This window comes from Lactococcus hircilactis, from assembly GCF_009601015.1.
Classification (GTDB): domain Bacteria; phylum Bacillota; class Bacilli; order Lactobacillales; family Streptococcaceae; genus Lactococcus; species Lactococcus hircilactis.
The window spans coordinates 1-57671 of record NZ_WITJ01000007.1 but is presented as its reverse complement, the minus strand read 5'-3'; the positions used below and the strand labels follow the sequence as shown (position 1 = coordinate 57671).

Below are 57671 nucleotides of genomic sequence, written 5' to 3'. Positions count from 1 at the left end.
TTGTAAAAAAAAGTGCCCCAGCCCCCTCAACTCCTGGATCTTCTTCGTTTTCTTATTTGACTCTTCCAACCATCCAGTACAGCACCCATATTCAAAAGATTGCTTGGCAATCCCCCGTCATCAATGGCGCTACATCCGGAACAACTGGAAAAGCATTGAGAATAGAAGCTGTAAAAATAAATCTGGAAAATCTCCCCACAACCCTTTCTGCTGGACTAAGTTACCGAAGCCAAATCCAAAATATAGGATGGCAAGACTGGGTACCTCAGGCTACCATCTCAGGAACGACAGGACTTGGTCTTCGTGATGAAAGCATCCAAATCAAGCTCACAGGAGAAATTTCAAAATATTTCAACGTTTCGTATCGAGCACACGTCCAAGGAATCGGATGGCAAGACTGGGTATCTAACGGCGATACAGCTGGTACCATTGGAAAAAGCCTTCGCATGGAAGCTTTAGAAATCCAAGTTCTTCCTAAATAACCCCCCCCTAACCTAATCTCACAACAGCGCTGCATTAACTAAAAAACGAGTAACCTAAAGTTACCCGTTTTTACATTTTTTCTCACTCATAAATATTTTTATTTCCTATTTTTGATCCATTGTAAAATCTTTAAATTCTTTTTCAACAGCCTTTAAAGCCACTCCAAAGACCTGATCCATATCATAATATTGATAATTTCCCAAGCGTCCACCGAAAATAACATTTGGATATTTTTTAGTCTCTTCCTTATATTTTTTAAAGAGCTTAGAATTTTTTTCATCATTCACTGGATAATAAGCTTCTTTTGTACGATCCCAATTTTGAGGAAATTCTTTTGTTAAAATCGTATATCCTTCATCCGCCTTTTTATCAAAATGCCGCCATTCCATCACACGTGTAAAAGGTGTTTTCGCATCAGTATAATTAATCACAGCATTTCCTTGAGCATTATCAGATTTTAGCGTTTCAGACTCAAACCGCACAGAGCGATATTCAAGTTCTCCAAAAGCATAATCAAAGAACTGATCAATCATCCCTGTATAAACAATCTTTGGAAATTCTTCTAAGAACACTTCCTTATGACTAAAAAAATCCACTCCTGTTTCAACATCAATCAAATCAGAATCAAGCATTTTATCAAAGAGAGCAGTATATCCGTCCACTGGAACCCCTTGATAACGATGATTAAAGTAATTATTATCAAAAGTATAACGCACAGGAAGTCGACGAATGATAAATGAAGGCAATTCAGTCGCTTTACGCCCCCATTGTTTTTCTGTGTAACCTTTGATTAATTTTTCATAAATATCCGTTCCAATCAAACTAATTGCTTGTTCTTCCAAATTTTTAGGACGACCTGAAATTCCCGCTTTTGCTTTTTGTTCCTCAATCTTAGCAGCTGCCTCTTTCGGCGTTTTTACGCCCCACATTTGATAAAAAGTATTCATATTAAATGGTAAATTATAAAGTTCCCCATTATAATTTGCAACCACTTGATTAATATAATTATTGAATTCCGTAAATTGATTCACGTAATCCCAAACCACTTTATTATCCGTATGGAAGATATGAGCACCATAATCATGGACATTAATTCCATGTTCTTTATGTGTGTACATGTTTCCACCAATATGAGAGCGCCGTTCAATAATTAAAGAGCGCTTTCCACGTTTTGCTGCCTCATGAGCAAATATCGAACCATAAGGCCCTGCACCAACAATTAGATAATCATATTTTTTTCGATTAAACTTCATTCTTCTCTCCAATCATTTTTATCTCTTCTCTTCCAACTTCTCAATGCAACAAAATAAACTCCTATTTACAGATAAAAAGCACCAAATAAAGTTGAAAATACAAGCAAAACATTCGTTACCACAGCTGTAGCTGTCACAAATATGAGAACCGATTTTTCTCCCTTAATCCTAATCTTAAATTTCTCGTGACACGTAACAAAAAGCAACAAAAACAACGTTGGAGTAAAATATCTCCCTTGCAATCCTTGCATTTGTCCCACCAAAGTCACATTACCAACGGGAGATCCTGTAGGGGTATAAGTCATATAAGCATAATAAACAGCAGCAATCCCGACTAAAAAAATCCCCCCACTCACTATCGACACCAGCTTATTCTTCACAAATTTTTCTTCAGATAACAAAACAACAACAATAGCAAGATACCAAATCATACTAACCCAAGCAGGCGTATAATTTAGATTAGGATAAGGAGAACCTAATAAATTATAAAATACAGAGCTTACAGATAAATAATCCCGCAAATTCACTGAATAATTAATAACAAACCGATAAACACTGTAATAAATTCCATCATGCTTCATCCCTAAAAGGATGATAAACACCAAAACTCCTAAACTCATTATTCCCAAAACTATGAGAGATAAAATTCTTCTCCTTCTCCAAAAATCGTTACAAAATGAGGAAATCCATTCATATACTTTTGGAATACCAAACATCATAATTAAAATAGGAACTAAAAGAAGTAAAACCTTAAAATTAGTTTTCGCACCAAAATAAAGGAAAACTGAACCTATTCCAATCTCAATCCAGCGCCACCACTTTATCCTTTGATCCACCAAACTATTGATGGTAAGAGCAATCAACCATGCCACCAAGATGAAACTCAATGAATCATATGACAAACTTGCAAAAGTATTTAGGGTAACAGGAGTTAAGGCCAGTGCAAAAAAGATCATCTTCCCTTTTTTGACGAACTTAATAATCAAAAATAGGATTAATGAATTTATAAATACAGAAAAAATCCTTGCAGTTGTGATCATCACTCCAATGGATGGATAGATTTTATGCCCGATCCATAGTCCCACCGCAGGAATGAGATGCCCCCAAAAATTATACGATTTAATCCCTGGATTTTCTTTAGCCTCTGAACGTGGCTGCAAATGCATTGGCATTTCAACAATCTTAGTCAAATAATATTTTTGAAAATAATTCCCCTGTTGATATGCACTCACTTGCTGATCAATTCCTGTCCCTATTCCTTCTTCACCATAAGCTGAAATATCGTTTGATAAATTGACCATATTGGAACTGATGACATAATGATATTGACCATCTGGTTCATTGAAAAATGGCATCCCAACTGCGAGAATCATTCCAAGTACAACACTAACAATAAGATAAAGGCGATGTAAATTATTTTTCCTCTCCCGAACATTGGAGGAGTTTGAATTTCTTTTTGATCTCTTATTCATTTTTTTCTCCTCATATCCATTTTTGTATCGCAATTACAACTGATAAGATCAAAGCCAACACGCACACACCACTAACCGCAGCAAAAATATAAATGCTATTATTTTTTTGGTCTTGTTTACTTCCATCCAAAGAAATATTGTTATATTCATTAACCCCTGCATTATAATCTGGAATTTCCCCTGAGATACCAATGAGAGGATGCGTTGGATGATTAATCGAATTATCCACCATTAAAGAATTATTGGGAGAGAAAAAACTCCGACTAAAGATAGAAAACTTGAAACTTCTATCAGAAGTAGTGAACTGCTGATTCGTGTTTATTCTATAAAGAAAATAATGATTTCCTTGCGCCAATCCGATGATTTGAATGACACTCTTATTAATCTCCTCACTTTTTTTCTCATTAAAATTAAATCTCGAAACATCTAACGGTATGCTTTGAGGTGATTTTGCCCCTAAAATATATCGATTCCCACCTTCTAAAACTAAGCATTTAGAAATCGGAAGATTTTCTAAATGCTCAAACTTATTCCATTTTTGATTTTTACCATAGATTTCATAATAATTACCTACCGCTTTAGCTAATAAGAACGTCCCACCTTGAGCTAAATGCGTCGTCTTTTCTTTTGTCATCGCAAAATTTGCTCCAGCAATGACTAAATTAGGAGTTGATGCAGTACTTGAACTCCCGTCTTTATTTACTGAAATGGCTTGCATAGACGTAGTGATTGGTTTGTTAGTACTTACATTATTTCCCTCAAGATTGACATGAACAGTCACTCTCAACAAGATATTTTCTTGCGTAGCATTTAATGAAATACTAGCTGCTATCACCGGTTCTGAAGAATTATAGACCAATGTATCACTTAAAGCAGGATTCGTTACTATTGCAACAGCATCCTGGTTGTCCAAAACTTTAATTGAATCAAAAGAAAGATTTGATTTTGGAGGTAAAACCAAATTAATACTCCCGGCTTGTTTCCACATTGTTTTGCTAATTGAAAGGTTAAAACTAAATTTTTGATTTGTCCCTACAACATACTGACCAAAATTTGTTGCTAAATCATTTAATTTACTGTCCGCTTTAAAATAAATCTCACTGTCAGTATTTGCAAGGTCAATAAATACTTTTTCAGAGTTATTCTGAATTTTGACAAGCTTAATAAACTTGCGATCATTATCAAGAATAAGCGTATGTCCTTGTTCTATCGCTGCCCTTGCAATTCCTTTATCGTTTGTAAATTTATAAATCACATGCTCCGGATTCAAAAAAGGGACTGTTGTATTAGATTGATTAATCTCGCTGATCAACGACAAATTATCCACATTAATAAGATCTGAAATAATAGCACTCATCTCTTCATCCGTATGTGTCACACCTTGACCAATTTTTTGCCCATCACTTAAAGTGATCGTATCTTTATTACTCCCGCTATTTGTATTTTGAGATGCTAAAATCCATGCAGCAGAATTTATTGCTTTCTCACTGATTTTTCCATCTTTTATTTCCTGATAAGCTCTCTCAATATTCATCGCACTATAAGAGCTATGAATAGCAGGAACACCATTGTTTGTCACTTGTAATTCAACATTTGTCAAATTTGATGAAACAGTAACAGCATTAACTTTATTTTTCATCCCCAAAAGCATCAAAATGAGAATACAAATTAAAAACAAGACCTTTTTATTTATTTTATTTATCATAAGCACTTTCACTACTTGAACTCCCTTATTTTTTAATCAATTTTTTAATATAAGGTGCCACAATTGTATTGACTGGTGCACGCAATATAAACAAAACCACTACATAAATCATAATAGCAATCATTGTTTGAATGAAATAATTTAAAATACTAATGGGCATCTTATTATTAAGAACATACAAAGGAACAAATACAGCAAGTCCTCCTACCATATATTTCCAAATCCCAGAAAAAACTTCTCTCAACGAAAAAGTTTTCCGAAGTACCCAGAGCTGATAGGATGTAGTCGCGATTTCTGTACAAACCGTCGAAATAACTGCCCCCATTGCACCCATTTGAGGAATAAGCAGTAAATTTAGAAATACATTAACAACTAATCCACAAAGCGATGAAATCGCAAATTCCTTAGTTCTCCTTGCCGAAAGCAAATATTGATTTCCTAAAACACTTGCTATTGCAACAAAAATAATCATAATCGCTTGAATAAACATCAAATTTGATACTTGGTTATACTGCTTTCCAAAAAAGAATGGAGCAAAAGTATGTGAAACTCCCATGATTCCTGCAATTATCAAAAATGATATAGCATAACTCAAATCAAGAGATTTTAGAGTTAAGTCATGAACAGCCTGCCTTTTCCCCTGTGCATGCATTGTGGATAGTCGTGGAAGAAATGCCGCTCCAAAACTCGATACAAGGGTAAAAGATACTCTAATAATTGTATCCGATTGATTAAAATAACCTGCTGCTGTCATACCATCCAATGCACCTAACATATTTTTATTCAGTGAAAGATAGATTTGTGTTGCAATTTGAGGAAGAAATAACCATACGATTGGTTTTAAATGTTTCAATATATTCCACTCTTTAGGAGAAACAAAAATAATATTTTTTCTTAAAAACGGCCACAAACTTAAGTTTGAAAGAAGTTGAGAAAGAACTACTAAAAGAATATAAATCCATAAATCATGTGCTGTCCTGACAAGAACAAAAGTCAAAACCACCGTTATCATTCTAATGATTGTATTACGAACAACAACTACTTTAAAATTTTCCATTCCCATAAAAAACCAAGAAATATCAAATGCTGTAGCTATTATTAAAATACCTTGCAATAGAAATAAATTTTGATAATGTGCCTGAAAAAAAATACTTACTACAAATAGAAGAAATGAAGCCAGCGTACTAATTGCACGCAAACTATTAATTTCAAAAAAAAGTTTACTTCTTTCTCTTATATCAGAAAACGCATAGGCAATTTCTCTATTCCCATATAGAGTGATCCCTAAGCCACCCAATAATACAAAATAAGTGGCATAAGCCGTTGTTACTGAAAAAATCCCTATGCCCTTGGGTTCCAAAATACGTGAGACATATGGCGCAGTTACTAACGGTAAAATCAGAGCCAATATCTGGTATGATGTGCTATAGATCATGTTTTTGATGAGTTTCAAATTAACCTCCATCGTAGATACAATGATTAAAAATTATTATTTGAGATGTATCCTTAGAACCTAAATTTTTTATACCCTATTTTTGTTACAATTAACCATGTTCTCAAAATAAGATAGATTTTTTTTGTATTTCCTTTTTGGAAGTGTAACATAATAAAAAAGCGTTTTATCCATACTTCATTAATTACATCTAAATATTTTTTTATTGTTTTTTTATTTTCATTCGTTTCTGGAAGAATAGAAAACACATGAGAAAGTTGCTTTTGCTCTCTTAAAATTTCTCGCCACGCTAAATTTGTATATCCATTTGATTTCATATCAACTAATTTACTTGTTAGGTTCCCCTTTCCCCCTCCAAGAACATTGTTTTCATGTTGGCGATATAGAATTGTTGGATGATTGAGATAGATCAGATTATTATATGCAGCTGCAATTTGCGCTAAATACCAATCATGCATGATTATGCCTTCTGTATTTACCCATTTTTCTGCCAACGCATTGTTTATCATGCTTGCACACCCAGTGACACAATTTCGTCTCATTACTTCTTTTAAATTTGTACACGCTGGACCTGTCACTTCTTTTATCATACTCGGATACAAAATATTTAAGTTACGATCTACAACTTTCAAATCCGAGTAAACCAATAACGGAATCTGTTTTTCGTGATGTTGTGCTTCGTCTAGCATCATTTTTAATTTTTCTGGAAGCCAAACATCATCTTGATCACAAAAGAAATAAAAGTCAGCTTTTTCATACTTTGTCAATTGAAAAAACGAAGCGATAACACCAATATTTTCCCCACGAATAAGTTCAATTCTCGTATCTCGATTTATAAATTTTTCAATAATTGCTATTGTATCATCCTTTGATCCATCATCTCGAATAATCAAATGCCAATTTTTTTCTGTTTGATTAATAATACTCTCGATTTGTTGAGAGAGATATTTTTCCCCATTATAGGTTGACATTAAAATATTGATTTTCATTTCCCCACTGCCTCTCACTTCTAAATCGATCATCTAACCCTCATCAATTTAAATCCATTCGCCTACCATCTAAGAGTCCTTTAATATATAAAAAAGTTTTTTTCCACTTTTGTTTTTCAAATAAAATCACTTTTATTGCATGACCATTATTAGCTATAAATAATCCTTTGGTTATATTATTCCAACCATATTTACGAATCAAATATATTGAGTTTCTCGAAAAATAATAACGCCTAATGGCTGAATGATTGTTAAAATAAATATCCCTACCAAAAATTTTTCTATGTCCTCGCTCGCCAATTTCATGCTTAAATCCCACAAAACTAATTTTATACATTTTATACAACAGCTTTTGATACTGAAGATTAATTTCGTAATCTACAAGATCAATAAACATCTTTTCATCAAATTTAGAAGAATGTTCAAAGCAGTACGTATTCATTAATGCTCCTGATGTTATACATAATTGAATCTCTTGATAGGGTATTTCATATCTTTCATTATTAACAGCATCATTAACATCTTGAAAATCACAAGATAGTATTCCCACCTGTGGCAAATCAAAATATCGTCTATACTCTGCAATCATTCCATCACAAATCACTGAATCCTGATCAAGAGTTAAAAACCAATCATAATTATTTTTTATCGCGTAACTTCCGATTTCATTTAGTGCAAAAGCAATTCCTTTGTTTTCATCTAAAGAAATTATTTCAACATTATCGAACCTCTTAAATTCTTCCAAATTAGTTGAATGATTATCAACAATAATTACCTGATCAACTTGAGCAGACACCGCTGCTATGTTCTCACTTAATCTTTTAATGTCTGGATTAAAAGTAACGATTCCTGCTAATATTTTCATACAATGTTTATCCTATTTTTTAAAAGAAAATAAAACATCCCGAATTTGACTTGACCGATGTTCATAATTTCTCCAATCTTTGAATTGCTGGACAATTACTTTCCAAGCATTTCCAGATTGTGCATTTTCTACCCTTCTTTTTGTGAATTCATAGTATTTTTGTTCTTCAAGAGCTAAAGAGGAATGATTATCTTGAAGAACCTTATAAACTATTTCATAATATCCTTGATATTTTGCATAAAGTTCCTGGATATGAAGTTTTTTTGGTGATTTAAGAGTTACGACTGCTTTGCCGCTTGCATTTGACTCATGGCGATTATGAACTGCAACACATTCGTTCAGGTTATACCCAACTTCTAACAAACCAGCCAAACACTCAATCAGCGCATCATGAGGAAGTAGGTTATACTCTTCTTTCCAATACTTCAAAAATCGATCAATAAATTCCTTTCTTATCGCTAAAGTCATTCCTTGGCGAAAACCCGCCTTATAAAAATGTTCCATTGGAAACTTTGAAAGCTCTTTATCATTATCCTGAAAGACATAATTTGTTGGAACTGTCGCTTCACTGGTACTGACGTTAAATTCAGTATCAGCACTTAGCACTTCGATTTCTTGATGTTTTAAAAGAAGATCTAATTGTCTTTTGTTTTTTTCTAATTTCCAAACGTCATCCTGATCTGATAAAAAGATGACGTCCGCGTCAGTATTTTGTGAATCAATCAATAGTTGACGAAAATTCAAGCGCCAGCCTAAGTTTTTCTGATTCTTTATGATACTCCAACCCGCTAAATTATTGTTTTTTATATACTTTTTAACAAATGGAACCGTACCATCAGTAGAACCATCATCACGTATGATAACATAATCAGGAGAAAGCACTTGGTCCTTTATAGAATCTAATTGCTTTTCAATAAATTTTTCTCCGTTATACGTTGCCATTAGTACTGCTGTTTTCATTCTTCAAAACTTTCTACTGTCTTTTTTAACCCCAAATCAAGAGGAACAGATCTTTCCCAGCCTAATGTTTCTAATTTAGACATGTCCATTACCGTTCTTCCATCTGTGCTGTAAGCTGAACTTTGAGTTTTGGGAATGTCAAATTTAACTTTTAAATTTTTTTCAGGAATCAACTTCACTAATTTTTCTGCCAAGTTTTTAATTTTAATCGGTTCATCTTCGTTGGCGACATTATATGCTTGCCCAGATTCCCCATTTAATAATATCGCAAATAGTGCAGTGATCGCATCCAAAATATAACAAAACGCTCGTTCTGCACTCCCTGTTGATTTAAGAATAATGTCTTCATTATTTACAACATTTGAAATTAAATCACTCATAATGCGACCGTCATTATTAATTTCCATTCCTGGTCCATAAGAATGAGCAATTCTAGCTACAGTATATGGGATGTGATATTGTACAGAATAACTTTCCAATAACGTTTCTGCCATTCGTTTACTTTCTGGATAACAGGCTCTTTGAGATAAAATATCAAGCCCACCGTAATCTTGTTCCGTTAACACTTTCTTAATTGCTTTTCCATAAATTTCACGAGTGGATAGAAAAAGAAAATTTTGAATCTCTTTTTTTCTTGCTAACTCCAGAAGATTCAATGTCCCTAACGTATTTGCTTTAATAATTCCAACTGGATCTGTAGCTATAAATCGTGGACTGGCATTACTGGCCGCATGGATAATGTAATCAATATTTCCTTTATATTCTAGTGGGAGAGTAACATCATGTTGTATCAGCTCAAAATAATCTTTAGATAAAGTATGAAATTTGGCATTTGCTTTTTCCATATTTCGAGCAGTACCAAGGATCTTAGTTTGAAAATTCTCATGAAGATCTAAATAATAAATAGTATAAGCAAGATAAGTTGCTAACATCCCAGAAACTCCAGTAATCAATACCGTTTTTCCACGTAATTTTTCAAAATTAATATAAGAAGAACTTACGATTTCTTTCAAATCTTTTTGAACAATTTTATTTTCAAATGTAATCATCACTTATACCCCATAAATTTGACCTATTTCACGCGCATCACAGAGTGCTTTAAACATATAAAAGTCATCTGGTGTTGTGATTTTTATATTTTCATACGGTCCTTCTACAATATGCAATGTTTTATTATACATCCCCATGAGCGTGCTTGAATCAATCGCATTGGTAATTCCTTTTGAGATTGCATCGCGTTCGACTTTTAGAATATCTGCAAGTTGAAAACTCTGTGGAGCTTTTGCTGTAAAAGAACGCGTTCGATCAACTACCTCTGAAACTTCTTGAGAGCCGTTAACAAGTACAATTGTTTCTTTAGCGGGTGCTGTAGTTATTGCTGAACCATTTTCTTTGACACATTCAATATTATCTTGAATAACTTTGCTATTAATCAGTGGACGCACGCCATCGTGAATCAATACGACATCATCTTTATGATGTGATATTTTTTCAGCTGCCTCAAGACCATTAAATATTGAGAGTTGCCCTGTTTCTCCACCTGGTACAATGGCTTTAACTTTTTTTAAGTTAAAATTCTTAACCAATTCTGTCATATAATCTAAATAATCAGACAATATAACCACGACTATCGCATCAATCTCTTTTGTTTTCTCAAATAGGTCAATGGTATGTACAATAATTGGCTTTCCGTGGACTTCTAAAAACTGCTTTGGTTTATCTTTTGAATTCATCCGTGAACCCGTTCCGCCAGCAAATATTAATCCGATATTCATTTTAATTTTCCTTCCCATAAAAAGTAACATAATCATGATTAATTCTTTGATTTTCCGGAGGAAGTTGCATATAATCTCCATGAATTTGCCGTAAATAACTATCATGATCAACTATTTTTCTAACATTTAAATTTTCAAACTGTACATCTTCATATTTTTCAAAAATTATTGAAGAAAAATGTTCCTTATCAAAATATCGACTCGCAAGAAAGCCAATTTGTGTAGCATTTGGATCTGACTGATATTTTGCCATAAAATCATCAACCTCTTTTGCAACTTGTCTATTTTTTCCGTGATATCGTAAAAATTTTGGGCCTCTAAGAAAAAGACGCGCTAAGGAATAGTACCATTTTGAGCCACTCACAAATGCTGGAAAAGAGGTAGAATATAAAATCTCCGCCTTATGCTGTGCTTCATGCATAAATTGAACTCTTTTTTCTTCTTTTTCCGGCATATAATCCATTGGAAAAATATCGATATTTACCCCAATCTTCGGCCAAAGAAAGTCTAAACCAGCCTTAGCTTGGTAAGTTTGCTTATTACAAAGTTTTGCATAAGGTTGAAACGTTTCTTTGATTGAATAATGCCATAACTCTGCTTCATTCTGAAGACTAAGGATTTTTATAAGTTTATCATAATTCTTACGTGTTAGCATAATATCAATATCATCATCCCAAGGAATAAATCCCTTATGTCTAACACTCCCAAGTAACGATCCCCCACCCAAGGAGTATTCTATATTATTTTCTCGGCAAACCTTATCTACTAAAACTAATAGTTCAAGTTCGATTTTTTTAATTTCATCAATCAATAGCTTATTCATTGTTCACTCTTTCCAAGAGTGCCATAATTCAGCACATCTTTCACTACCCAAACTGGATTAAAACTTTTCCAGGAATACAAAACGCGGAATAAAGACCTGAGATTTTTTTCCAAATAATAATTTTGTCTAGCCTTGAGAGCTTTTGATTGTTTGAATAAAATTTTTTGTTGTTGTTTAACATTAACTTCTTCTTTTTGCTCAAGATAATTTTGTGCTATTTTTACACGTTCCAAATAGTTTTTTGTCAAAAGAAGTTCTCGATTTAATTTTTCGTTAGTATGGACTAAAGAGCTATCGCTTGTACTCCCACTATATCTGCGAAATTCTCCTGTTTCTCCAAGGTACTTAAAACAAACTCGGTCCATTGAAGAAAATGTATTAAAAAAACCATCATGTGAAAAAACAGGACTATAAAAAGGAGAGATTTTATTAAAGTATTCTTTTCTTATCGCAAGCGTCCAACCTGGTCCTCCTCCGGAAAATACTCCCTTCGAAGAAAATCGAACACTTTTCACAGTAGTATTAAAATGATTTTTAAAGTTTTCTGCCTTGTAATAAAATTGCATAGAAACAGGGAGAGACTTATCAATTTTATAACTATAGTTGCCAGATAATACTTGTATTTTTGAATTTTCTTCAAAACACGCTACCATATTTTCAACTTTTTTTTCATTCCAGATATCATCTTGATCACAGCAAAAAATAATATCCCCAGTTGCTTGAGACACCCCTTCATAAAAATTCCGACTATAACTTTTATTAGCTTTATTAACGATTAAATTCCAGTTTGATAAGGCGTACTTTTCAATGAAATTCGTAATCAATAAAGCTGTTCCATCTTGAGACAAGTCATCAAAAACAAGAACTTCATCCACTGTCCGCGTTTGATTTTTTATTGTTTCTAGCTGTTCTTCTATATACTCTTCGCCATTGTACGTTGCAATGACAACACTCGTTTTCATCGTTAAGTTTACCTCTCAAGTCAAGAATTTTTTAACCACTCCTCTTATCACATCTGATTTTAATACTTTATCCATTAATGGCATAATGACGCGATAAACACTGGGGGAGCGATATAAAAATCTTCTTTGCTGTATTTTCTCTGAGAATTCTCTATTTTGCTCAAAACATCGTTGAAATAATTTTTGAGATAAATCAGATTTGTCCTTCAAACACTTACTCATCACAAAATCATTTTCATTCATACATAACATATAAACATAGTTTAAGATTTCTGGATGCTTTCCCTTTGCAAAATTTATTTGCAGTTTATTTTTTTCAAAAATGTCATCGTTTTTTTCTGATATTTTGATATTTGTTAAGCTAGACTTCACTTGTCGATAATACCAAAGAGACTGATTTATGAGAACAATCTCATCTACATTGTCTATTACAGGTAAAATAATTGACGTGTCTTCATGTATAGACAAATTAGGAAAACGTAGCGTTTTAAAAACATCTTGACTATATAATTTCCCCCACGGGCTAAAGGACGGATAACCTGACGTTTGTACAGCTTTTATCCGATCTATCATTTTTCCTTTAACAGAAATCACCTGTGCTTCGGCATGATTATCTTTTAAAGTATCTCGAGTAGAGTATTTTGCCATTGAAAAGATGCGATGTTTCCCATTAATCGGCAACAATAAGTTTTCAACTGTATCCAATGCTATTTTATCATCCGAGTCCAAAAACATAATGTAACTGCCTTGCGCGAGATCTAACCCCTTGTTTCTTGCATAAGAAACTCCTTGACAATCTTGATTTACAAGATGAAATCGCTTATCCTTTTCAATATATTTCTCTGCAATTATCTGTGAGCCATCGAAGGAACCATCATTGATTAGAATAATTTCTAAATTATTATAAGTTTGATTAGCAACCGATTCTAGACATTCCTGCAAATATTTTTCAACATTATAGATTGGAATAATCACACTGACTAGAGGTTTTAAATTTTTCATTTTATTTCCTTGATTCAATACTCCAGACAAAGAAGTATTCTCTTTTTTATATCTTCTACCTTGCTTATCGATTTCATTGGTGTTTTAGACGTTTGATTAACGGTACTATCAAGCCCTTATTTTTTCATTCTTTTAATCGAATTTAAAATACTTCGTTCAATAACATGCCAAGCTTTATTGGATTGAAGTCCATTTCTAATTGTTACGGCAGGTCGAATAATTCCTCCATTTGTACGAACTAGCAGTTTGGACAAGTTCAAAATATCTGGATTTTCTAATACTTTCTCAATTTTTAAGAATTCGGTGAACGCAATCGTTTCTTTTTTTCTGTCCAATTTATTTGGGATAGATAAATTAATCACATATTGTGCAATAATGAGTTCTGAAAAACGTTGATATAATGCTTTTTTTACAGTTGTTGGTGTTATAGCTGGTATTTGTTTTATGAAATTCCAGATATGTTTTGTCATTGTTAAATGCATCTTACGATTTTTAACCATATTACCAACCGCCATAGACTGCGTCCCTGAGTTTGTACGATAGATATAAACAGGATAATCTAAATAAACAGATGTCTTAACAAATGGCAGTGGGTAGCAGATGTATTCAACGTCCACATAAAACATTTTTTCATCGATAATGATACTATTATCTCTCAAAATTGAAGTTTTATAAGTAATTGTGTGCATTGGTGGGATTTTGATTTGCTCAATTATTTTTTCATGTTTGATGAGTCTATTTGAAGGAATATTGAGTTTCATCATGAGCGTTTCAGCAGAGGTTTCTTCATCGTGTTCTAAATAAGGATTATTGATAAGATCAACTTCTGTGTGTTTTAAGTAATTGACAAGTTTGACAAAATTTTTAGTAACAACCCAATCATCTCCATCTACCACTTTAAAATATTTGCCTGTTGCTTCTAAAATCCCTCGATTTATAGTTGAACCGTGTCCCCCATTTTCTTTATCAATGACACGAATTGAGTCAGGATACTTATCTGCCCACTTTTGTGCAACGGCCACCGTATTATCTTTAGAGCCATCACTAACAATTAAGATTTCAATGTCTGAAATGATTTGTTCATCAATAAGATAGGGTAAGCATTCATCAATGTATTTTTCTGTGTTATACGACGGAATTGTTACCGTTAAAATTTTACTCACTTAATTCTTTACTCCCTTTTTATTTTCTTGCTCTTTTGTGGAATTTTCTTTTTTCTCTATCTCTGCATCCTTCATTTCTTTACGCAGTATTGAAACTTCTTGAATTAAATTTTTAATTTGTTTTTCAGCTGCAATCAGAGAAATTTGATACCGTAAAGAAATAACGACAAGCATTGCAACTAACACAAATAGGGCGAAAGAGGATAAGGTTTTTATCCCTAAAGCATATGCTATTTTTGCTGCAAATTCTGAAAATAACGCACCAAATAAGATAACCAATGCCAAAATGAACCACTTCATCATGTGACGAACTTCGGCTAAATTTTTTCTGATAAGTCGAATCGTATAAACGAAAAAAAGGAGCGCTAAAATAATAGCTAAAATTCTTAACGTTAATGGCATCATGATTTTTTTCCTCCCATAATTGCAGAAAATAGGATGGCTAAAGACACACTAATCATATAACTCATTCCTTTAAACAAACTGATACTAGACGTCCCTGTCTCCCTTTCAAACATCCTTACACCCACTTCTTTTACTCGAATCTTTTTTGCAAATAAGTGCATATAACTTTCTGGTTCTGGATATTGTCTTGGATAGCGTTCAACAAACTGTGAGATTACTTTTCTATTTGCTGCTCGATACCCACTTGTCACATCTTTAATCCTAATTTTTGAAGTCATATAGATTAAAAAGGACAGTATTTTTATTCCTGCTTGTCGTAATGTTGAGGATTGAAATTCAGAATTACTTTCTTCTAAAAAACGTGAGCCTACTGTGAAATCATACATTCCTGTTAAGATTGGATCGATAAGAAACGGGAGGCTCTCAATATCATGTTGTCCATCTCCGTCGTATTGAATAGCAATATCATACTCTTTTTCGAGTGCATATTTATACCCTGTTTGTACTGCACCACCAATTCCTAGATTTTGAATGAGTTCAATGTGGTTAATTTCGTTTGTTCGGAGTACTTGTTCTTCGTGATCCGTAGAACCATCGTTAATGACAACGTAATCAAGGAGATAATCTGATTTTTTACGATATTCATCCACTTTATTTATGACTTGAACAATCCCTTCTGATTCATTATAGGCAGGGATAATTAATAATATTTTTGGTTGCACCATTTTATTTCTTCTCTAGTATTATTTTTATAAGTGCTTTTCCAGGAAAAAAATCTCCTTTAAGCCAAGCTTTAACTATCATTTTAACATATTTCTTCCTGATTGAGTAGAGTTGTTCGGGTTGATAATGCTGATAATAGTGATATTCTGATGTAAAAATAGTGATAAAACGCTCTTTTGATAATTCTTTCAAATGTTGAACTGAAAGGTGATGCTGAATTTTTTCATCAATAACTTTAATTTTTTTTGTTTGATTTCTGAGCTGCCAAAAAATCCAATGGTCTAAGTAATCGAGTGGAAATTCCTTACTAAACTCTTTGATTTCTAACATGAACTTCTTTGATAGCACTAACCCGCTTGAAATCCCTGTAATATTTTCGATATAAACTCCTGATTTTTGAGGGAAATTCAAATTCTTGATTGTTTCACTTTGCGTGGGAGAAATTTGCACTTCTCCATCAAAAATTAGCGGACAAAAAGCATTAATCTCTGGATTTCCCAATTCATTTAAAACTTTTTGAATATAACCTTCTGTTAATTCTGTATCATCATCAAGTAACATTAACCAATAATCTTCCATCGTTTCGAGTACATATTGATAAGCAACTCGTGTTCCTCTTTCATGAAGATTGGGATTAAAATAATATTTCATGGATAAAAAATCACTTGGCATCACTGTTTCAGTATAATTTTTTTTACCATTATCAACAACAACTAAATTTAAACACTTTTTGACAACACTGCTAAAACTAATGAGTTGCTTATAGCTAACTGTCTCTGTAAATTTTTTATTGTATGCAACAAGGCAGATGGTCAGGTTCATCGTAGTATTCTCGCTTTAATCAGTAAAGACTTAAGATAATGTTTCAATTTAGCGATAAATCGGTCTGGATTATTATCGTTAATCGTAACTAATTTCTGCAAATGTCTAATTGAATTACTTTTTCTAATAGAATTTTCTTCTAAAAGATCAAAAATTTCTTGGTAAGCATTTTCTACGGAATAGGATTTTCGAAGATCTGAAAGGGCTAATAAACTTTCTTTTTTTAGTATTTCTCTATTTTTTAAACTTTCAGAAAGCAGATGTGTTAATTGCTCAATATTTCCAGATTCATAGAATTGTCCAAAATTAAAAATTTCGTTTGCTGATAAGTGTCCAGGATTATCAGAAACAATGCTTGGTACACCATGAAGTAACGCCTCAACATAAACTAATCCAAACGTTTCCATTTTAGATGGGGCAACAAAGAGATCTCTGTTAGTAACCATCGCCCAAGGATTTGCTTGTGGTCCTGCAAGTGTTACATTCGTGAGATGATGTGCTTTGATAAAACTTTCAACTCTTTTTTTGTATGCTTTATCAAAATTTCCAATTAGCACTAACTCTATTTCTGGCTGTTTGAGCCGATAATACGCCTCTAAGAGTTCCATTTGATTTTTTCGCTCTGTGAGTCGACCAACCGATACAATTCGGGTTTTGTCCCCTTCAGATAGCTTTTCCTCAGAAATTTCTGTAAATGGATAAAAACTGTGAATCACTCGATTTGGTAACATTTCTTGCAACTTTTCTTGTAGGCGTCCTTGTACTGAAAAAATAGCCGTTGAAAACTGGTCAACAAAATCTAATTTATCCACATAGTATAAAAATTCGTCTTCAGGAAATTCATGAATCAACCAAAAATGTGGAATTCCTTCTATTGCAGCAGCCACTGCTCCTTGAAACATATTTACTGAATTCGTAATCACCAAATCAATATGTTCATTTTTGATAATCTGTTGAATTTTTAAAATATGTTCACGATAGTAATGGTAAAGTTCACGTTCAGTTCCTTGAACTGGGCCAGGAGCATCTTCCCACCACCATTTTACAGCATTGAACATAAAGTTCTTAATTCCTGCCATCTCAAAGGCTTTTTTATAAGGAAGATCTCCCGATGATTGTGTGACATTTACTACACCATATCCTTTTGCAAGAAGGGCTTTTTGTAATTCAAAAATTGAAATCTCAGCACCATTATCCAATGTTCCTGTTGGGGAGATAAATAAAATATTTTTCATAAATTAACCTTTTGTAAACCAAAATAATACGGTCAACACGACAAATAGAAATAAATTAATAAAACTTATTGTAAAAGTCAGTACTTCCCGATGCCATGGTTTTATTTCCAATTTGATACTTTCTGATAACTTCATGAAAAGCGGGAGTAAGAATATCAAAAACGGAGTATAGTATCGGCCCTGCTCCCCAATGCTCACATTTCCAACACCTCCAGTCCATCCTTTATACATCATCGTTCCTGTAATAAGAATATTAAATATAAAAATGCAACTTGAGATAAAAACGACTCGATTATCTAACTTAATCTTTTCATCGCTTAACATGATCCAAGACATCACCACAAACGTCAAAATGATTAGCCATTCTGGTAAACGGTAAGTTAGAGCTCCAAAAGAGCCTACCATTCCTGACACAACAATTGGATCAAGGTTAGTATTAATCCATGTTACAAAATAGGTATTAAACATAATATGCAGCCATCTCATAAAACCGCCGTAGTTTGTGAAAAGAAATCTAAAGACTAGAAAAGATCCCATTATCATTCCCACTCCTACTAACCATTTATACTTATTACAAAAATTCCAAACTGCTTCTAATGCTTTTTTTAATTTTTGATTTCTAAAGAAAGTAACGGGAACCGTAAAAATTAATGCAAGCATAATGAGTGCCGATTTTTTTGTTAGATAAAGTCCTAGTAAAATCAGAGGAAGATATAGCCACCATTTCCTAGAAATTTTAAAATTATTTTTCCAAATATTAGTCATTAATGAAAAAACAAGAAAAACTGATGCAAATAAAGACGTATCATAAGAAAGAGAGGCAGCTTGTTGAATACTGATAGGCAATAATGCAATTAATGCAATCGGAAGTTTCCCAAACGCAGATTTTTTTATCGCTACATATATCAACCCCGTGTAAAAGAATAAATTACATAGCCTTCCAAAAATAAACATCAGCCCATAACTTGGATAGATGAAATAAGCAATCAAAATGCCTAATGCTTGCGGAAGGTGGATTAAATTTTGCCGATTCAAGCTCAGTCGAAAGCGTGAATGTTTTAATTGTGTTACTTTTCGGGTCAAACTTGTTTTGTATAAATCATCTGCACTTCCAGCGATATTAGTATTTCGGATAGCAAATAAATCTTTAGCACCTAGAAGCGTTTGTTGGGAGGATGTTTTAGATAAGTTTTTTGTCATCGCTTCATTTTCAAAAAAGATATTGAAGCTATTATTGAAGTGATAAGTCTCGTCAGGAGCTGAAGCAACGGGCATAATTATTGCTGCTATAATTCCAAAGCATAAGGCTAAACTAACAAAAATTGTTGTTGGTTTAATGCGTTTCAGTTGAGCCATGAAGTTCCTCCGACATTTCATCTTTGTGTTGCGCTGTTTGATAATTATACAATACCTTTTTATGAGCTTGATGCGCTAAATCGTTCAATTTATCGTGATGCGTGATTAATTCCTTCAGCTTATCATACCATGATTCATCTGAAACCAATAACCCTGTTTCTTCATCTGATATACATTCAGCAAAACTTCCAACATTGCTTGCTAGTGTTGGAACATCCACCAAAGCCGCCTCCATCCATTTGATTTCAGATTTTGCACGATTAAAAATACTATCAACCAGTGGCGCAAGATTAATGTCAACTTCTGCAATAAGTGCTGGAAGTTGTTCCCAAGTTACATAATCATGGAAGATAAGCTGTTTTTTATACTTCTTTAGTTCTGCAGGCAGTGTTAAGTGTCCAACAAGATGCAACTCGACGTGTGGGAATTCTGTTAGAATTTTAAGGAGAGCCGGCATAATGAGATTAAAATTTTCATTATGTGTAATAGATCCAGAAAAATAACCTAGTTTTACTTTTTGTGACTCTTTTTTTACTTGTTCACGAGCGCTTTTGCTTAAGATAATTAGTGCATTACTGGCCAGATTACGATTAAGATAGACAGGTTTTTTGAATTTTAATAACTCATTTTTCAGGACTGATGTAGATGTAATAAATCCATCACAGAGCTGCATTAATTTACCATAATTTCTAACCCCTTGGTCATAAGCGGCTTTGTCTTCTGGTTTGAGTGTTTGAACATAATCCAGTTGATCCGTATAAGTCGTGTCATAGACAAGATCATCAATATCATAATAAATAGGTTTATGGTATTTTTTAGAAAGTTGGATGAGTTTTTCGAATGTTTCGCTGTAAGGTGTACGATAGATGATAATGTGACTGGCATGCTCTGCATAACCCATCTGAAATTCACTGGCGTTGATTGTCCAAACTGTTTCTCCTAAACTGCGAAGTTGTTCGGCCTTGTTTATCACTCGATATCTTGTACATTGTGGGATTTGGTTTTCAACACCATCAATAATGAGAATATGTGAGGTGTGTGATTTATTTTGAATGGTTTGTATTACTTCTGAAAGTACTGTATTAGGAAAAGAGGTCTCGGTTTTGATATAGTCAATCAATTCTGGAACTTCTGTTTTTCTTTCTAAACCTTGCCAGGCAAATTTATCATCCGAATCATTTGCAAATGCTGTATATTTTACAAGTGGGACGTTAAATTTTTTTAACATTGTCAAGGGATGGATATACATCGCAGAGTCAGCATTATTCCCAGAAACAGCGCCATGAGTAAATCCTAAAGTTGAGAAATACTTTGTAAAAACCGTTTCATGCTTTCCGATTGCTTTATTTCGAGAATCGGTATTTGTAAGATTTTTCCAATATTCTAAAAATTCTGGGCTTTGAAACATGTTTTTCTCAATAACAAGAAAGTAGGATTGAAGATGTTCAGGAATGGTGCCATAAGGGTTATATCCCGTAAAGTCTGCTTGAGGTTCTCCATAAGAAATCCCCCAAAAATCCAATTTTCTGGAGCTCATTTTTTTGAAAACATTTTCAAGATTCGTCATTGGTCCTACATTTGTATCGTTGACTAATAAAAGCTCATCAAAGTTTTGGAAGTGAGGAGCCATCTTTAAAATTCCGTATTTAAAAGCTGCTGTATCGTATCCTGTATTTTCTCTGAGTTCAACTTGACCATATTTTGATAGTGTTTTAATCTCGTTTTGAGATAAATCACCATTGACCACAATCAGTACTTTTTCTGATAATGCAGCTAATGCAGCTAAAAAAATGACTTTATAAGTTTGTAGGGCGGACTCATTTTCGTAGATGACATAAATCAGTGCACGTTTTGGTGCGTCATAATTATTTGCTTGTCGTGATTTGGTCCGTTTATTTTGATTCATTTTAAGTTTGACATCTGAAATGAAGTGAAGATGTTGATGTGCTTTTTTCACTAGTTTTTGTGGTAATTTTGCTAATAATTTTGGATTTTTTGTCAAAATATATTTGGCGCGGTCAAATTGGCTTGGCATCTTTTCTCCTTTCTTTTGCAAAACTAAATTATAGAGATTTGAGCAAACTTGCGGCTTCTTTATCTTCTGGATTGCGATAAATAAAGCGAATGTCATCCCCTGGTTGTGTGACTGTAATTACTTCTGTTTGGGATAATGGATTTTCATTCTCCCACTCTGATGGATCTTTACGTAATGTTGCTCCAATTTGAAACTCCGTATTATGGAAATTTGTCATTGGAATTTCAAATTGGAGTTGCGCTCCAATTTGAACCTCTTTTGCGGGAGATTCATACGCTGCTCCGCCCCTTGTAGCGTCATAAAGAAAGTATGACAGATAAAGTTTTTTTTCTGCTTTTGTTTGAGCTGTTCTTGCTTCAAAGTGAATGGTAAACGAAAGTTTATCCGTTGCTTTGGTCAATAATTTTTCAGAATTTGTCGTTAACCAGACCCGATCCGCCAATTCATCTTGTTGGAGTTGTTGAGATACTTTTAAATTATCTGCGGAGTAGAGATTTGTGACATGTTGGACCTCGGTATTTTCAGAAGCAAATCCGTCTGAAATATAAACTGCTTTGTTACAATAGCGCTGAACTGCGCTCATGTCATGAGTCACCAAGATCACTGTTTTTGACTTATCTTTTTTCGTTTCGATAAAAAATTCATTACATTTTCTTTGGAACGCTTCATCTCCAACTGCTAATACCTCGTCAAGGACCAAAATATCCCCTTTAGCTTTTATGGCGACAGAAAAAGCCAGTCGCACCTGCATTCCACTGGAATAGTTCTTTAACTTTTGATTCATGAACTCTTTAAGTTCTGCAAATTCGACAATTTCATCATACATACGATCAATTTCTTCTGGAGCAAATCCTAGCATCGCTCCATTCAGATAGACATTTTCGCGTCCTGTAAGTTCTGGATTAAAACCAACGCCAAGTTCTATAAAACTTACCAATTTCCCATTTACAATGACTTTTCCTTGTTCGGGTTTATAAATTTGTGAAATGATTTTGAGAAGTGTTGATTTTCCTGAGCCATTCCGGCCAACGATACCGAAAAAATCACCTTTTTCGACTTCAAAATTGATATCTTTTAAAACATGTTGTTCTTTATATCCTTTAATGCCTCGGAGACGATTAATCAGAGTTGTACGCAAGCTTGTTGAGCTTTCAGTAGGGAGACGAAAGTATTTGCTGACATGGTCAATTTTTACTGCTATTTCAGACATTTTTTAATTCTTTCATTAGATAATTTCGGCAAATTTATAGGCGTGTTTTGTGAAAATCCAGTATCCTAAAACAAAGATAATCAAAGGGATGAGGTAGGGGATAATCACAACAAATGGGTTGTTCCATAATTGCCAAAGTGTTGGATTAGTATTGTTACTAAAAGTTAAAATATAACGTAAATCTTGGATAATCTGTGCCATTGGATTAAGCATCAAAAGTTTTGCTACAAGAAGATGGTGTGTGGAAATTTGTGTCACTGGATAAATGATAGGTGTGCCGTAAAATCCTGCTTGCATCACCACTTCCCAAATGGGACCTAAATCTCGAAAATAGACGAAAAGTGTTGATAAAATAAAAGCTAACCCTGTAGTAAAAAGAATTAATTCAATCAGTAAGGGGATGATGAAAATGATATTCCATCCCAAAGGAACGCCATTGATCAGAGCAAATCCAAAAACCACTACAAGAGAAATGATCAGATTTATCAGTGCATTTGCAATGACAGAGTAAATGATAACAGATTTTGAAAAATTTACTTTTCTAAGTAAATCTACTCTGCTCACAATCGAAAGCATCCCAACATTTGTTGCTTCTCCAAAAAAGTTCCATACTGTGATTCCTAAAAGAAGGGCGACTGCGAAATGAGGGGTGCTTGCACCGAATCTCATAAAACGCACAAAAACTAAATACATAATTACAAAAAGAAGAATAGGCTTTAAAACTGACCAAAGATAGCCAATGACGCTGCCTTGGTATCTTAGTTTGAAGTCTGTTTTGACGAGTTCTTTGAGTAGAATTTGGTTTCTACGGCTGAAAAAGTTCATGTTAATTTTTTTCCTTTTTGTATCCTATTTTTGTGAGGATGAGCGTTTTGAAAATGAGGGTATGTAGTGTTTTATTTTTTTTCAAATGGGTGTTATGGAGGAGCTGCACGCGTGTCTTTAGTGGCTGATCAAGCAAGGTCACAAAACTTTCGATGAGGGTTCTTTTTTCTTGTGAGAGTTCAGTGAAATGAAGTATTTTTTGTGCTTGTGCTTGACTTGAGGTAATGAGCCACCAGTATTTTTTGAGCCAGTGATTAAACCAATTTTGGACGCGTTTGGATAAGGTTCTTGCACCTAATACATTGCTGTCGTGTTGGCGATAAAGTTCCGTTGGTTCGTCAATATAAATGAGTTGACCGAGTGCCGCAGCAACTAAGGCGAGATACCAGTCGTGCATGATGATTCCTTTAGTATCTGTCCATTTTTCAATGAGCGCGTGATTGGCGGCAACAGTTCCTCCTGTGACAGTGTTTTCTGTCAGCTCTTGAATAAGTGTTGTGTTGGCATGATCGGACTGACTTTTGATCATGGATTCGCTAATGACGTTCAGATTTTTATCCACAACTTTTAAGTCTGTGTAATACAGGTTTGGTTTGGTTTGCTCGTGCATTTTAGCCGTTGTGAGCATCAACTCTAATTTGTTTGAAAGCCATACGTCATCTTGGTCTGCAAAGAAATAAAAATCAGCAGTGTCCATTTTTGTCAGTGAGAAAAATGAGTCAATTACCCCAACGTTTTGAGCCTTGATGAGTCGAATGCGGCTGTCAGTACTGACAAAATCTTGGATGATGTCACACGTGTTATCTTTTGAGCCATCATCTCGGATGATTAAATGCCACTGCGTGAATGTTTGTTGCTGGATGCTTTTGATTTGTTCCGCGACAAATTTTTCGCCGTTGTAGGTGGACATTAAAATATTAACTTTCAACGACTTACTCCTTTAAAAACAAGGTTTCGTATTGTTTGCAAATTTTCTCCCATGTGTATTTTTCTTTGACGAGGGTTTGTGCTTTTTGATGAAGCTTGTCTTTTTGAATTTCTGTCAGTACTGACAGACCATCAATGACGGATGTTAACTGACTTTTTTTAAAATAAATCACGCTATCACAAGCAGATTCTCGATTGAAATTGACATCTAAAACCACATTGACTGGAGTGGACCAGAGCGCTTCTAATAGCCCTGGATTTGTCCCTCCGACTTCATGCCCGTGCAGGTAGAAAACGGCATTTTCGCGAATGTATCGCAATTCATTTTGGTCATAAACGGTGCCAACAAATTTGATACGGCTGTCCTGATCAAAATGTGTTTTTTTTAGCAACGTCTCATAATAAGGATTGCCTTCATAGTTTGTGATGATGACAAGATCATGCGGACTATGACTTGCCATAAAGCCAGAAATCAATGCTTCATAGTTGTTTTCAGGGACAAATCTTCCGACAATCAAAGCATAACTATCAACTTTATATTTTACCAAAGTTGGAGATTTTGTCAAATCAGAGTAATTTTGTGCTGTTCCATAAGCAATCACTTCGCTGTGAATTTTCCCGTATGTGTGGGTGAGATAATCCAAAATACCTTGATTATCTGAAATTATCAAATCTGCGTGCTGCACCATTTTTTGCTCAGCATATTTGAGATAACGTCGTACAGGCGCTGACCATTTGGTTCTTTTCCACTCTAATCCGTCTGGATTGACAAATAAAGTGCCACCAATCGCGTGAATTTTTTTTGCAAAATGTGAAATCAATCCGCCAATCGTATTGCCTAAAATAATGAAAACAGGGGCATGGATCTGCTTTTCTTTAATGATTTGGAGTGCTGTATTGATGGCTAAACAATCATACGCAATAACGCGTGCAGGCCCGATATTTGGGACTTTGATGGTATAACAATCCGCATTAAAATACTCAAAATGCGCTCCTGCTTTTGCGAGGGTTGAATTCTCGCTTTGACAAGCCACATGATACTTGATATTTTTATTGATTTGATGTTTGACAAGCTCTTCTACAAAAGTTTCAAAACCACCATATTTTGCAGGAAGACCTCGACTTCCAATGATAAAAATGTGTTTCATCATATTTCCTCTCAAAGCAAGAATTCTGTCAGTACTGACAGAATCACTCTGCTTTTATTTTGAGCTTTCGCCTTTTGTTTTTGCCTTGTCAGCGCGTAGATCACCCTGTTCAAGCATCTTTGCTAAGGCTTCTTGCCAGCTGGGGATGCTAAATCCTGTTGCTTTAGATTTGTCCAAATTCATCGTAGAATTGAACGGACGTTTTGCAGCTTGCTTAAAGGCAGAGCTATCCACAGGTTTCACAATGGTTTTTGTGTTTTTCAAAATTTCTGTTGCAAAATCAAACCATGTCACATCTTCATCTTTTTTCTTGTCATTAGACAGGTGATAAAAACCAATCGCTGCATCAGAATCAACCAAATGAGTCATGAATTCAGCTAATGTACGACTCCACGTAGGGATTCCGTGCTGATCATTGACTACTGTCAGCTCAGCATGAGTCTGTGCCAATTTTTGCATGGTGAAGACAAAATTTGGACCGTAAGATCCAAACAGCCACGCCGTACGAATCACGTAATATTTCGCACCAGATGCAACAATCGCTTGCTCTCCCAAATCTTTTGTGCGGCCATATTCTGATTCTGGATGCTTTTTATCGTCTGGAAAACGTTCTTGTCCAATTGGAAGTGCGCCACCAAACACATAATCTGTCGAGATCTGCACCATCACAGCACCAACGCGCGCACAAGCTTGTGCAATATTACGTGTGCCGTCCACATTGATTTTCTCGCCGAGTTCTTTTCCTTCGCCTTCTTCTTTATCAACTGCCGTGTAAGCTGCACAGTTGTACACGACAGTGGGACGATTTTTATCAAAAAACGCATCCACACTCGCTTTGTCAGTAATGTCAAGTTCATTAACATCCGCTGCTGTATAGCTCACCCCTCGTTCGTCCAATAAATGGCGCAATTCCGTGCCAAGCTGACCATTTCCACCTGTGATTAAAATCATAATTTTTTCCTTTTTTATTTTTATTTAACGCTATTTTTGACAGAACTGTCAAAAAAATGATGTTTATTCTATTCTCGCCATCAGCCGCTCAACCTGCTTTTTAAGCCGCTTTTTGGGAAATGTTCCAACATAGCCCGTAAAATCATTCTCATTTTGCCAAATCGCACTGACCCAAGCTTCAATGTGCACCAGCTGATTCTGACTTGTATCCACCAGCACACATTTTTTCTGAAGCCAAAAGCCATCGCCTTTTTGATAAACGAGCGTCCCTTTATAATCCTTCAGTTTAAATTTCAATTCTTTAACCAGATAATTTTCGACGTTCTCGAGCACTTCCTCAGGCATTTTTTCCGTCTTAAGCTCCACCACAAAACGACTTTGTTTGTTCAATGCCATGAGTAGAAAAAGAATAGCGAACGCCATCGCAAGTAAACCAACGAAATAAAACCAACCATTGTTTCCTGAATTAGCATAACCAATCACAGCCAGTCCCAAGCAAATCACCCCAACTGATAAATTCCGTTTTCTAATTTTATCCATTTTAAGCCTCTTATTCCATCAGCAAGACTGATAAAATGCTGAATTATTTTTAACAAAACAATCAAAAAAGTTGTGTCTCATTTTGCGTGACAAACCGCTTCAATCCGATAACCATCAGGGTCAATGACAAAGGCAGCATAGTAAGTCGGTGCATATTTTTCACGAATACCCGGTGCGCCATTATCTGTACCGCCAAAAGCTAGTGCCTCATCATAAAATTCTTTTACCGCATCATGCGTTGGCGCACCAAAAGCAAAATGAATGGGTGCCGCAATTCCTTTTGAAACTCCGAAAACACTGCCATCCGCGTGCCGATACATCACAAAATTCTCATTGGCAGCTACTTCCACAAAACCAAGTGGCGCAAGCGCCGCATCGTAAAATTTCTTTGACTTGGCAACATCCGCCACAGTCAAACTAATATGGTCAATCACTTTTTTCTCCTTTTTCTACACTTATCTTAGCACAAAACCTCATTTGTCAGTGCTGACAAAGTGCTGCAGCCCATCTGACACCTTCGTCAAAAGCTCCGACAGCTGCTGTGGGGCAACCGTCAGCGCTGACAAATCCGCCAGATCCGCCCAGACTTTCTCAACATCCGCATCGTCAGGCGTCAAAGCATGAAAGTCATCTGAAATCTCACCATCATCTTTCAGCAAATAAGCAAATTCGATGAAATTCGTCTGATAAGACTGCCAGTGCCTAAAATTCTCACTGACAAAGGCGAGCTTTTCAATCTGGCAGTCCTGCTCAAATTCCTCCTGCCTCTCCCGATGAAGGGCAGATTCAGTCGTCTCACCGATTGCCACGTGTCCACCGGGTAGCCAATATTCATCAAAAGTCATCACATGATCCAGCAAAATTTTGCCCTTTCTGATAAGAATCCCCGATGCTCGCAGCGCACAAATCTCTGTTTCTGTAAAAAAATTCCAATCCTCAGCCATCTTTTCTCCTTTTGACAGAGCTGTCAGCGCTGACAAGCTATTTTTTTCTTCTCGCTTCAATAAAAAACAATGCCTGCCAAACAAAGCCAAAGCCCAAATTTAACCAGGCACCCGAGTGATTTTTTTCCAGAAAGAACCTGACAAATGCCGAAATAAAGAACATAATGCTGATAACCAAATATAACACTCTAAGAAATTTCATTATAAAATACCTCTCAGATTCCAAATTTATTTTCCTAAATAAATTCAAACTCAGAAATTTGACAGCTTTTTCACCGCGCTTTCAGCAACTGATGTAAGGTCTGCGAAATAATGATGATAACGATTGTCCCGACGATAGCTTGAAGCAGTGACGTTTGCAGGAAAATCCACCAGATCAGCAAAGCAATGAGTTCTAATCCGAAGATGACGTATTTGGTCACATTCCTCAATCTATGCTTCAACAATTTTAAATTCCTGATGAAATTTCAGTCTTGAATAATCCTTAATCTTTTCTCCATCATCAACTAGAAAGCTACCAAAAGCAACATTATACCCTTGCACACCCCAGCCCCAGCGGAGTTTGTGGGGAGTCAAGCGAATATTTCCCTCTTGGCCTAAAGGAAAAACAATATCCAGCTCAGCCACAAGTTGCTTCACCCAATCGGGCATCGTCGCTTTATCGCCAGAAATTTCCCAGCATTCGACACTTTTTCCTTTTTTATCAATAGCTTTCATAAAAAAATCTCCAGTTTATTCTATCACTTTCTGACGCTTCGCATATTTCGCTTCCACAGCCGCTTTCTCAGCTTTCCACCAATCTTCGTTATCACGATACCAGTCAATCGTCGCCTGCAAACCACTTTCAAAGTTCTATCAAAATTTAATTATTTCCATTCTTTCCAAACATCTAAATCTGATTTCTCTCCCAAAATTTTTGGAGCCATTTCCCCAAAATAGCCGTACAAAATTTCCCACCAATGAATACCATTCCAAGTTCTTCCCCAACTGTCTTCTTTTGGTGTACGCGTTCTATCCATATCCACAAATGGACTATAGCCCAATACATCTCCAATAAATTCGCTCAGAACATCCCGCTCGGTCAAAACATTATCCTTAATATTTTCGGACTCACACAACACAAAATTTTTTTCATTTTCATCTCCTAAACGAATCGCATAGCCGTAACCTTCCAACGCTTCTTCAAAGTTATTCAAGACAAAATCTGTCTGTACCCAATCCTGTCCGCTTTCATCCCAAATATAGGAGAAATCAATTACGGGCAGTTTTTTCGTCACTTCCAACATTCTTTCAAGTAGAGCTAAATTTTTCATAGCTCATTATAGCGATCTCTACTGATTATGTCAAAAATTAATGTCTAAAAATCTCGTGGCGATGGTAAAATAAGTATTTTTCTTGATTGGTAGCAACTTTCATAGACATTGACTTTTCAATAACTAACTTACTATAATCCTTTGGCGAGATTTCCTTTGAGATTTCGAGATTTCCATTTTCATCAAAACTAATAAATCCCTTATCAAAAAGTGCATCATGATTGGCACAAAGGAGAAACCCGTTTGAAATATCTAATCGTTCTTTATTTGTGGATTTTGCCCAAGGTTTGATATGACTCGCACGCAAAAGCTCTGAGTAAGGAAGGTGGCATATAAGACACGTGCGGTCACGACGCATAATGCCCCGCCTAAAATCAGATTGTCCAACACGCGAAATGACCGTGCGCTCAATTTCAGTTTTTATTTCATCATCTATGGCAGTATCTTCAACAATTTCATTGAAAAATACTCTGGATAAATAAAATTCACTTGAAAGGAATTCTGAATATCTCCCCAAAGCTGCTGAGAAACTTTTTTGCGTTGACTCTTGATTGAGAACATCAAAATTTTTATCTGCTCTAATCTTTGTTTCCGCGATTCTAAAAGTGTTTTCATCTTCAATTTCAAACAAATTAATTCGCAAATCAGCATTTTCTTGAAGTCCAAAAGCCGTAAACTTTAATGCTTTCACATAATTTGTAATCCAATTTGAATTATAAGCTTTTTTCTTCAAGATCGCCCATTCAATAAAATCATCTTTAGAAATATGACTATCGTCCAAATTTTCCATCTCAATAAGATATTTTTCGTATTTTTTCAACAGCGCTTGATAGCTTCCGTTATTTGCCTTGTTGAGAGAGTCATAAGCTGAGTGTTGCTGAATTTTTTGAAAAAAATTTTGAAAATCGCTCAATCTATAATAAGCGAAAATATCAAGCACCAAATTTGAGTCTGGAAACACGTGGAAAGATTTTTTGAGTGCTACCATATAGGCATCTAAAGTTGTCCGCTTAATTGTCGGGTGAATTGGAGAACTCATCCATTCTACAAACAAATTTTCTCTTTCTACTTTATCCATCTATAACATCTCCAGCAATTCCTGTAATTTTGGGATTGGTTTTTGTTCGCTCAAAAGCTTGATTTTTGTCCGCTTTCCCCAGCATAATGTCAACAATATCCTCGAAAATTTTGACGAGCTCCGATTTTGTGGATTTATGTTCCACTTTTACTTTACTACTTTATTACCTTCTGCGTCTTTTCATACTTCGCCTCAACCGCTGCCTTCTCAGTCTTCCACCAGTCCTCATTCTCGCGGTACCAGTCAATCGTCGCCTGCAAACCACTTTCAAAGTCGGTGTGTTTTGGCTCCCAGCCAAGCTCCTCACGAAGTTTTGTGTTGTCAATCGCATAACGCTTATCGTGCGCATCGCCACGTGGGTCAATCACACGGTCATAATCATTCTTCTCTTTACCCATCCGCACCAAAAGATCTTCTAGCACTTCTTTATTGTTCTTTTCGCCATCGGCACCGATGAGATAAGTTTCTCCCATCCGCCCTTTCGTCAAAATCGCCCAAACACCAGAACTGTGGTCTTCTGTATGAATCCAATCACGCACATTTTTACCATCGCCGTAAAGTTTTGGTTTAATGCCACTCAAAACGTTCGTGATTTGACGTGGAATAAACTTCTCGATATGTTGGAAAGGTCCGTAGTTATTGGAACAGTTAGAAATCGTAGCTTTAAGACCAAAGCTACGTACCCAAGCACGCACAATCAAGTCACTCGCAGCTTTCGTCGAGCTGTAGGGACTTGTTGGATTATAAGGTGTCTCCGGCGTAAACTTCTCGCCAACTCCTTCGCCATGTCCAGGCAATTCCTCACGATAAGGCAAATCACCATACACCTCGTCCGTTGACACATGGTGGAAACGCAAATCATACTTGCGCGCCGCCTGAATCAGCGTATAAGTCCCGATGAAATTCGTTTGCACAAATTCATCCTGCGAAATCAAACTATTATCATTATGACTTTCAGCAGCATAATGCACAATCGCATCTGCTTTAGCAGCCACTTGATCCACGATTTCAGGGTCAGCAATGTCGCCAACCACAAGCTCCACGCGACCACTATCAAAAAGCATATCAATATTATGCACATTTCCCGCATAAGTCAGCTTGTCGAGCACAGTGATATGCACGTCTGGATGATTGTTATACACATAGTGTACGAAGTTTGAGCCAATGAAACCCGCGCCGCCTGTGACGACGATATTTTTGTATTCAGTCATGTTATAAATCCTCTAATTCCTTATTATTTTTAATTTCTTGATTTTTTTCTTTATTGATTCCAAACATTGAAAATGCAATGCAGAATAAAGTTGCTGCTGAGAAGTAATTTGCCAATATCGTGAAAACCAACTGAACAATATAAGCCTTGGCAAAATCGCCAAACTGTACACTGTTTACATAGTCGAATTGCTTAATAATTGCGAAAAGACTGCTCAGATTACCCGTTAAAACTCTTAAAGTAAAAAGTCCAACAATGACGATAGAAATCACAAAGAGGGATAAATGAACCTTTTTACTCAAGACTTGAGCAAGAATCAAAGCCCCCATCACAATAAAGCTAGCCAAACTAATGTTTGCTCCAATAGTTACTGGGTCGAGCATTTGGCTAGAACTTGCCGTCATATAAAAGCCAGCAATCACAATAATCCTACTTAGTATCATCAAAATGCCAACCCAGACAAAGGTCTGCTTTTTCTTTTTGATGAGAAAAATGAAAAGCAACCCAATCAATAAATTGAAAACAAAGTCTCCACTTATGTTTATCCAAACCCCAGTCGAGACTTGCCTGATTTCTTCGTGTACGGCAATCAATTCAAAAGTATGTTCAGCAATTTGCATCAAAAAAGTGACAATAGCCAACAGACCTGTGATAAGTAAAAGTACTTTGTTCCTACTTTTTTCTTTATTCATTGATCAAGACCTCTGGCATCCTCGCTTTAAAGTCTGTAAAATGTAGAACTCCAAACTTTTTAGTTCCTGCACTCCATTTCGTACCTGTCATTTCAACTCTCCTTTTTTAATTACTTTCTATCAAAAAAACGTCGCATCTATGACAATCACTCCATCAAAATGAAGTTCACCCCGCTCGTCGTAACGAGTGGCCTATAAAGTGACTCCATATTTTTTTATTTCATCAATTTTTAATCCCATTATTTCTGTCAGTACTGACAGCCGCTCAAAAGCTACGTTTTAGGGTTCTATTTCATCAAAAAGTCCTTGATTATTTCTGAAGTTTCAAAAGCAGAGCGCACTGTATTATCAATAAATAAATCAGACGGCTCAAAAGTAGGTACGCCTTCTTTGTACATTTCTTTTATTCTTTTGATTTCCCATTCATCAAGATTTCGTGTTCCACGATTTGTGAGACACGCTTCAAGCGTCGGCGTAAGTGTCACAATGATAAACTCCGCACGATCAGCAATCACTGCTTTGAGTGTGTCAAATGTGCTTGGATACATTGGATAAGCAAAGAAAACAACCTCATCTTGATGCTCAGAAATCGCGTCCTCTAACGCATCATAAAGCTGATGAAGGCGTGCATCAATCCGTTTTTGAAAGGATAATCCTTGCGCCTCAAAATCATCCACTTCAATAAATCGACTATTAGCGATTTTCCTAGATAAAAGATTAGAAATCGTTGATTTTCCAGAATTAATTGGTCCGTTAATGTTTACAATTTTCATGGCCATCCTCCAATTTTCAAGACATCGCCGTTTATCTTGCGTCAACACCACAACATTTTCAATAATGGGGAATTTTTATCAGTGCTGATAACGTCCATCTCCAACTTTTACAATGATTGAATTGGCAATCACAACAATCAAATAGATATTTGCAAAAATCCATAAATTGAGTGGCACTATTTTTACCAAATAAAACAATACAAAAGCATAAATAAGAAATTCGCAGAAAAATTTTCTGACAACATTGATCTTAATGTACGCTTTGGGCGAAATAAGCAGACTCCAGTAAAGTGCGAAAATAACCGGCACGAAAATTCCCCAAATCAAGTTTTCAGGCGACGAGAATCCCGTCAATCCAACAATTACCAGAATCAATGTATTCAATAGTTCAAACAAGAACCGTAAGCCAACATTCAGCTGAAAGAAAATTTTCATTTCAACTGATCAGCTATCAATGGTACAACATCTTTCAATAATGGATGATTTTTATCCGCTTCAGAAACTTCAGCATTTTCAACGTCTTCCCATTTTACGCCCAAAGCAGGGTCAGCATAGTTCACAAAAGCGTACTTAGGTTTCAGTTCAAGTGCCCAGTAATCATTCACTAAATAACTATAAGAAACTGTGTCAGACAACACTTGAAAGCCATTTGCAACACCACGAGGCACAAAAATTCCTTTACTTGCATCAATGACCGTTTGATAAACATGCCCAAAGCTTTCGCCAGCACGTAAATCTACCCATGCGCCTAAAACACTTCCACCATCAGCGACAGAAATATACTTATCCCAAGGTTCAGCATGAAGCCCGCGCAAGACATTTTTACGAGAAAAACTTACATTATTTTGCAACTTTCCTTCAGCAAAGAAGCTTTCTGGAAAACCAAGTGGCATCATTTTTTCTTTTTGGAAATTTTCTTTAAACCAGCCACGATTATCGCCATGAACTGGAATATCAAATTCTAACATTCCAGGAATTTGGCTGATTTCTCGTGCAGCCAATGTTTTTTCAAAAAAATTATCAGTCATATTTTTCTTTCTAATCACTATTTTCAACGTTTATTCAAGAACAATGCTAACTTCATTCAGTCACACCTCTTTTTTTGCTTTTGCATTGACGTGTGATTTTTGAATGTGTTCGAGCGTTAGGTTATCTGGTACATCGGGATGATGTTTTCGGCAAAGCACATAAAGTCCATCCGCCGTGCGATGAAGCCCAATCCGATGACAACCGGGTGCGTGGCATTTTAGTCGTCGCCAAACAACAGCAAAAACGCCAAAAAGTGGCAGACAGCTAAAAAACCGCCCCACCACGCCGACCAACCTGCGTCAGTCACACCAGTAAACCATAAAAACCATTCCCAAATATTTTTTAGCATCGATTGTCCTTCTTTACTTTGACAACTTTACTTTAATAACGACGTGTTAGTCCTTCCCAATCAAACGTAATAAATATTGTCCATATTCGTTCTTTTTGAGTGGTTGTGCCAATTCAAAAACATCATCTGCTGTAATATAACCCATCCGATAAGCAATTTCTTCTAAATTTGCCACTTGCATATTTTGCATACGTTGAACTGTTTCAATGTATTGCGCTGCTTCAAGGAGAGATTCGTGTGTACCAGTATCGAGCCATGCAAAACCACGTCCCATTAATTCAACTGACAAATCGCCACGTTCCAAATAAACCTTATTGACATCCGTGATTTCAAGTTCTCCACGAGGAGAAGGTTTGATATTTTTCGCAATTTCAACCACATCATTATCGTAGAAATAAAGTCCTGTCACTGCATAATTTGATTTCGGATGTTCTGGTTTTTCTTCGATAGAAATCGCATTCATTTTTTCATCAAATTCAACCACACCAAAGCGCTCTGGATCTGAGACATGATAGCCAAAAACAGTCGCCCCTTTTTCTTTTGCGGCCGCATTTTGAAGCATTTTAGACATTCCAGGACCGTGGTAGATATTGTCGCCCAAAATCAAAGCCACTGAATCATCACCGATGAATTCTTCACCGATGATAAAGGCTTGCGCCAAGCCATCTGGTGACGGCTGGACAGCGTATTGCAAATTAATCCCAAACTCAGACCCATCTTGCAATAACTCTTTAAAGCGAGGTGTATCTGTCGGTGTTGAAATAATCAAAATATCTTTGATTCCAGCCAACATCAACGTTGATAAAGGATAGTAAATCATAGGTTTGTCGTAAACTGGCATCAATTGTTTGCTGGCTGCGCGAGTCAGTGGGTAAAGGCGCGTTCCTGAACCGCCCGCTAAGATAATTCCTTTCATGGGAACCTCCATCGTATATTTTATCAGTCTAATTATAGCACAAATCGCAAGGGCTGTCATGGTCTGTTTGTGAAATCCTAATATTTCTCCACATAAAAAAAGGACGATTGTCCTTTTTTCATTATTTTCTCACCGTTGACATGGGTGCCAAGGTTGAGCGGATATGAAGTTGTCTTTTCAATAAGTATTTTGCCCCTAAAACAAGCACCGCAATGACCATTGTCACATAAGGATTAAATGTGGGATTAAAAGCACGTGGAATCATCGCTGAAAATACAGAGAAGCCGGACCAAATAATAATCACAACGACAATCAAAAGCAAATTTTTCCAGTTCCATTTGCGTTTTCCTTCGGTTTGTGCATAATAAAACTTATAAATCATATACATGACAAGCCCTGCTAATGCGGCCATAATCAGCGATGTGATTAATCCATAAATTTGAGTGCCTTTTGGATTGACGATTCCCATAATTCCAGTCATCAAATAGATCAATCCAAAGAACAATAATGTGCTGTCAAGCCACATCAAAACAGGGCTATCATTGCTATTTTTATCCGTTGATTTTTGATTCGTAGTTCCTTTAGGACGATATTGTGCCACAAATTCAGTAGGGGAGCCTAAAAGTTTGCGCGCCAAAATGTTCGTGTTTTGAGCTTCAATGATTTGAGGCAAGAGGTCATTTAAAATGGTCTTGACTTCTTCATCGGATTTACCCACTAAAAGGAGCTGTTTTGTCACAGCGTGTACATATTCTTTATTTTTCGCTGTTAATGCTTCAATTAAATTTTCCATACGTTCATTTTATCAAAAATATAGAAAAAAAACATTAAAAAATGGAAAAAACTTGATTTTTTAGTAGAGAACATGTTATAATCGACAAGTATGTTATCCTCTAGGGGCATAAAATCTATATAAAGGAGCTAAATCATGTCTAAAGTATGTTACTTTACAGGTGTTGGAACTCAATCTTCTAACAACCGTTCACACGCCATGAACCAAACAAAACGTGTCGTTAAACCTAACCTTCAAAAAGTTAAAATCATCGAAAACGGAAAAATTAAAACAGTTTGGGCTACTGCTAAAGCACTTAAAAAATTGCCAGCTGGCGTTGAACGTGCCTAATTGATATTTTTGCTTGCGCAAGCAAAAAATGAACCTCTGTCAGTACTGACAGAGGTTTTTTGTCCCTTTTTAATGTTTATCTCTCCTTTTTATCTTGAAATGAGTTATAATAGTATAAAATATTCTAAAAACAGGTGTGCAAATGACAATTTTATCTTTTGAAAATGTGAATTTTTCTCGCGGCAAAAACAAGATTTTATCTCAGATCAATTGGACGGTTGAAACAGGCGAAAATTGGGCGATTCTAGGCTTAAACGGGTCAGGAAAATCAAGCCTGATTAAGCTTATCATGGCCGAAAACTGGAAAACGTCTGGAAATTTGGAAGTCCTTGGCACGCGATTTGGGACGGATGAAATTCCTGCGCTCCGCAAAAAAATCGCCATCGTCGGTTCATTCATCGCAGAGCGCTTTTCATTACAAATGCGTGCTGAAAACTTGGTTTATACTGGAAAGTTCAATTCAAGCATGCTCTATCAACCTTTTAGTGATGCACAATTATACGAAGCGCGCCAGTTCATGATTCAAGTTGGAGCAGGTGAGCTGATTGGGCGTATCTATGGCACCTTATCACAGGGTGAAAAACAATTGCTTTTGATTGCGCGCAGTTTAATGCTCACGCCTGAATTATTAATTCTTGATGAAGCAACAAACGGCTTAGATCTTCTCGCTAAAGAAAAACTTCTTTTGCATCTTCATCAGATTTCAAAGCTAAAACAGGCGCCAGCGCTCCTTTATATCACGCATCATCCAGATGAAATCACTTCTGATTTTGACAAGTTACTTTTACTTCGTGCGGGAAAAATTTTTCAAGCGGGTGACAAAAATGATTTATTGACCGAAAAAACACTCACTGAATTTTACGATTTTCCGATTCAGGTAGAAAAAATCAATGAAAAATATTTCGTCATCCCCAAACAGTAATTTCTGTCAGTACTGACAGAAATTCCACCGAAAAGAAGTCATCTATAAGAAACAAATTTTCAAAAAATCCCTCACAACAGACAAAGCAGCTATTATATTTAAAAAAAATATGATAAAATAGAAAATGATATTATAAATAATATGGAGGAAAGTGTCGTTTTATCTTTATTAAGCGGCACAGATATAAAAATGAGTGTTACTATTAACAATTCAAATGGCAATGTCGAAATTGCGACAGAAGTCATCTCTACTGTTGTTGGTGCAAGCACGACTGAAATTTTTGGTGTCGTAGGCATGACAAGCAAATCTGCTGTTAAAGACAATTTCCGCAGTATTTTACGTCAAGAAAATTACTCAAAAGGAGTTGTTGTCACAAACAGTGACAATGAAATTTCAATTGATGTTTACGTCGTTATTTCTTTTGGTGTAAAAATCAGCGAAGTCGCAAAAAATATTCAAGAACGTGTCCGATTCAATTTGGAAAACCAACTTGGGATTTCAGTTGTAAAAATCAATGTTTACGTACAAAATGTAAAGGTGGTTGAAGACTAAGTGGCAAATTTAGATGCAAGCAAATTTAAAGAAATGATTCAAGCGGCAGCCAGCCGGTTAAATGAACAAGCAGAATACGTGAATTCACTCAATGTGTTTCCTGTTCCAGACGGTGATACTGGAACAAATATGGGAATGACCATTACAAACGGGGCTAAAGAAGTAGCAGAACGCCCTGCTGATACGATTGGTGAAGTCGCACAAATTCTCTCAAAAGGCTTATTAATGGGCGCACGTGGAAATTCAGGTGTCATTACTTCCCAAATTTTCCGTGGTTTTAGCAATTATGCTAAAGATTATGACGAACTTGACGGCATTCACTTTGCTGCTGCGCTCCAATCTGGAGTCGAAGTCGCATATAAAGCCGTTATGAAGCCTGTTGAAGGAACCATTTTGACCGTTGCTCGCGGTGCTGCTGAGATGGCCAATCATAAAACCGACGAAACAGATGATGTCATCGAAATTATGGCTGCAGCCCTTGATGGTGCAAAAAAAGCCTTAGCCATGACTCCTGAAATGCTTCCTGTACTCAAAGAAGTCGGTGTTGTTGACTCTGGCGGACAAGGCCTCGTTTACATCTATGAAGGGTTCATGATGGCACTCAATGGTGAGTTTGTTCCTGAAACACCTGTCGCAGAATTAGGTGCAATGGATCGCATGGTCAATGTTGAGCACGAGGCGCACGGTGTGGGAAATGCTTCTACATCCGATATCACGTTTGGCTATTGTACTGAAATCATGGTCGAAATCGGTAAAGGACCTTCTGTTCAAACTGAATATGATCACGACAAGTTCAATACTTTCCTTGAAAGTCTTGGTAACTCCACTGTTTTAGTCGATGATGATGAAATCGTAAAACTCCACATCCACACCGAAGATCCAGGATTGATTATTCAAGAAGGATTGAAATTCGGGAGTTTGATGAAAGTCAAAGTCGATAACATGCGCCTTCAAAACGAAGGTGTCAAAGAAAAAGAATCTAAATCAAACATTTCAACTTCCGCTTCTAAAAAGGATTGGGGCTTGATTGCCATTGCTGCAGGGGATGGCTTAGCCGAAATCTTCACAGAAATGGGCGTAAATCACGTCGTTTCTGGTGGGCAAACCATGAATCCTTCAACAGAAGATATTGTGAAAGCCATCGAAGCCGTCAACGCTGAAAAAGTCATTATTCTTCCAAATAACAAAAATATTTTCATGGCTGCAAAATCTGCTGCTGAAGTCGCAGAAATTCCTGTTGAAGTGATTGAATCCTCTACTGTCCCTCAAGGATTCACTGCTTTACTTTCTTTTGACCCTACACGCTCCATCGAAGAAAACAAATTAAGCATGACTGCTGCACTTTCTGAGGTGAAATCAGGATCTGTCACAACAGCCATTCGTGACACCAATGTGGATGGAATTGAGATCCATAAAAAAGATACGCTTGGCATGTTGGACAATAAAATCGTTGCCTCAATGAAACGTCAAGGAGATGCGATGATGGCTGTCTTTGACAAAATGATTGATGAAGAAAGTGAAATCGTAACGATTTATGTCGGAAGCGAAGGAAAAAAAGCATTCGCTGAAAAAGTAGGACGGGTCATTGAGAAAAAATACGGCAATCTCGAAGTCGAAATTTTCGATGGAAAGCAACCCGTTTATCCTTACATTTTCTCAGTCGAATAAAAATGAAAAGTCAACGTCGAGTGGCTTTTTTTATCTCAAAATTTCTTGACTTTCCTTTTAAAAGCAGACTTTTTAAAACAGTTATAAATCAAATATTACATTTTAAGACAAATTTTCAGAAAATATTAACCATCTCTCCATTTTTGTGCTATAATAATGTAAAATGTATTTGACAGCTTATTGGAGAGAATATGCAGACACTTGATACCACACATGTCGGACAAATTTATTATTTGGACCGACTCATTGGAGCAGATCAAATGAAGCTCAAAGAACTCGGATTTATCAAAGACAAATCCATCAGTCTAGTTTCATTTAATGGCGAAAATGCAATCATCAAACTCGAAAATGCGCGGCTTGCGCTCAGCGCGGATTATCTGCGACAGATTTTTGTAAAAACAGAACGTTCCGAAGAAAAAATTATTGGACTTTCTCAATTAAAAATCGGAGAAACAGGTGTTGTGCGATTAATTGATGCAGCAGGCGAAATAAAACGCCGTCTTATGGACATGGGGATCACGCGCGGTACCAGCATTTATGTCCAAAAATTAGCCCCACTGGGAGATCCTATGGAACTTCATCTGAGAGGTTATGCACTTTCTTTACGAAAAGCTGATGCGCAAAAAATCAAAGTCGTCATCGAAAATAACGCTAAGTGATAGGTAGAAAAATGACAATTATTGCTTTACTCGGAAACCCCAATAGTGGAAAAACCAGTATTTTTAATATTTTAACAGGTAGTAATCAGCAAGTCGGCAATTGGCCCGGTGTGACAGTTGAGCGAAAATCTGGACGTTATAAAAAGGATAAAGCCATCATCATTCAAGATTTGCCTGGACTTTATTCGCTCTCCCCTTATTCTCTTGAAGAGCAAGTCACGCGCGACTATTTGCGACACACCCCACCTGATGCGCTCATCAACATCATTGATAGTACCAATCTGGAACGCTCACTTTATTTGAGCTTGCAGTTGATGGAATTCGGAATTCCAATGGTCCTTGCACTCAATATGTCTGATTTAGTAGAAAAAGCAGGCAAAAAAATTGATACTGAAAAGCTCAGCTATCGTCTTGGATTACCGATTGTAAAAACCTCCGCGATCAAAAATAGAGGACTTGATGAGCTTTTGATGTTAGCCAAAAAAAGTCCTGAAATTTACCCGCTTGATTATGACCATCGTCTCGAAGGTGCTTTATCTGAAATTGGTAAAATCACAAAAAATACCAATCGTTTTGACCAAATTAAGTGTTTTGAAGGCGATACATTGGCGCTGTCAGTACTGACAGAACATCAAAAAGCTGAAATCAACGATATCGTATCTATCAGTGAGAAAATTTTTGCTGATGACCGTGAATCAATCATTGTCAACGAGCGGTATGATCTCATCAGTCAAATCATTCGTTTGTGCGTCACAGAATCCGATGAACACAACATTAAATTTACAGATCAGATTGATCGTATCGTGACCAACAAATGGCTCGGATTACCAATTTTCATTTTGGTCATGTGGCTGGTTTATTATCTCTCCATTCAAACGGTCGGAACAGCCGCAACCAATTGGATCAATGACGTTCTGTTTGGGCAGTTGATTCCTAATCTTGCTCAAAAATTAATGACTGCTGTATCTATCGTCCCTTGGCTACAAGATTTAGTCTTAAATGGAATTATCGCAGGGATTGGTGCAATTTTAGGATTCATTCCTCAAATCTTTGTACTGTTCTTTTTACTTGGTATTCTTGAAGATTCAGGCTATATGGCACGCGTTGCATTCATTATGGATCGTATTTTCCGAAAATTTGGATTATCTGGAAAATCATTTATCCCCATGCTCATTTCCTCAGGCTGTGGTGTTCCTGGCATCATGTCAACGCGAACCATAGAACAAGAGCGAGATCGAAAAATCACCATCATGGTAACGACATTTATGCCCTGCTCAGCAAAATTACCCATCATTGCCTTGATTTCTGGTGCCTTTTTCAGACAAGCCACTTGGGTCGCTCCATCCGCCTACTTTCTTGGAATGGGAATGATCATTCTTTCTGGAATCATCCTCAAAAAAACGAGAATGTTTGCAGGAGATGTTTCAGCCTTTATCATGGAATTGCCAACTTACCATCTTCCACAAGGCATGACCGTACTCAAGTACGCATTTAATCATGCGTTTAGCTTCATCAAACGTGCGGGAACCATCATTTTTGCGACGAATGTCCTCATCTGGTTCACCTCAAACTACAGCTGGACGCTCCAACACGTCCCAACAGCTCACTCCATTTTAGCAGATTTGGGACGTTTGATTGCACTGTTCTTTGCCCCTCTTGGTTTTGGAGAATGGCGCGCTGCGGTTGCGACACTCACAGGACTCATCGCAAAAGAAACCATCGTTGGAACAATGGGGGTCTTGTATGCGCACGACACAAGCAGTACCACTCAACTTTGGCAAGCTGTTGGAAAAGTGTACACTCCGCTTTCTGCTTACTCGCTTTTGGTATTCAATCTTTTATGTGCACCTTGTATCGCTGCCGTATCTACGATCTATAAAGAAATGGGTGACATCAAATGGACCATTCGTGCTGTTGGTTTTCAGACCCTTGTCGCTTATACCATGAGCTTTATCATTTATCAAATCGGTTCTGCCATTCAGCAGCAAAGCTTGAGTATCATCACAATTTTAGCCTTCATCACTTTATTGATTGGACTATATTTCATCTTTAGAAAAGGAAAGGAGCCACGCCATGAACTTGCCTAGTTTCATCTTACTTGCGCTTATCATCATCGCCACAGCCTATACCCTACGCAAAGTCATCAGAAGTAAAGGGGCTTGTGAAGATTGTAGCAGTAACACCTGCCCAGTCAAATCAGCCGTCCCACTTGTTGAAACAAAAGAAAAGTCGTGTTCCCATTGCGACTAAAAAATAAAACATCAAATGATGTTTCGTCAGACCAAAAAACTTCTCTTTTATTTTGTAAAAGAGAAGTTTTTTTAATGAAATAAAACACAAAACTCAAGAAAGACGCCGTAAAAGAAATGCAAGTCGGGCGCTTCATTCACATCCGCTCTAAAATCAATGCGCTTGAGATGAAATGTTCTGCTTTTCAGGTAAGGCTTCTTCTTTTTAGTCGTCATTTTCTTTTAGTGTAGCACAAAATAATCGATTGAATAAAAAAGAAGTGCAAAGCACTTTTTCAAAAGTTAAATAAAAGTCCGACATACATCAATAGTGCTTGTAGCAGTGAGAAAATCATTAATATTTTTACTGAGCAGATAAATGTAGTACGTTTATTTTGTGCGTTGAGATAAGGTTTTGCAAGTTTGATGATTAATGGAATAAGAAAAACAAGAGCGAGCATGACAGGAGAAATCAAATGTAAAATTACTGCTGCAAAAATCGCACCATAAGCAAGAACAATCGCACCACACCACCAATAGAGTGCTGCTTTTTTCCCGATATAATGGACAATCGTATAACGCTCATTTGCCTCATCTTCTGCGAGATCACACGTATTATTCGCAAGCATCAGATTTGAAATCAATAACACACTAGGTAGGGCAACCAAAAATGTTTCCCCAATCGTGGTAAAACTCCAGACAAATTCACGTGATGAGCTAATAAAGACACAAATGAGAAAAATAAGATAGCCCATCGTAAGTCCACTCAATCCCTCCCCAATCGGTAACGTTGATAATGGTTTTGGACCTCCTGCATAAAAAATACCCACTGCATAACAGATCAAGCCCAAGAAAAAAACTTCCCATCCTGTCATCGCTGCCACAACGAGTCCAATCCCTAAGGAACTGAAGAAAAAGAATGCTAATAATCCTTTAATCATCCTCATTTCAAGCTTTTCACGTCCAATAATATTCGTGTTTTTTTGATAATCTTGTGTATCAATCGCATTGTGATAATCGTTATAATTATCCCAAATATCAACAAAGCAATTAAATAAAAACATGGCGATAAAATAAAGAAATAATGGCAAAAGTGTCACTTTATTCCCGTGATACAGACTATAGGCTAAGCCCATAAAAAAAGGAAAAACACTGGCTGTTTTAGCTTTTAATTCAATTAATTCCGCAAAAACTTTGACATTCATTTTTTTTATTTCTCTTTTCGATCCTCTAATATTTCCGCTCAAGTAATGCCTGAGTGGCTTGTGTAAGGAGTACTTTATTTGATCCATCTGGTAATTTTTCAATATCTGCGAGTGCTTTTTGCGTCAAACCATTAGCGATCAATAACGCCCCTGTCATCCCACCATTTTCAGCGACCAAATCAGAAAGCTCAAGACACGCTTCACGTGTGAGTTTTTCTGGTGCTTGCAGGTAAGGTAAAATCTTTTCTGGGTTATTTTCTCTCGCAATCAATAAGGGTAAGGTAAAAATCCCTAAGCGAACATCCGTCAAAATCGGCTTATTTTCTTCATCCAGACCAACAGTGAAATTCAATAAATCATCGTAAATCTGGAAAGCTAAACCAATCGCACGTCCAATTCTTTTGGCAAGATGTTGTGTTTTTTGATCAGCGCCAGAAAAATAAGCTCCTTCTAAGCAGCTCAAACTCAACAGCTCTGCTGTTTTTCCACTGATTGCTTTCATATATTTGCGAATGGAAATCGTTGTTTCAAATGCGGATTGCATTTGCGTGAGCTCCCCTTGTAAAATTTTCTTCATTGATTTTGCATTTTTTTCAAGAAACGGTGTTCCTGCCATGGTCTCAATCAATAATTCAAAATAAACCGTGTAAGTAAAATCTCCCGTATATACAGCAACATCTTTCCCAAATTGAGCTTCGATGGAGGGAATCCCGCGTCTTAGCGGGGAATCATCTATGATGTCATCGTGAATCAAAGTCGCCGAATGTAAAATTTCAAGCGAGGCCGCAATTTTGATCAATTGTTGCCAGAGTTTCTCATCAGATGCTTTGGCAGTCAATCCAGCAAAAAGATAAAATAGAGCTGGGCGAACCATTTTTCCCCCTTGCAATGCCATCGCTTCAAGGGCCGTTTTGATGTCGTGATTGCTTATTTTCAAACGATCAACCATCAGTTCTTGAGTAACGCGTAGTTTATTTTGTATCTCTGGATAATCTTGCCAAAAGCTAAGCATTTTTCATTCCTCTCGTCTTGTTGCACTAGTTACTATTCTATCAGAAATTATTCATTTATGCTTCGTAAAAGCTTGTTTACATTAGTTATAAAATTGTCATATCCTTCAATGATATTATAAAAAGCTTGTGTTTTGCAAGCTTTTTTACTTAACGAATTTCAATGATTTTTTCTTGAGGTAAACGATAGCTTGGAACGCCTTTTAAAGCTGCCGTGCCAAGTGGAATAATCAATTCTGGACGGTAGCGATATTCAACTTCTAAGAGATCATTTATTTTTGAGGTCCGGTTAAATCCAAGAATGATATTGGCATCATAGCCCCGATTTTTAATCGCATAAACCAAATTCATTGTGATTAATCCAGCATTGATGGACAAATAATTACTTTCGTAAAACTCATCATACGTTTCAAACATTTGTGGAAAACGACTGTTAAAGCGCTCAAGTTGCTCATCATTTAGCTCATCAGCACCATAACGTGCAATTTCTCGCGAGCGTTCCACAAGATTTGTATCACTAAAAAGAACAATTACTGCACCTGCTTCTTTGATTTGATCATGATTGCCAGGATTGACTTCGCTCAATAAAGCGTTGCGTTTTTCATCACTCTCCACAATGACAAAATGCCACGACTGAATGTTGTGCGCTGACGGAGCCAAACTTGCAGCAGAAATAATTTGTTTGACATCGACTGTTGGAATTTTTTTCCCATCAAAGTGTTTTGTTGCGTGTCGTGATTTGTTAAGTTTTACAAAATCCATTTTTTCCCTCTTTGTCTTTTTGTACTTGATGGTCTTATTTTACCACAAAACACCGGCAAAGTGAAAGCCTTCTCGCCTCTTTTCATGCTTTTTTGTTTCATGTACCACTTTTGAAGACAAAAAAATTTCTGTCAGTACTGACAGAAACCAAAAACGCGCATGAAAGTCAAAACGACGGGAACGTTCGCTTTCAAATTCCCGCCAAACGCTTCTGTCAGTACTGACAGAAACGATTTTAAGCGGTTGTTTTTTCTGAGCGGTCTTTTTTGATTTGTTTAGAGCGGAGCTGACCACACGCTGCATCAATGTCTGTTCCGTGTTCTTGCCGCACCACACAATTAATGCCATTTTTCTTTAACACATCATAAAATTTTGCCGTGCTTTCTTTTGTGGAGCGTTCATATTTGATGTGCTCAGCAACTGGATTATACGGAATCAAATTGATGTAAGAAAGTTTATTTCGTGGCTTGATCAAATCTGCTAATTGCTGGGCAATTTCTGGTGTATCATTAACCCCAGAGAGCATGATGTACTCGTAAGTCACGCGCCGATTCGTCGTTTCTGAGTAATAATCAATGGCTTCAAATAATTTTTCAAGCGGTTGACTTCTGTTAATGTGCATCAAGCTTGTCCGTAACGTGTCATTTGGAGCGTGCAATGAAATCGCTAGATTAATCTGTAAATTTTCATGAGCAAAGGCTTTAATTCTTGCTGGCATAAATCCACATGTCGAAACTGTAATGTGACGCGCACCAATCGCCAAACCATTGTCGTCATTAATGACATGCAAGAAATTCATCAAATGTTCGTAATTATCAAACGGCTCACCAATTCCCATCACAACAACGTGTGAAACGCGCTCATCTAACCCGCGCTCATCAAAATATTTCTGTACAAGCATGATTTGGCTGACAATCTCTCCTGCTGTTACATCACGCTCTTTTTTCAAAATTCCTGAGGCACAAAACGTACAGCCCATATTGCAGCCGACCTGAGTCGTCACACAGACAGATAACCCATAAGATTGGCGCATCAAGACCGTTTCAATCATCATCTTATCAGGCAACATAAACAAATATTTTACTGTTCCATCTTCTGATTCTTGTACGACCACTTGTTCAAGAGGATTCAAAATAAATTGCTCTTTTAACAGTGCAATAAAAGGTTTCGATAAGTTCGTCATCTCATCAAAAGATTGGACCCGTTTTCGATAAAGCCAATCCCAAAGCTGTGTCGCTCTAAATTTTTTTTCGCCCTGCAAAAGTGCCCACTCAATCAATTGATCTCTTGTCAATCCATAAATCGAAGGTTTTGTTTGGTTTGTTGTCATCTCAATTCCTATTATTCTTTATTTTTTGTAAAATAAACCCTATTTCTCATCGCGCGTTCGAATCACAAAGCCCTGTTGTTTTGGGGTTTGATTTTTCGAAGCGCTCGTGTGTGGCGTTGAAAATGAGTTTTTCATTTCAGGTTTATTGCTTCGCACTTCAAAGCGTGCGTTTTTATCCGTTTTATTTGTCGTGCGCTTGCGAGAGTTTGACTCCAAATCCGAACGTTCTTTTTCATGATTGCCCCGCTTTTTGGGCTTTTTAGACGCTTGATTAGATTGAGAAAAATCATTTTCTTTACGCAATTTTGGATCAAATTTTTGGCTTTTTGATTTTTTTTGCCCTTTATTTTGACTATTTTGAGAAAAATTCCCTGCATTTTTATCGCGGAAATCAAGCGATTCGTTTTCTGAATCAATCCTTGGTTTTTTTCGATTTCGATTTCTACGCCGGCGAGGTTTTTCAAGTTTTCCTTGACGCTCCCCATCTTCAAATGCACGCTCAGAAGTAAAGGCTTCTTTCTTTTTCATCTCTTTTGCACGGATTCGACGTAAAACAAAGTATGGCGCCCCATAATTACAAAATTCATTCAAATAATCTTCTAAATGATCAATTTTTGAGGCAGCATCCATTTTTTTGCGACTGGTTGAAAAAAAACCTTTGAGACGCAATTGCTCAAATCCCCAGTCTCCTACAAGATAATCATACTTATCAAGAACATCTGAAAAACGTTGTTCTAACTTTTGTGCATCAAATCCTTCACGAAAATTTTGCACCAGATGATATGTTTTATCTCCTCCAATAGTGACCACACCTTCGAATTCGATCACATGCTCACCTGGATATTTATTATAATTTAATTTTGTTTCATCAATTTCTCTTGGCATCTCTTTTTTTTTGCAAATTCAAAAAAATCTATTTTTTTCTGAATCACTGCACTTTATTTCCTTTCTTTAATTCTATTGCGACGACTTCTCGCAAAAAGTAAGGGAAAATAATTTCAGATTTTCCTCGTTTTTTTAGCAATGGGAAAAACCAAGCAAACAGATACTGATCAGGCATCACAACTTCAATTTTTTCTTGTGCTTTGATTTCGCATTTTTCACCATTCTTTTCAATGTAAAAATGACCGTGTTCTATTGAAATTCCCTGAAACACCAACTGACCAAACGTTTTTCCACGAAATCCCATTCCGCGAATCGGCTGGGTAGTCAAAAATGCAGAGACATCAATGAGTTCGGTTAAGACAAGCGCCAATTCTTCACCTGTAAAAGTAAAGCGAACCATTCGGATGGAATGAGGTAAAAGTTCATGTAATGTCGCTAATGTCACCTCACGAGGAATTTTTTCCCCCACAATCAAGCCAGAATTTAATACACACGCTTGAGCATGACTGGCCGATTTCATCTGATCTGCTAAGAAATGAGTGGCTAAATAATCAGGAAAGTGATTAGAAATCGCTGCATCAAGTGTTGCAATTTTCTCTCCTGAAAGTATTTTTTCACCTTGCACAATCCAGCCATTAATCTGCGTGGCATCCGCTTTTTTCTTTGGCAGTGGACTTGTTGTGTGCGCTTCAATTTGCGCATCAATCAATTGATTATTTTCATCAAAACTCAAATCAATTTGTCCGACGTGTTGTCCGTACTTTCCTGCTGCTGCGAGTAATGTGCCGTGACTACTTGCACCGTGCTCAAATAAATGATGCGTGTGTGCACCAATAATTAAATCAATCGGATAACGCACTGCAATTTTTTCATCAACATTTTTTCCCAAATGAGATAACAAAATCGTAAAATCACACGCAAGAGGCAACAGTTCATCTAAAACCTCAAACGGATCCAATACCTCCCATCCTGCTAAAGGATAAGCCTTAGGATAAGGTGCCGTAAGTCCAATCACACCGACACGCAAGCCAAAACTTGTCTCAAAAATCATCGGTCCTTGAGCGAAATTTGTCTTCAAATTAGATAAAAGGACAGGAAAATGAGCCTCGTCATACAGATGAGACAACATCTCATGCGTCAAGCCAAGTCCTTCATTGTTGCCAATCGTCGCTGCAGTCAAATCGAGCTGATTCATCAGTGCAACATTGATTTGTCCATGCGTGGCTTCTGTTAATGGATGGACACGATCCACATGATCTCCCAAATCAAAACGAAGCACATCTGCTGCTTGAGAGACTTCCGCTGATTTTTCAGCAAAAAAACGCTCAATCACCGGAAATTTTTCCAGATGCGAGTGCAAATCATTGAGATGGAGAATTCGAAGATTATTCATACTCTCATTATATCACAGCCCATAAGACAAAACAAAGGTTTGTCTTATTGCCCTGTCGAGCCAAAACCGCCTGTTCGGCGTTCTTTATTTGTGTTTTCATCTCCATCAGCAACTAAAAATGGCATGAAAACGCCCTGAACAACACGTTCCCCTTTTTCCACCAGCACATCATGATCTGTGATATTTCTCATCTGCATATACATATGCCCTTCATTTTCAGGATTATTGTAATAATCCTTATCAATCACACCAACAGAATTGATTAAAACCAGCCCTTTTTTCCGAGGATTACTCGAGCGGCTATACATATACAGCACTTCAAAAGCTTGCATATAAGCTTTCAATCCCGTCGGAATCAACTTAATCTCTCCCGGCGCCAAAGTCACCGTTTCTGCTGCCTCAATATCATAGCCCGCCGAATGCTCCGTTGAGCGCACAGGCAAATTTATCCCAGCATTTTCATAACTTGACACCACCTCAAAACCACGTGTTTTCATCTTTTCTCGTCTCCATTTTTTAAATTAACTCTTTACATTATAGCACAAATAAAAAAGCGCCTCCACATCTCTGCTGACAGGTGCTTTTTATGGTGTATCAACGCTTTTGGATACAGCAGTTTTTACTGTTTTAAAATTCAAGAAACCTTAGTGCAATTGTTTGGTTTTGGGTTTCTTTTCTTTTAGTTTTTTATATTCCTTATTGACATCGACCCAAGTTTTGGTATCTTCTCGGTGGAGTTTATTTTGCAGTTGTGAAATTTCTTGAAAAATTTCTCCGTTAGGTTTTGGAGCAGGGGTAACGACTGGCATGGCTTTCCTCCTTTGGCATGAGCATGATTTTACTCTCCATAATGTAATTTTACAGGAAGTTGATAGCTTTTGTCAACGCTTTCACCTTTGATTTTTCGAATTAATAAATCTACCAAAAGTTCTGCTAAATCAGAAATCGGTTGCTTGATTGTCGTCAAATCTGGATGATAATTTTCCACGTATTCTGTCCCATCAAATCCAACAACGTGAAGATTTTGATTCATTTTTTGAGCGCGCTGTTTCACTAAAAGTGCCGTCAAATCATCCGTACAAAAAACACCATCAAAATCATTTTCTGACAACACTTTTTGAATTTCAGCTTGTTTTCGCAAAACACTTAGTTCTGATGGAATTTTGATGACGTGCGCATTGAGTTTGAGTTCTGTCAGTACTGACAGATAGCCTTCTCTTCGCAAACGAGTGGGCGAATTTGTATTGTCATTTCCTGTAAAAATTGCAATGTTTTGACAGCCTAATTTGATCAATGTCTGTGTTGCAAGCTTACCGCCCTGTAAGTTGTCAGAGCTGACAACCGTTGTATCAGCCGTGAGCAGTCGGTCAAAAGCAACAATCGGCGCTTCAATCGCTGTATAATCATCCGTCGTCAGATTATGACTTCCATAAATAATCCCATCCACTTGATTAGACAGCAATAAAGCAAGATATTCACGCTCTTTTTCTTCCTCGTGTTCCGTCGTTGCAAGCATGGCTTTGTAACCTTTTTTAAAGAGACTTTGCTCAATTTTTTCGATTAATTCAGCATAAAAAATATTTTTAATGGTGGGAAAAACTAAACCAATAAGTTTCAGAGATTTTCCTTGTAAAGAACGTGCAGCAGCGTTTGGAGAATAATGCAAATCGCGCATCGCGCCTTCCACTTTTGCAATGGTTTTCTCACTCAAATATCCTTTGCGATTGATAACACGCGAAGCGGTTGTCACACTCACGCCCGCTTTTTTTGCGACGTCTTCAAGTTTGATCACTTTTTAAGCTCCCACATTTTTATAGTCAACGGATGTTCACTCTTAATCAAATGCTGATTTTCATTCGGAAACACACGTCCCGACAACACTTTTTCTCCGTCATTAATAAATATTTCAAAAATTGATTTATCAATAAAAATATTCATTTTCTCTATTTTAACATGTGACACGCGTTTTTCATAATTTCTTGTCAAAACAAGCTGTGTTGAATCAATTTGAAGGCGTAGCGCAGCATCATTTTTTTCATCTGTCAGTACTGACAGCGTTTGTGATGTCCCTTTTTCAAGCTTAAATTCAAGTTCAAAAACATTGTCCGTCTTTATCCCTTCATCGCTCAGCTGTATTTTTCGTTCGTTGTACCGAAGCTTTTTCATCGCTTCTACTGGCGTTTGGTACAATTTCCCATCTTTGACAGATAATTTTTTCACCATTGACAACGCGCCCTGCACTCCAAACCGATCTGTTTCATACGCCGTATCAGGCAATCCAAGCCATGAAATCGCATAAGCACTGCCATCTGGTGCATTAAATGCCTGTGTCGCATAACAATCAAACCCATCATCAAGATTTTGCAATGGCCCTGCTCCTATCAAACGGTTGTCAGTACTGACAGAAAATTCGTCAGCAATGACAAAAAGATTCGGATAGATATTTTTATACTCACAAACCGCTTGTGACAGTCCTTGAGGACAAAAAATCAAAACAGATCTGCCATCCACAAAAACAAGATTAGGACATTCAATCATATATCCCATTTTTTCATCTGAAAAATTCAAAAAACCTAAATCTTCCCACGCCGTTAATGCGTCATTTTCAGCACGATAAACTTTGATTTTTCCTTCTTTATCAACTGTCTGAGCACCGATAAGCAGAAACACTTGATTTTGAACTCTAAAAAGTTGTGGATCTCTAAAATGATCTGTCGTCTGTGAAAAATCTGGATAAATCAATGGTTCAGGACATTTTGTCACTTGATTTTTTTGATCGACTACCGCGCCCAACTGATAAGGAATTCTTACCCAATGCTCATCACGATGATTTCCTGTGTACATCAAAAACAACGTATCGCCCATTGGCAAAGCGCTTCCAGAATACGCTCCAGCATTATCAAAACGCGTATCTGGATAAATCACCAAACCAGAAGCTTCAAAATGAACCAAATCACTTGAAGTCAAATGAACCCAAGATTTCAATCCATGAACAGCGCCAAATGGAAAGTGCTGATAAAACAAATGCCATTTCCCATTAAAGAAAGAAAACCCATTGGGATCATTTAAAAGCCCTGTTTCTGGTTCAATATGAAACGTGGAACGCCAAGGTGATTTTTTAGCCAATGCACGTAGTTTTGTTTTTTCATCCTCTGAGTAACTCTTATAAGAACGGTAACGTTCAGCAGTCGTCCATGTCATGTTTTTAGTTCCTTATCTTTTTATTTCACAACTTTATGATAAACGTTTTTCACAAAAAAATCAATATATACAGCTGAATAAAAAAATAATTAATTTTTTTATGATAAACGCTTGACATATTTTTAAAAAATGATAAAATGTTTTTGTAAGCGAATCCATTTTTACGTTTAGGAGAAAACGAATATGAATCATAAAGAAGTTGCAGAACGCATTATTACTGCAGTTGGAGCGGATAACATCCAAGCAGCTGCTCACTGCGCAACCCGTTTGCGCCTCGTCTTAAAAGACTCTGAAGCCATCAATCAAGACGCACTTGATAATGATCCAGATCTTAAAGGGACGTTTGAAGCTGCGGGTCAATACCAAATTATCGTCGGTCCTGGCGATGTCAATACTGTCTATGACGAATTTGTCAAATTGACTGGAATCAGTGAAGCCTCTACTGCTGATCTCAAAGAGATTGCCGCGCACCAGAAAAAACAAAACCCACTGATGGCACTCGTTAAATTGCTCTCTGATATCTTTGTTCCATTGATTCCAGCACTTGTTGCAGGTGGACTATTGATGGCACTCAACAATGCCCTGACCGCAGAACACCTTTTCGCAGCAAAATCTGTCGTTGAAATGTTTCCAGCATGGAAAGGCTTTGCAGATATCGTCAACACGATGAGTGCAGCTCCATTTACCTTCATGCCAATTTTGATTGGTTTTTCTGCAACAAAACGCTTTGGAGGAAATCCATATCTCGGTGCTGTCCTTGGGATGATCATGGTCATGCCTGCCCTTGTCAACGGTTACGGCGTTGCCGCTGCAATCACCAATCATACCATGACTTATTGGGATGTCTTTGGATTTAATGTCGCACAAGCAGGTTATCAAGGACAAGTCCTCCCTGTCATTGGTGTTGCCTTTATTTTAGCAAAATTGGAAAAATTCTTCCACAAACATCTTAATGATGCTGTTGATTTCACCTTTACTCCCCTTCTTTCAGTGATTATCACAGGATTTTTGACATTCACAATCGTAGGTCCTGCACTGCGCTTTGTCTCAAATGGATTAACCGATGGATTAGTCGGACTCTACAATACATTAGGTGCCGCTGGCATGCTGATCTTTGGAGCCTTTTACTCTGCAATTGTTGTGACCGGATTACATCAAAGTTTTCCCGCCATTGAAACCATGCTGATTACGAATTATCAACACGCTGGAGTTGGCGGAGATTTCATCTTCCCCGTTGCTGCCTGTGCAAACATGGCACAAGCAGGCGCAACGTTTGCCATTTTCTTTATCACAAAAAACGTTAAAACAAAAGCTCTCGCAGCTCCAGCTGGTGTTTCTGCAGTCCTTGGAATCACTGAACCTGCGCTATTCGGTATCAACCTCAAACTCAAATATCCATTCTTCATCGCACTCGGCGCCTCTGCAATCGGTTCATTATTCATGGGAATTTTCCACGTCCTCGCCGTAAGTCTCGGATCTGCTGGTTTGATTGGATTCATCTCGATCAAAGCAGGCTATAACCTCCAATTTATCGTAGCCATTTTGATTAGTTTCATCTTAGCATTTGTTGTTACGACATTTTACGGGCGCAAAAAAGAAAAAACACACGCACCTGAACCTAAACAAACAACCACTCCTGAAAAAGAATCTGAAAATACTCCCAACAAAAAAGAGCAAAACGAAATTCTTTTGACACCAACAAATGGAGAAGCACTCCCACTTTCTACAGTAAAAGATCCCGTCTTTTCAAAAGAAGTCATGGGAAAAGGAATCGCAATCACCCCCTCAACCGACCAATTATTTGCCCCTTGCGATGGAGAAATCCTCATTGCTTATGAAACAGGACACGCTTACGGACTTAGATCCACCCAAGGTGCTGAGCTACTTTTACACATTGGTATTGATACAGTTTCTATGAACGGTAAAGGCTTCACACAAAACGTGAGCGTCGGACAGCACGTAAAAGCAGGCGATTTACTTGGTACTTTTGATCGCAGCGCCATCAAAGCTGCTGGACTCGATGATACACTGATGATGATCATTACTAATTCAACAAATTATAAAGCAATTTTACCTATAAATGAAACACCATCCGTAAAAGTCGGACAAAAAATTCTCTCATTAAATTAAAAGGAAAACGTTTTGAACAAATATTATGGCTCCATCGAAGCTGGCGGAACAAAATTTGTCCTAGCAATCGCTGACCAACACTATAATCTCATCCACCAAATAAAAATCCCAACCACAAGCCCCAAAGAAACCCTCGCTGCAACCATTGACTATTTTACAGCACACCCTGTTTCTGCGATTGGAATCGGATCATTTGGCCCCCTTGATCTCAATATCGAACACGAAACTTATGGCTTCATCACTTCAACACCAAAAAAAGGATGGGCGCAGATTGATCTGTTAGGGCAGCTAAAATCAGCACTCCACATCCCAATCTCGCTTACAACCGATGTAAACGCATCTGCTTATGGTGAAATGATGGATACTGGAATTCAAAACCTCGTTTATTTCACGATTGGTACTGGGATTGGAGGAGGCGCAATCCAAGATGGACATTTCATTGGTGGAATCAGTCATGCAGAAATGGGACATCAGCTGGTAAAACGCCATCCCGACGATTTAGATTTTGCTGGAACATGTCCTTTTCACGGCGATTGCTTAGAAGGTGTTGCTGCTGGACCAAGTCTGATGGCAAGAACAGGCGTTCGCGGCGAAACTCTCCCAATTGATCATCCCATCTGGGAAATTCAAGCTTACTATATTGCACAAGCTGCACTAAACGCCACGCTTACTCTAGCACCAGAATGCATTGTTCTTGGTGGCGGAGTCATGGATGCCCCTCAGATGATTCCGTTAGTTCGAGAAGATTTTAAAAAATTGCTACACGACTATATTGAGTTGCCTTGCCCGCTTGAAGACTACCTTCGCTTACCAAGTGTCCCAGAAAATGGATCAGCCACACTCGGAAATTTCGCACAAGCTCAAGCCATCTGCCCACCAAATAAGCCAAAACACACTTGATCAAATGACAAAAGCACCTCACGGTGCTTTTTGTCATTTAATTTCATCTGCATTCGTTTTGATGACGTGTTGATACCAATAGTAAGAAGCTTTAGGAATTCGTTTTAAGCTCCCTTTCATGGTTTCATCTTGATCGACATAAACAAAACCATAACGTTTTTGATATCCGTTGAGCCATGAAAGCAAATCTGTATAGCTCCATGTATGATAGCCAATCACAGTCGCACCATCACTAATGGCCTCTTTGATTGCTTTCACATGACTTTCAAGATACGCAATCCGATAATCATCATGAACTTCTCCTTCGATTAGCTGATCATATTCTCCCAAACCATTTTCAGTAATCATGATTGGAATACGATACCGAGAAGTGATTCTTCGCAGTGCAATACGCAATCCTTCTGGGTCAATTTCCCAATCCCAATTGGTTCGATCCACAAATGGATTTTGAACTTTTTTATGAAGTCCAGGAACACCCGATTCTTTCGTCGTTCCTTTTTTGCCTGTCGTGTTAAATCCTGTAGCACCAACACCACCTTCAATTGGATTCCATGCGTTTGTTGCAGATTGATAATAATTCACCCCAAGAAAATCTGGATGTGCTGATTTGAGTAACGCCGCATCTCCTGCTTCAAACTCTGGTGCTAACCCTTGCTCACGCAGACGATTCATCGCAACAATCGGATATTCCCCATAAAGATACACATCCATCCAAAAATGACTATACATCTCCTCTGCATTTTCTGCCGCAAGCACATTCATTGGATCGCTATCTAGTGCATATTGTGGCGTATAAGCAAAGCTTGGACCGATTTGTCCTGGCATCTTAAGGTCGTGAAATTTATTGATCACCGCAGCATTGACTAAGTTCGCATGATGATTGACCTGATAAAAAAGCTTGAGATTTTTCTTTCCCGGTGGATGCGTCGCAATCGCCCACCCTTGATTAGTAAAAACATTTTGCTCATTTAAGGAAACCCAGTATTTGACTTTTCCTCTAAAAGCATCAAAAAGCACGGCTGCATAATTCACAAAATCCGCAATGATCTCACGCGATTCCCATCCTCCATACAAATCCTGAAGGGCTTGTGGCAAATCCCAATGATAGAGCGTCACAATAGGTTCAATGCCATTTAAAAGCAACGTATCAATCAAATCTTCATAAAATTTCAGACCTGCTTCATTGACCTGACCACGTCCATCAGGCAAAACACGCGACCACGCAATCGAGAAACGATACGATTTCAATCCCATCTCTTTCATCAACGCCACATCTTCTTTGTAGCGATGATAATGATCGACAGCAATATCCCCATTTGTTCCCTTAAATGTTTTTCCAGGAATACGGACAAAATTGTCCCAGACGCTCGCCTTTTTCCCATCTTCAAAAGGGGCTCCCTCAATTTGATACGCCGCTGATGCACTTCCCCAGAGGAAATCTTTGGGAAATGGTTTTAATTGTTGATGTTCCATAATTCTCCTTTTTTAAGCGCTTATTTTTTAAAACTTATGATTCAATAGCTCTATTATAACAAATGAAACCGCTTCTAAATGTTCCAATTTTTGAAATTTGTTTTTAAATCTTATCAGGATTTTAAAAAGCACTTCTCCTACCCGAATCATGGCGTTAAAAAGATAACTAAAAGTTCTGTCAGTACTGACAGAACTTTTTTAACTTACCCTTGTCTTTTTGGGCGATAATAATAAGAGATGACGAGTCCCATTGCTGCGACAAGAAGGGTTGAGGCGATGATTAAGAAGATTCCCATCGGTCCATTTGCGCCTGTAAATGGCAAGACCGTCATCGGCGCATCTGCCGCATAGACGACCGTCGTGCCATTGTTTTTACTCATGTCCACCGTCACTGAGATCGGAGCTTTCAAAAGCTCATATCCAGCTGGTGCCTTGGTTTCAACTAAACTATATGTTCCCGGTGCGACATTGGTAAAGTGGATCTGTCCATAAGCATCTGTCGTGAGGCTTTGGACAAGAGCACCACTACTATCAAGCAGGTTAAAGCTGGCTCCTTTAAGCGCAGTTCCTTGGGTCAGATGATAGTTACTATCTATATCTGGACTTCCGTCATTATTAGTATCTACTGTCGTGCCTAACTTGAACTTCAAAAGATAAATCTCTCCTTGCACCACACCAAGGTTGGCGTATTGCATGTGATAAGTATCGTTTGTGAGATAGTTGAGCTGCGTGCTATCTGATAATCCGCTCAGAGATTGGAGGGTATCCAAATCTGAGTCTGTCCCATAAGTGCTTGTGGCCGTATTATACGGACTGTTTTGTGCGGATTTCGAGTTGATTGGAA

The 57671-nt window shown here is 37.0% G+C and carries 60 protein-coding genes and 1 pseudogene (1 of these 61 running past the window's edge); 10 read left to right on the top strand and 51 right to left on the bottom strand.

All coding sequences use genetic code 11. From position 1 onward, the window contains the following. Positions 1-482: the 3' end of a GH25 family lysozyme gene (locus tag GHI93_RS06010; protein ID WP_246177043.1), read on the top strand. The gene continues 1534 nt to the left of window position 1, outside the view; only the last 482 of its 2016 coding nucleotides appear in the window; its start codon lies off the left edge, out of view; it ends in the stop codon at positions 480-482. A 105-nt stretch (positions 483-587) separates the two neighbouring features. On the opposite strand, the gene glf is transcribed toward GHI93_RS06010, so the two are convergent. The 39 genes and pseudogenes from glf to GHI93_RS05815 all read right to left on the bottom strand — a co-directional run bounded on the left by glf (position 588) and on the right by GHI93_RS05815 (position 36179). After that, positions 588-1736 carry a UDP-galactopyranose mutase gene (gene glf, locus GHI93_RS06005; RefSeq protein ID WP_153496166.1) on the bottom strand — a complete coding sequence of 383 codons (1149 nt, stop codon included), beginning with the start codon at positions 1734-1736 and terminating at the stop codon, positions 588-590. Positions 1737-1801: 65 nt separating this feature from the next. Continuing rightward, positions 1802-3208, bottom strand: coding sequence for a DUF2142 domain-containing protein (locus tag GHI93_RS06000; RefSeq protein WP_153496165.1), 1407 nt, complete (start codon positions 3206-3208; stop codon positions 1802-1804). A 10-nt stretch (positions 3209-3218) separates the two neighbouring features. Then, a complete protein-coding gene (locus GHI93_RS05995; RefSeq protein WP_170272403.1) occupies positions 3219-4847 on the bottom strand; it encodes a hypothetical protein in 1629 nt (542 codons plus the stop codon). Between the two features lie 91 nt (positions 4848-4938). Then, complete coding sequence (locus tag GHI93_RS05990) at positions 4939-6366, bottom strand: flippase (RefSeq protein ID WP_153496163.1); 1428 nt, start codon at positions 6364-6366, stop codon at positions 4939-4941. Between the two features lie 53 nt (positions 6367-6419). Beyond that, the gene (locus GHI93_RS05985) at positions 6420-7388 is read right to left on the bottom strand and encodes a glycosyltransferase family 2 protein (protein WP_153496162.1); all 969 of its coding nucleotides are present in this window, start codon (positions 7386-7388) and stop codon (positions 6420-6422) included. 10 nt (positions 7389-7398) lie between these two features. After that, on the bottom strand, positions 7399-8220 hold the full coding sequence (locus GHI93_RS05980; RefSeq protein WP_153496161.1) for a glycosyltransferase: 822 nt from the start codon (positions 8218-8220) through the stop codon (positions 7399-7401). Between the two features lie 12 nt (positions 8221-8232). After that, positions 8233-9180 (bottom strand): glycosyltransferase, encoded by a 948-nt coding sequence (locus GHI93_RS05975; RefSeq protein WP_153496160.1) that lies wholly within the window; start codon positions 9178-9180, stop codon positions 8233-8235. After that, positions 9177-10232: an NAD-dependent epimerase/dehydratase family protein gene (locus tag GHI93_RS05970; protein ID WP_343030323.1), complete on the bottom strand. Its 1056-nt coding sequence runs from the start codon at positions 10230-10232 to the stop codon at positions 9177-9179. Before GHI93_RS05970 ends, GHI93_RS05975 begins: the two co-directional genes overlap by 4 nt. Beyond that, positions 10233-10955, bottom strand: a complete 723-nt coding sequence (locus GHI93_RS05965) for an IspD/TarI family cytidylyltransferase (protein ID WP_153496158.1) — start codon at positions 10953-10955, stop codon at positions 10233-10235. It abuts the gene before it with no gap. 1 nt (position 10956) lies between these two features. Then, complete coding sequence (locus GHI93_RS05960; RefSeq protein WP_153496157.1) at positions 10957-11778, bottom strand: LicD family protein; 822 nt, start codon at positions 11776-11778, stop codon at positions 10957-10959. After that, on the bottom strand, positions 11775-12740 hold the full coding sequence (locus GHI93_RS05955) for a glycosyltransferase (RefSeq protein WP_153496156.1): 966 nt from the start codon (positions 12738-12740) through the stop codon (positions 11775-11777). The genes GHI93_RS05960 and GHI93_RS05955 overlap by 4 nt, the downstream gene beginning before the upstream one ends. 15 nt (positions 12741-12755) lie before the next feature. Beyond that, complete coding sequence (locus tag GHI93_RS05950) at positions 12756-13742, bottom strand: glycosyltransferase family 2 protein (protein WP_153496155.1); 987 nt, start codon at positions 13740-13742, stop codon at positions 12756-12758. Between the two features lie 116 nt (positions 13743-13858). Beyond that, positions 13859-14905 carry a glycosyltransferase family 2 protein gene (locus GHI93_RS05945; protein WP_343030322.1) on the bottom strand — a complete coding sequence of 349 codons (1047 nt, stop codon included), beginning with the start codon at positions 14903-14905 and terminating at the stop codon, positions 13859-13861. After that, complete coding sequence (locus tag GHI93_RS05940) at positions 14906-15307, bottom strand: DUF2304 domain-containing protein (protein WP_153496250.1); 402 nt, start codon at positions 15305-15307, stop codon at positions 14906-14908. Then, complete coding sequence (locus tag GHI93_RS05935; RefSeq protein ID WP_153496154.1) at positions 15307-16035, bottom strand: glycosyltransferase family 2 protein; 729 nt, start codon at positions 16033-16035, stop codon at positions 15307-15309. The genes GHI93_RS05940 and GHI93_RS05935 overlap by 1 nt, the downstream gene beginning before the upstream one ends. A 1-nt stretch (position 16036) precedes the next feature. Further along, positions 16037-16855, bottom strand: coding sequence for a glycosyltransferase (locus tag GHI93_RS05930; protein WP_153496153.1), 819 nt, complete (start codon positions 16853-16855; stop codon positions 16037-16039). Then, positions 16852-18090: a glycosyltransferase family 4 protein gene (locus tag GHI93_RS05925; protein ID WP_153496152.1), complete on the bottom strand. Its 1239-nt coding sequence runs from the start codon at positions 18088-18090 to the stop codon at positions 16852-16854. Before GHI93_RS05925 ends, GHI93_RS05930 begins: the two co-directional genes overlap by 4 nt. 3 nt (positions 18091-18093) lie before the next feature. Continuing rightward, positions 18094-19446 (bottom strand): DUF2142 domain-containing protein, encoded by a 1353-nt coding sequence (locus GHI93_RS05920; protein WP_170272402.1) that lies wholly within the window; start codon positions 19444-19446, stop codon positions 18094-18096. Further along, entirely contained in the window at positions 19424-21481 is a 2058-nt protein-coding gene (locus GHI93_RS05915) for a rhamnan synthesis F family protein (protein WP_246177042.1), read from the bottom strand. Before GHI93_RS05915 ends, GHI93_RS05920 begins: the two co-directional genes overlap by 23 nt. 28 nt (positions 21482-21509) lie before the next feature. Next, a complete protein-coding gene (locus GHI93_RS05910; RefSeq protein ID WP_153496149.1) occupies positions 21510-22691 on the bottom strand; it encodes an ABC transporter ATP-binding protein in 1182 nt (393 codons plus the stop codon). A gap of 15 nt (positions 22692-22706) precedes the next feature. Then, complete coding sequence (locus GHI93_RS05905; protein WP_153496148.1) at positions 22707-23516, bottom strand: ABC transporter permease; 810 nt, start codon at positions 23514-23516, stop codon at positions 22707-22709. Between the two features lies 1 nt (position 23517). Beyond that, the gene (locus GHI93_RS05900) at positions 23518-24444 is read right to left on the bottom strand and encodes a glycosyltransferase family 2 protein (protein ID WP_281347479.1); all 927 of its coding nucleotides are present in this window, start codon (positions 24442-24444) and stop codon (positions 23518-23520) included. 4 nt (positions 24445-24448) lie between these two features. Next, positions 24449-25594 carry a beta 1-4 rhamnosyltransferase Cps2T gene (cps2T, locus tag GHI93_RS05895; RefSeq protein ID WP_153496147.1) on the bottom strand — a complete coding sequence of 382 codons (1146 nt, stop codon included), beginning with the start codon at positions 25592-25594 and terminating at the stop codon, positions 24449-24451. Between the two features lie 51 nt (positions 25595-25645). Further along, the gene (rfbD, locus tag GHI93_RS05890; protein ID WP_153496146.1) at positions 25646-26542 is read right to left on the bottom strand and encodes a dTDP-4-dehydrorhamnose reductase; all 897 of its coding nucleotides are present in this window, start codon (positions 26540-26542) and stop codon (positions 25646-25648) included. A gap of 63 nt (positions 26543-26605) precedes the next feature. Next, positions 26606-27082: a hypothetical protein gene (locus GHI93_RS05885; RefSeq protein ID WP_153496145.1), complete on the bottom strand. Its 477-nt coding sequence runs from the start codon at positions 27080-27082 to the stop codon at positions 26606-26608. A 77-nt stretch (positions 27083-27159) separates the two neighbouring features. After that, on the bottom strand, positions 27160-27516 hold the full coding sequence (locus GHI93_RS05880) for a VOC family protein (protein WP_343030321.1): 357 nt from the start codon (positions 27514-27516) through the stop codon (positions 27160-27162). A gap of 39 nt (positions 27517-27555) precedes the next feature. Continuing rightward, positions 27556-28086 carry an NUDIX hydrolase gene (locus tag GHI93_RS05875; protein ID WP_246177041.1) on the bottom strand — a complete coding sequence of 177 codons (531 nt, stop codon included), beginning with the start codon at positions 28084-28086 and terminating at the stop codon, positions 27556-27558. Positions 28087-28458: 372 nt separating this feature from the next. Continuing rightward, entirely contained in the window at positions 28459-28743 is a 285-nt protein-coding gene (locus GHI93_RS05870; protein WP_153496144.1) for a hypothetical protein, read from the bottom strand. A gap of 15 nt (positions 28744-28758) precedes the next feature. After that, positions 28759-28878: pseudogene (locus tag GHI93_RS05865) on the bottom strand (dTDP-glucose 4,6-dehydratase); the annotation flags it as partial. Between the two features lie 14 nt (positions 28879-28892). After that, positions 28893-29339, bottom strand: coding sequence for a hypothetical protein (locus tag GHI93_RS05860; RefSeq protein WP_153496143.1), 447 nt, complete (start codon positions 29337-29339; stop codon positions 28893-28895). Between the two features lie 37 nt (positions 29340-29376). Next, positions 29377-30417, bottom strand: a complete 1041-nt coding sequence (locus GHI93_RS05855; RefSeq protein WP_153496142.1) for an HNH endonuclease — start codon at positions 30415-30417, stop codon at positions 29377-29379. 155 nt (positions 30418-30572) lie between these two features. Beyond that, the gene (gene rfbB / locus GHI93_RS05850) at positions 30573-31628 is read right to left on the bottom strand and encodes a dTDP-glucose 4,6-dehydratase (RefSeq protein WP_153496141.1); all 1056 of its coding nucleotides are present in this window, start codon (positions 31626-31628) and stop codon (positions 30573-30575) included. A 1-nt stretch (position 31629) separates the two neighbouring features. Further along, complete coding sequence (locus tag GHI93_RS05845) at positions 31630-32319, bottom strand: hypothetical protein (RefSeq protein ID WP_153496140.1); 690 nt, start codon at positions 32317-32319, stop codon at positions 31630-31632. Positions 32320-32606: 287 nt separating this feature from the next. Next, positions 32607-33092 carry a nucleoside/nucleotide kinase family protein gene (locus tag GHI93_RS05840; RefSeq protein ID WP_153496139.1) on the bottom strand — a complete coding sequence of 162 codons (486 nt, stop codon included), beginning with the start codon at positions 33090-33092 and terminating at the stop codon, positions 32607-32609. A gap of 78 nt (positions 33093-33170) precedes the next feature. Next, positions 33171-33527, bottom strand: coding sequence for a DUF2568 domain-containing protein (locus tag GHI93_RS05835; RefSeq protein WP_153496138.1), 357 nt, complete (start codon positions 33525-33527; stop codon positions 33171-33173). After that, complete coding sequence (locus tag GHI93_RS05830) at positions 33524-34120, bottom strand: dTDP-4-dehydrorhamnose 3,5-epimerase family protein (protein WP_153496137.1); 597 nt, start codon at positions 34118-34120, stop codon at positions 33524-33526. The genes GHI93_RS05835 and GHI93_RS05830 overlap by 4 nt, the downstream gene beginning before the upstream one ends. 60 nt (positions 34121-34180) lie before the next feature. Continuing rightward, positions 34181-34405, bottom strand: a complete 225-nt coding sequence (locus GHI93_RS05825) for a hypothetical protein (protein WP_246177040.1) — start codon at positions 34403-34405, stop codon at positions 34181-34183. Between the two features lie 111 nt (positions 34406-34516). Beyond that, positions 34517-35386, bottom strand: a complete 870-nt coding sequence (rfbA, locus tag GHI93_RS05820; protein WP_153496136.1) for a glucose-1-phosphate thymidylyltransferase RfbA — start codon at positions 35384-35386, stop codon at positions 34517-34519. Between the two features lie 121 nt (positions 35387-35507). Next, positions 35508-36179, bottom strand: coding sequence for a DUF1129 family protein (locus GHI93_RS05815; protein ID WP_153496135.1), 672 nt, complete (start codon positions 36177-36179; stop codon positions 35508-35510). Positions 36180-36314: 135 nt separating this feature from the next. Between GHI93_RS05815 and rpmB the strand changes: the two genes are divergently transcribed. The 7 genes from rpmB (at position 36315) to GHI93_RS13315 (ending at position 42560) form a co-directional block, all read left to right on the top strand. Next, entirely contained in the window at positions 36315-36509 is a 195-nt protein-coding gene (gene rpmB / locus GHI93_RS05810; protein ID WP_153496134.1) for a 50S ribosomal protein L28, read from the top strand. A 142-nt stretch (positions 36510-36651) separates the two neighbouring features. After that, on the top strand, positions 36652-37431 hold the full coding sequence (locus GHI93_RS05805; RefSeq protein ID WP_153496133.1) for an ABC transporter ATP-binding protein: 780 nt from the start codon (positions 36652-36654) through the stop codon (positions 37429-37431). Between the two features lie 189 nt (positions 37432-37620). Continuing rightward, positions 37621-37983: an Asp23/Gls24 family envelope stress response protein gene (locus GHI93_RS05800; protein ID WP_170272400.1), complete on the top strand. Its 363-nt coding sequence runs from the start codon at positions 37621-37623 to the stop codon at positions 37981-37983. After that, complete coding sequence (locus tag GHI93_RS05795; protein ID WP_343030320.1) at positions 37984-39651, top strand: DAK2 domain-containing protein; 1668 nt, start codon at positions 37984-37986, stop codon at positions 39649-39651. It abuts the gene before it with no gap. A 191-nt stretch (positions 39652-39842) separates the two neighbouring features. Beyond that, a complete protein-coding gene (locus tag GHI93_RS05790; RefSeq protein WP_153496131.1) occupies positions 39843-40310 on the top strand; it encodes a ferrous iron transport protein A in 468 nt (155 codons plus the stop codon). Positions 40311-40321: 11 nt separating this feature from the next. After that, complete coding sequence (feoB, locus tag GHI93_RS05785) at positions 40322-42397, top strand: ferrous iron transport protein B (protein ID WP_153496130.1); 2076 nt, start codon at positions 40322-40324, stop codon at positions 42395-42397. Continuing rightward, entirely contained in the window at positions 42384-42560 is a 177-nt protein-coding gene (locus GHI93_RS13315; protein WP_484496933.1) for a FeoB-associated Cys-rich membrane protein, read from the top strand. Before feoB ends, GHI93_RS13315 begins: the two co-directional genes overlap by 14 nt. Before the next feature lie 274 nt (positions 42561-42834). Here GHI93_RS13315 and GHI93_RS05780 read toward each other — a convergent pair whose 3' ends face one another. The 10 genes from GHI93_RS05780 to GHI93_RS05740 all read right to left on the bottom strand — a co-directional run bounded on the left by GHI93_RS05780 (position 42835) and on the right by GHI93_RS05740 (position 52324). Beyond that, complete coding sequence (locus GHI93_RS05780; RefSeq protein ID WP_153496129.1) at positions 42835-43743, bottom strand: prenyltransferase; 909 nt, start codon at positions 43741-43743, stop codon at positions 42835-42837. Between the two features lie 25 nt (positions 43744-43768). Next, a complete protein-coding gene (locus GHI93_RS05775) occupies positions 43769-44755 on the bottom strand; it encodes a polyprenyl synthetase family protein (protein ID WP_153496128.1) in 987 nt (328 codons plus the stop codon). A 148-nt stretch (positions 44756-44903) separates the two neighbouring features. Beyond that, a complete protein-coding gene (locus GHI93_RS05770) occupies positions 44904-45515 on the bottom strand; it encodes a nitroreductase family protein (protein ID WP_153496127.1) in 612 nt (203 codons plus the stop codon). 235 nt (positions 45516-45750) lie between these two features. After that, on the bottom strand, positions 45751-46845 hold the full coding sequence (gene rlmN, locus GHI93_RS05765) for a dual-specificity RNA methyltransferase RlmN (RefSeq protein ID WP_153496126.1): 1095 nt from the start codon (positions 46843-46845) through the stop codon (positions 45751-45753). 39 nt (positions 46846-46884) lie between these two features. Next, positions 46885-47730 carry a YutD family protein gene (locus tag GHI93_RS05760; protein ID WP_153496125.1) on the bottom strand — a complete coding sequence of 282 codons (846 nt, stop codon included), beginning with the start codon at positions 47728-47730 and terminating at the stop codon, positions 46885-46887. Between the two features lie 43 nt (positions 47731-47773). After that, positions 47774-49123 (bottom strand): bifunctional metallophosphatase/5'-nucleotidase, encoded by a 1350-nt coding sequence (locus GHI93_RS05755; protein WP_153496124.1) that lies wholly within the window; start codon positions 49121-49123, stop codon positions 47774-47776. Between the two features lie 44 nt (positions 49124-49167). After that, complete coding sequence (locus GHI93_RS05750) at positions 49168-49620, bottom strand: dUTP diphosphatase (protein ID WP_153496123.1); 453 nt, start codon at positions 49618-49620, stop codon at positions 49168-49170. 147 nt (positions 49621-49767) lie between these two features. Then, positions 49768-49932: a hypothetical protein gene (locus tag GHI93_RS12820; RefSeq protein WP_170272399.1), complete on the bottom strand. Its 165-nt coding sequence runs from the start codon at positions 49930-49932 to the stop codon at positions 49768-49770. A gap of 29 nt (positions 49933-49961) precedes the next feature. Further along, positions 49962-50915 (bottom strand): LacI family DNA-binding transcriptional regulator, encoded by a 954-nt coding sequence (locus GHI93_RS05745; protein ID WP_343030319.1) that lies wholly within the window; start codon positions 50913-50915, stop codon positions 49962-49964. Then, positions 50912-52324, bottom strand: a complete 1413-nt coding sequence (locus tag GHI93_RS05740) for a sucrose-6-phosphate hydrolase (RefSeq protein ID WP_153496122.1) — start codon at positions 52322-52324, stop codon at positions 50912-50914. Before GHI93_RS05740 ends, GHI93_RS05745 begins: the two co-directional genes overlap by 4 nt. Before the next feature lie 183 nt (positions 52325-52507). Between GHI93_RS05740 and GHI93_RS05735 the strand changes: the two genes are divergently transcribed. Next, complete coding sequence (locus GHI93_RS05735) at positions 52508-54454, top strand: sucrose-specific PTS transporter subunit IIBC (RefSeq protein WP_153496121.1); 1947 nt, start codon at positions 52508-52510, stop codon at positions 54452-54454. Positions 54455-54466: 12 nt separating this feature from the next. Further along, positions 54467-55354, top strand: coding sequence for a fructokinase ScrK (gene scrK / locus GHI93_RS05730; RefSeq protein WP_153496120.1), 888 nt, complete (start codon positions 54467-54469; stop codon positions 55352-55354). Positions 55355-55387: 33 nt separating this feature from the next. Here the strand turns inward: scrK and GHI93_RS05725 are convergent, their stop codons facing one another. Then, positions 55388-56827 (bottom strand): glycoside hydrolase family 1 protein, encoded by a 1440-nt coding sequence (locus GHI93_RS05725; protein ID WP_153496119.1) that lies wholly within the window; start codon positions 56825-56827, stop codon positions 55388-55390. A 203-nt stretch (positions 56828-57030) separates the two neighbouring features. After that, the coding region (locus GHI93_RS05720; protein ID WP_170272398.1) for a prealbumin-like fold domain-containing protein at positions 57031-57671 on the bottom strand (641 nt) is incomplete at its 5' end.

Bases quoted from the DNA above. Each gene is read 5' to 3' on its own strand.
- GHI93_RS05780 (WP_153496129.1), bottom strand. From the start codon at position 43,743: ATGAATGTCAAAGTTTTTGCGGAATTAATTGAATTAAAAGCTAAAACA.
- rpmB (WP_153496134.1), top strand. From the start codon at position 36,315: ATGTCTAAAGTATGTTACTTTACAGGTGTTGGAACTCAATCTTCTAAC.
- GHI93_RS05760 (WP_153496125.1), bottom strand. From the start codon at position 47,730: ATGCCAAGAGAAATTGATGAAACAAAATTAAATTATAATAAATATCCA.
- GHI93_RS05860 (WP_153496143.1), bottom strand. From the start codon at position 29,339: ATGAAAAATTTAGCTCTACTTGAAAGAATGTTGGAAGTGACGAAAAAA.
- GHI93_RS05965 (WP_153496158.1), bottom strand. From the start codon at position 10,955: ATGAATATCGGATTAATATTTGCTGGCGGAACGGGTTCACGGATGAAT.
- GHI93_RS05805 (WP_153496133.1), top strand. From the start codon at position 36,652: ATGACAATTTTATCTTTTGAAAATGTGAATTTTTCTCGCGGCAAAAAC.
- GHI93_RS05980 (WP_153496161.1), bottom strand. From the start codon at position 8,220: ATGAAAATATTAGCAGGAATCGTTACTTTTAATCCAGACATTAAAAGA.
- GHI93_RS05855 (WP_153496142.1), bottom strand. From the start codon at position 30,417: ATGGATAAAGTAGAAAGAGAAAATTTGTTTGTAGAATGGATGAGTTCT.
- GHI93_RS05885 (WP_153496145.1), bottom strand. From the start codon at position 27,082: ATGGATAAAATTAGAAAACGGAATTTATCAGTTGGGGTGATTTGCTTG.
- GHI93_RS05725 (WP_153496119.1), bottom strand. From the start codon at position 56,827: ATGGAACATCAACAATTAAAACCATTTCCCAAAGATTTCCTCTGGGGA.
- GHI93_RS05905 (WP_153496148.1), bottom strand. From the start codon at position 23,516: ATGAACTTTTTCAGCCGTAGAAACCAAATTCTACTCAAAGAACTCGTC.
- rfbD (WP_153496146.1), bottom strand. From the start codon at position 26,542: ATGATTTTAATCACAGGTGGAAATGGTCAGCTTGGCACGGAATTGCGC.
- GHI93_RS05735 (WP_153496121.1), top strand. From the start codon at position 52,508: ATGAATCATAAAGAAGTTGCAGAACGCATTATTACTGCAGTTGGAGCG.
- GHI93_RS05930 (WP_153496153.1), bottom strand. From the start codon at position 16,855: ATGAACCTGACCATCTGCCTTGTTGCATACAATAAAAAATTTACAGAG.
- rfbA (WP_153496136.1), bottom strand. From the start codon at position 35,386: ATGAAAGGAATTATCTTAGCGGGCGGTTCAGGAACGCGCCTTTACCCA.
- GHI93_RS05985 (WP_153496162.1), bottom strand. From the start codon at position 7,388: ATGATCGATTTAGAAGTGAGAGGCAGTGGGGAAATGAAAATCAATATT.
- GHI93_RS05740 (WP_153496122.1), bottom strand. From the start codon at position 52,324: ATGACATGGACGACTGCTGAACGTTACCGTTCTTATAAGAGTTACTCA.
- GHI93_RS05845 (WP_153496140.1), bottom strand. From the start codon at position 32,319: ATGAATAAAGAAAAAAGTAGGAACAAAGTACTTTTACTTATCACAGGT.
- GHI93_RS05935 (WP_153496154.1), bottom strand. From the start codon at position 16,035: ATGGTGCAACCAAAAATATTATTAATTATCCCTGCCTATAATGAATCA.
- GHI93_RS05815 (WP_153496135.1), bottom strand. From the start codon at position 36,179: ATGGAAAATTTAATTGAAGCATTAACAGCGAAAAATAAAGAATATGTA.
- GHI93_RS06000 (WP_153496165.1), bottom strand. From the start codon at position 3,208: ATGAATAAGAGATCAAAAAGAAATTCAAACTCCTCCAATGTTCGGGAG.
- GHI93_RS05940 (WP_153496250.1), bottom strand. From the start codon at position 15,307: ATGCCATTAACGTTAAGAATTTTAGCTATTATTTTAGCGCTCCTTTTT.
- GHI93_RS05750 (WP_153496123.1), bottom strand. From the start codon at position 49,620: ATGAAAACACGTGGTTTTGAGGTGGTGTCAAGTTATGAAAATGCTGGG.
- rfbB (WP_153496141.1), bottom strand. From the start codon at position 31,628: ATGACTGAATACAAAAATATCGTCGTCACAGGCGGCGCGGGTTTCATT.
- GHI93_RS13315 (WP_484496933.1), top strand. From the start codon at position 42,384: ATGAACTTGCCTAGTTTCATCTTACTTGCGCTTATCATCATCGCCACA.
- glf (WP_153496166.1), bottom strand. From the start codon at position 1,736: ATGAAGTTTAATCGAAAAAAATATGATTATCTAATTGTTGGTGCAGGG.
- feoB (WP_153496130.1), top strand. From the start codon at position 40,322: ATGACAATTATTGCTTTACTCGGAAACCCCAATAGTGGAAAAACCAGT.
- cps2T (WP_153496147.1), bottom strand. From the start codon at position 25,594: ATGATGAAACACATTTTTATCATTGGAAGTCGAGGTCTTCCTGCAAAA.
- GHI93_RS05920 (WP_170272402.1), bottom strand. From the start codon at position 19,446: ATGGCTCAACTGAAACGCATTAAACCAACAACAATTTTTGTTAGTTTA.
- GHI93_RS05915 (WP_246177042.1), bottom strand. From the start codon at position 21,481: ATGCCAAGCCAATTTGACCGCGCCAAATATATTTTGACAAAAAATCCA.
- GHI93_RS05835 (WP_153496138.1), bottom strand. From the start codon at position 33,527: ATGAAAATTTTCTTTCAGCTGAATGTTGGCTTACGGTTCTTGTTTGAA.
- GHI93_RS05790 (WP_153496131.1), top strand. From the start codon at position 39,843: ATGCAGACACTTGATACCACACATGTCGGACAAATTTATTATTTGGAC.
- GHI93_RS05800 (WP_170272400.1), top strand. From the start codon at position 37,621: ATGAGTGTTACTATTAACAATTCAAATGGCAATGTCGAAATTGCGACA.
- GHI93_RS05910 (WP_153496149.1), bottom strand. From the start codon at position 22,691: ATGTCTGAAATAGCAGTAAAAATTGACCATGTCAGCAAATACTTTCGT.
- GHI93_RS05975 (WP_153496160.1), bottom strand. From the start codon at position 9,180: ATGAAAACAGCAGTACTAATGGCAACGTATAACGGAGAAAAATTTATT.
- GHI93_RS05840 (WP_153496139.1), bottom strand. From the start codon at position 33,092: ATGAAAATTGTAAACATTAACGGACCAATTAATTCTGGAAAATCAACG.
- GHI93_RS05950 (WP_153496155.1), bottom strand. From the start codon at position 13,742: ATGAAAAATTTAAAACCTCTAGTCAGTGTGATTATTCCAATCTATAAT.
- GHI93_RS05995 (WP_170272403.1), bottom strand. From the start codon at position 4,847: ATGAAAAATAAAGTTAATGCTGTTACTGTTTCATCAAATTTGACAAAT.
- GHI93_RS05755 (WP_153496124.1), bottom strand. From the start codon at position 49,123: ATGAATAATCTTCGAATTCTCCATCTCAATGATTTGCACTCGCATCTG.
- GHI93_RS05770 (WP_153496127.1), bottom strand. From the start codon at position 45,515: ATGGATTTTGTAAAACTTAACAAATCACGACACGCAACAAAACACTTT.
- GHI93_RS05955 (WP_153496156.1), bottom strand. From the start codon at position 12,740: ATGAAAACGAGTGTTGTCATTGCAACGTACAATGGCGAAGAGTATATA.
- rlmN (WP_153496126.1), bottom strand. From the start codon at position 46,845: ATGACAACAAACCAAACAAAACCTTCGATTTATGGATTGACAAGAGAT.
- GHI93_RS05925 (WP_153496152.1), bottom strand. From the start codon at position 18,090: ATGAAAAATATTTTATTTATCTCCCCAACAGGAACATTGGATAATGGT.
- GHI93_RS05775 (WP_153496128.1), bottom strand. From the start codon at position 44,755: ATGCTTAGCTTTTGGCAAGATTATCCAGAGATACAAAATAAACTACGC.
- GHI93_RS12820 (WP_170272399.1), bottom strand. From the start codon at position 49,932: ATGCCAGTCGTTACCCCTGCTCCAAAACCTAACGGAGAAATTTTTCAA.
- GHI93_RS05960 (WP_153496157.1), bottom strand. From the start codon at position 11,778: ATGAATAAGCTATTGATTGATGAAATTAAAAAAATCGAACTTGAACTA.
- GHI93_RS05830 (WP_153496137.1), bottom strand. From the start codon at position 34,120: ATGACTGATAATTTTTTTGAAAAAACATTGGCTGCACGAGAAATCAGC.
- GHI93_RS05870 (WP_153496144.1), bottom strand. From the start codon at position 28,743: ATGAAAGCTATTGATAAAAAAGGAAAAAGTGTCGAATGCTGGGAAATT.